The sequence below is a fragment of the Acidithrix ferrooxidans genome (genome assembly GCF_000949295.1).
In the GTDB taxonomy this organism is placed as follows: domain Bacteria; phylum Actinomycetota; class Acidimicrobiia; order Acidimicrobiales; family Acidimicrobiaceae; genus Acidithrix; species Acidithrix ferrooxidans.
In genome coordinates this window covers 1-57,671 of sequence record NZ_JXYS01000029.1, presented here as the reverse complement: position 1 = coordinate 57,671, position 57,671 = coordinate 1, and the positions used below count along the sequence as shown (strand labels likewise).

Below are 57,671 nucleotides of genomic sequence, written 5' to 3'. Positions count from 1 at the left end.
GCTCCACAGCAGGGATATTCTTAATCCATTGCCGGCTCCTCGGGGAGATTTGGGAGTTCAAATCATTGATTCCCAGGGACGCGTAGTAGCATCAACTGGAAATTTTAGCGGATTGGGTCCAATCACTAAGATTCCGCCGGCTCAAGGTGCCGTCAACTTGACCTATACGCCTCCAGCTTCGAATCTTCATCGCCGTTTTGTTCGTGATTCAAACGGAGTTATAGTAGGTGCTGCAGTTCCGGTTTCAAGCGAGGGACTCAGTATTGTGAAGTTCTCATCGGGAGCTACTCCGGATATAGGACTTCCAGAGCGATCTGAGACTCCAGTTCTTACTACAAAAAAGGAGATAGGTCCTGCCGCAGGGAATCAAAAGCTTGCTAGCGCTAAGGTCTATGTCTTTGTCTGGGCTTCGTTAGCCTCGCGAGAACAGTCAATTAATGCTATTGAGACGTCGCTCTTTGTTGTCTTTCCACTTTTGGTGATACTGGTTGGATTGATCGTTTGGTTTGTTACAGGACTAGCTCTTTCTCCGGTTGAGAAGATCAGAAGTGAAGTTAGCGATATCTCCGGTTCCAATCTGCATCGGCGAGTCTTTGTTCCACAAACAAAAGATGAGATAGCGGCCCTTGCTTTTACGATGAATGCAATGCTCGATCGAATTGAGGTCTCGACTGAGCGTCAACGTCAGTTCGTCTCTGACGCATCTCATGAGCTGAGAAGTCCCATATCGTCGATTCGGGCCGAACTTGAGGTGGCGCTTTTGCATCCAGAAGCCACCGATATACCTCAGTCCTTGAATGCAGCGCTGGATGAAGCTCAGAGAATGCAGCGGATTGTGGCAGATTTGTTGACCTTGGCCAAGCTCGACGAAAAGGTGATTCGACCATCCCTAGAGTCGGTAGATCTAGATGAGATTATCTCCGCAGAGGCTCGACGGGTTCGAATCCACAATCAGAAGATCGTGGATGCCACTAGGGTGAGCGCGGCGCGAGTTAGGGCAGATAGGGATCAAATAATACGTGTCATCCGGAATTTACTCGAAAACGCTGCTCGCCATTCGAGATCTACGATTTCGATTGGTCTAAGAACTATTGATTACCATGGAGAGGCTAGCGTTGAGTTACGCATCGGAGACGATGGGCCGGGCATAGCACCTGAGATGAGAGAGAAAGTCTTCGAGAGGTTTCACAGGGTTGATGAAGATCGCGCGCGAATTAGTGGCGGGTCAGGGCTAGGTCTGTCGATCGTCGCTGCGTTGGTTGAACTTCATCAGGGTACAATTGAAGTATCGGCTGAACCTGCTGAATTAGGGGGAGCGGAGTTTATACTGCATCTTCCTATAGATCCAGACTTTGCAGACCTTGATGTTGAGTCAATTCAGCAAATTCATACGTAGACCATTTATGTTGTAGTAGGTAGTTTTTGCCCTGTGGCTTTTATTGAATCAGCTACAGTCGGTATGAAGATTTTCAGCTAATAGAAATTAGCGAGAAGTGGAATAATGCAAAGAACCTATAGCCGTAGACGTTTTCGACCAAGATATTTTAGAATTTCAATAGTCTTAGTTGGGGCAATTCTCATATCCACCGTAGCGTGGTCTTATGGAACAGCCCTTACTGCCCCTGGTAGTAGTAGCTTGGGGGTAAAGACAGTTGAGTGGATTCGTGGTCACGGTGGAGCTTCTATTGTTCGCTATGCAGAGAACTTCTGGTATAGCCACAACAAGCCACCAGTAGGTGGCAAACCACCAGCCGGGGCGATTGCCAAGGTGACGAAGTCTACGACTACAACTATAGCTAAGGGTCCTGCCCATCTGCCCCCACCTAAATCTTTGGTTCCATTCGTATCTCCGTCTATAGCTGGAGAAGGCGTTTGGCAGCCTCAGGGTAGATTGATCGGCGGGGTGGCTGGTCTTTACACCACGACCATTCGTCCTTCTACGGTCTATACATCCCTTGTGGCTGGAGTGGCATGGATGGATCCGAATTTGCTCTCGTTTACCCTTTTTGCAGGGGCGGCAGAGCCAGGTCATGGACCATGGACCTACATGGCCCCATTTTCCACGACAGAAGAGCAAAGCTTGGTCGCTGCCTTCAACGCGGGCTTTAGAATGCAGGATGCCAAGGGCGGCTGGTATTCTGAGGGTCGTCAGGTCTATCCGTTAGTAAATGGCGCAGCGTCTTTTGTAATCTATAAAAATGGTACTGCCAATGTCGTGCAGTGGGGTAGAGATCAGACGCTAACTTCAGATGTGGCGTCTGTGCGACAGAATCTATCATTGATTGTCGATAATGGGAAAGTTAATCCTGCGGTCTACTCCAATAACTTTCTCATTTGGGGGGCAACTGTTGGGAATGCTGTTTTGGTTTGGCGGTCTGGAGTCGGTGTGACGGCTAACGGAGCGATAATCTATGCAGCAGGAGCGGGTCTTAGTACTGCCAACTTGGCGAACATTCTCATTAGGGCAGGGGCCGTTCGCGCTATGGAGATGGATATCAACTCCACTTGGACCAACTTCTTCTATTTCAATCCATCGACAAATAACGGTCTAGCGTTACCTAGTAATGGATCCCGTCTGGTCTACAATATGCTGCGGCCGCCTGCTCGCTACTTTGAAGGTACCGCTCGAGACTTTATTGCCGCCTTTGCTCGGCCTACGGATGCAAATGGGCATGTAATTCCTCAGACATCGTCATCTACAACCTCAAGCGTGCCAGCTGGTTGAAATTATACCGAGCGAGATAGCTACGTTGGTTGCAATGTAGCTATTTTAGCTCCAGCCTTTCGGCTTTAGCGTGGTTTTACTCGTGAACTATCTGGGTTCTAGTCACGGCTTCGAACCCTCCCTGCCTTTACGGACGTGGCTTCTGGCCCCTATCGTTTGGTTGAGGTTGCCTCACATGCCGTCCATCACGCCACCACGAACATCTGGTCGGGTATCGAGGAATTGATACTGGTAGGTGAGGTTGCTAGTTATTGGCTTGCGCTGGTCTGAGATAAATCAGACAGGACCCGGTTCGGGGTGCTACTTTGGGCTCTGGCCTTGCGACCGTGAACCTGGGGTGTATGCCTTACGTTGATCTAGCGACCAACGTTTGACGGATTGGAGATGTGCCGACTCGGACTTTTATTTCCGGGCCAATTGGGGTGTATCTGTTGCCAGTAACATTAAATTGACCACCCCAGTAAGCCTTATATTGGAACGTTCAAAACCACCCGGGAGTCATCAAATGCCAAAGGTTAGGCCATCAATGAATTGATTAGAAATTAGGAGCCCAAGGACACAGCTGTCTCGAAATAGCCAAACTTATCGGAGACAAGAGCAAAGTTATCTTAGTCCTTAGCCACCTTTGATTAGCATTTATTTTTAGTTTTTCCAATGAATTTAGGTATTTCAGTTGGTTGGGTGTATTCGGTGGCCATAGACCTTATTTAGGAATGACTAAGCCGCCTAGGGTTAAATGGTCGCATCTATCTCATCTAGAATTTGAGAAAATGTGTTCCAAGCGAGGGTCGCACATTTGATGCGAACTGGGAATTTCACCACACCCTGAAGCGCGGCTAGTTCGCCTAGAGCCCTTAGGTCTTCGTTGGTTTGAATCTCTACTGTTTCATGATCATCTGCAAGAGATAGTAGAGATTTAAAGGTCTTAATTACTCCCCGGGCCTCCTCTAAGGATTTGCCTTTTACGGAGATTGTCATAAGCGAGGCTGAGGAGCGAGAGATCGAACAACCCTGTCCAGCCATTTTTATATCGGCTATCTTGTCACCATCCCAATTTACATAGATGGTAACTTCATCACCACATAGCGGATTGTAACCCTCATTCTTCAGTGCCGGTGGCGATTCCAATGTTCCTGAATTTCTTGGGTTCTTGTAGTGGTCAAGGATGATCTCCCTGTATAGATCCTCTAATCCCTGCATTTCCTTCGTACCTTCATTCAAAATTTATCGATTAAGAGTCTAATCGTCGTATTGCAATGGCCCCTTTTGGGTGATTGCCTTTGGCGGGTGGCTTTTATGATTAGCTAAAGTAGCGCTGTGCTTCGGCAAGCGCCTCTACCAGTGCGTCGACGTCATCTTCGTCGTTGTAGATATGAAATGAGGCTCGAGCCGTTGCTGCTACACCCAATTCACGCATCAATGGCTTTGCACAATGGTGGCCAGCTCGTACGCACACGCCATGGAGGTCGAGTATTTGTGATATGTCGTGGGGGTGCACGTTTTCAAAGCTAAACGAGATGCAGCCGGAGCGCTCCTTGTAGTCTTTTGGACCATAAATCTTGATGGTGTCTCCAAAGCGATCATTGATTTTTTCGAGAGCAATCTTCATTATTGCTCGATCGTGATTAGCGATATTTTGCATACCAAGATTATTCAAGTAGTCAACGGCTGCTCCTAAGCCAATGACTTCAGCGATTGGTGGTGTCCCCGCTTCAAATTTATATGGAAGTTCATTAGGGGTATAGCTTTCAAGGCGTACATCGGCGATCATGTCGCCACCTCCTAAGAAGGGCGGCATCGATTCAAGGGTTTTGAGATTTCCCCATAGCACGCCAACACCTGTTGGTCCGAGCATCTTATGACCAGTGAATGCTACCAAGTCAGCACCAAGCTCTTTTACGTTTAAGGGCATATGTGGCACATATTGAGAGGCATCCCCAACGACAATTGCACCATAACTGTGAGCGACTTGAGCTATCTGACTAAAAGGAGTAATCGTTCCTAGCACGTTTGAGGCGAGAGTGAGCGATACGACTTTGGCGCCATCTAATGTTTGATCTAAGTTATCTAGGATAAGGCGACCTTGTTCATCGTGGTCGATGAATTCTAGTTTTATACCAAGATAAGATGCAAGCATGATCCAGGGAACGTGATTAGCGTGGTGTTCCATTTTGGTTAGGACGACCTTGTCACCTGCGTGCAAGTAACCGTGACCAAGCGAATTGGCAATTAGATTTAGTGATTCGGTTGAGTTCTTTGAGAAGACAATCTCTTTGGATGGATTGGGCGCACCTATAAAGTTACCGATTTTTAGGCGGGCGGCTTCATAGCGGTTTGTCGCCTCTTCAGCTAGAGCGTAAACTCCCCGATGGACGTTGGCGTGTGTGGTGCGGTAGTAGTCGTCCATGGCGTCTAGTACTGACGTGGGTCTTTGTGAAGATGCTCCGGAATCTAAAAAGACAAGCGGCTTATCTCGGTTTTGGGAAAATATGGGGAAATCTTTTTTGATTACCTTTGGATCGAAACTCAATTCATTTAAATTCGGCATCTCCGGTAGAGTCCCCATTTGTGTTATCTCCATCCTTCGTAGCCGCTTATTTCTAGGGTTTCTACGATCTCCATGCCACCACTAGCGATTATCTTTCCATCGATAAGGATGTGAATTTTATCTGGATGTACCTCGTCGAGAAAACGCTGGTAGTGCGTTACTAATAAGGCTCCCAGATTCGGATTGATTGAGCGCACTTCATTGATACCTCTAGATACGACTCTAAGTGCGTCGATATCGAGGCCCGAGTCGGTTTCATCTAATATTGCGAAATCGGGATTCAAAAGGGCAAGCTGGAGGACTTCATTGCGCTTTTTTTCGCCGCCTGAAAATCCTTCGTTTAGATAACGTTCAGCGAAGGACGGGTCCATTCCAAGGCGATCCATCCAATCGAGCATTTCAAAGCGTACTTCAAGGGCCGATACATCTACCCCTCTACGAGCACTCATGGCCTGGCGTAGGAACTGCACTACCGAGACGCCGCTAATGGCTTCAGGATATTGAAATGCTAGGAAGATCCCGGCTTTTCCTCGGGCGTCAGTACTCCATTCGGTGATATCTTCACCGTGGAACAAGATCGACCCCGAGGTTATGCGATACCCTCGGTGACCCAGAAGGGCTGAGGCCAAAGTGGTCTTTCCTGAGCCATTTGGTCCCATGAGCGCGTGAACCTCACCGATGGGTATCGTGAGGTTCACGCCTTTGAGGATTTCTTTGTCATCGTCAGTGCTGACGTGTAGATCGCGAAGTTCGAAGAGAGGGAAAGCCATGTTTTTAAATAATAGTGGCTGTTGGTAGATATTTTCCCTATCTAGATAGTAATAATACCTATGACTCCCACTTCGATACGATATCGCTTAGTTCCGGATCGTTTGGCTCTGGGGCGATACCGTCTTTGTAGGATCCAAAATAGAGGAAACCTATAAGATAATCTGTTTTTGCTAATCCGAGCGCCTCTTTTATGAATGGATCAAAGAGGACATCGCCGCTGCGCCACATCGAACCGTAGCCGAAAGAAGTTGCTGCTAGTAGCATATTTTGTGCGGCTGCGGCACCGGCGCAAATTAACTCTTCATCGGGTAGGACTATCTCGGGGTGTTTTTTGGCAGCGACCGCAATGACTAGGGGTGCTCTTAGGAATTTTGTCTTTTCTTTTGTGATTTGACCTTGAGTTGGTTCGATGCCTAAGGCTAAACTGCGACGAGTCATAGATTCGGCTAAGACTTCTCCGAATTCAAGGCGTGCGTCACCTTCAAAGACGATAAACCAAAAGGGTCTGGTCAATTTGTGATCTGGTGCTGCAGCTCCGGCTCGAAGTATTGTAATCAATTCTGCTTCGCTTGGTCCCGGTGGGTTGAGTTTGCCACTCGATCGTCGATTGAATATTGTTGCTATTGTAGCGTTATTACCGGTCTTCAATGTTTCCTTCTTTAGTAGAAATCGGTGCGTAATTAAGGGCTAATTCGAAAATCAGGGTTGTTTCTATGAGTTAGTTAGGATATACGCCTTATCTTAAGATTTTCGAGCGAATTTTAATTGTTACCTACAATTTTATTACTGTTATTCTTTTGCGACTTTATGTGAATGCGACTATCGAAATTTCATTGGCGAAATTAACCTTTTCGTAAACGACCCGTAACCTTTTGTTCGCTTTGTCAGACTGTGCATGAATTGATAGGGTCATTGGCGGTTTGGGTCAGTAGCCTCTTGAGATCCATTCGTTGAGATTTGGAGCTTCATTTGCGATGGTGGTATTTTCACCGTGACCGGGTAATACTATCGTTGTTCCGTCAAATCTTGCGAATAGCTTTCGTTCGATTGAATTGATTATCTCTTGGAAGTTACCTCCAGGAAAGTGTGTAGCGCCGGGTCCTCCTGGAAATAATGTATCTCCAGAGAAAAGTAGTGGGCTATCTTGAAGGTGAAAGCTTAAGGAGCCTGGAGTGTGGCCGGGAGTGTGAATAACCTCTACCTTGAGTCTTCCGATGGTGATGATAGCTTCATCAATTAATATTTGGTCGTAAGATTTGAGCATGGATGAATCCTGGGCGGAGATGGCAACGTTATACCCCGCATCTCTAAGCGCTGGCACCGCTGCGATATGGTCATCGTGGCCATGGGTCTCTAGAACATTTCGAACGTTATAGGTTTCGCAAAGCTGTTGAAGGTAGTCATCTTCATTTGCTGCATCAATAAGGACTGATTCGCCACTGTCGCGGCATTGCAGAATGTAGACGTTGTTGTCAAGTGGACCTACTACGCATTTGTATAAGTTAAAGGCGGAGTCCTGATAGAGCTTGATAAGGGATGGTGTCATGGCTTTATTCCTGCACTCTTTCAATGTCGATACTTTGGACCATGTGGTAGTGTTTTTATAAATCTAGGTCTCAATTAGCAATTACCACACATTTGTATTGAACTTTGGCTAGATTTGGGTTTTGGTTTGGCATCAAATGGTTTTATAGGAAGCCTACGAATGGGGATGAGATGAATTTCGCATTTTCTGAAGAACAGGAAGAGTTGCGTAAGTCGGTTAGGCGTTTTATGGAAGATAAATCGCCAACTTCTAGCGTCAGAGCGCAGATGGAGACGCAAGAGGGATATGACCGTGAGGTATGGGATATCTTAAATAATCAGCTGGGCCTTTGCAGCTTAGCGATTCCAGAAGAGTTTGGTGGCGCTGGATTTGGCCCACTCGAGTTGACTGTTGTATTCGAGGAGATGGGCAGGGCGCTTTTTTGCGGCCCCTATTTTTCTAGTGTTGCGCTTGGAGCAAATGCGATTCTCCAAAGTGATGATGAGGTGGCAAAGGCCGATCTTCTTCCTTCGATTGCCTCTGGTGAGACCTTGGTAACCTTGGCTATCACCGAAGGGGATGGTCGATGGGATCTGGATGGGATCTCGACGACGGCTACAGCTATCGACTCGTCTTGGGTTATCAATGGCGAGAAGCGTTATGTGATTGATGGCAGCATCGCCGACAAGATAATTGTTGTGGCTCGCACCACCGATGGCATTTCAATGCTTGTTGTAGAGTCCGATGCCCCCAACATGACTATAACTCCCATCGTGACCTTGGATTCAACCCGAAAGATGGCCACAATAGAGTTCAATGGTACTCCAGCGCGGTTGATTGGCACTCAAGGTGCATCTGCTAGAGCAATTGAAACAACTCTCGATCTAGCTGGAGTCGCTTTGGCGGCCGAGCAGGTTGGAGGTGCCTCACGTTGTTTGGAGATGGCTGTGGATTACGCTAAATCCAGAATCCAATTTGGGCGACCGATTGGAAGTTTCCAGGCGATAAAGCATAAGTGTGCTGATGTACTTCTCGAGGTTGAATCAGCAAAGTCGGCAGCCTATTACGCAGCGTGGGCGGCGAGTGAGCAAAATGAAGAGTTTGAGATTTCAGCTCCCTTGGCGAAGGCATTCTGTTCAGATGCCTATTTCAAAGCTGCCGCTGAGAATATCCAGATTCACGGTGGAATTGGCTTCACATGGGAGCACGACGCACATCTTTATTTCAAGCGCGCAAAGGCTTCCCAGTTGCTATTTGGGGATTCTTCCTATCATCGTGAACGTCTCGCACAAAAGATAGGTCTTTAGTCCGCTTTTTGCTTGAACTAATCGGTGAGATGGTGATCTACTGGCGGGACCCTTTTGTGTGGCCCGCCAAGATCTTGGTATTTAGCAGATGATTTATCTATTTAGATTTTTGATAGATTTGCCATAAAAGTTATTTCTGATATGAAAATTTTTTGATATTGGAATTGATAAATCTTGCTAAGTCAAAAGTTGGAGGTGCTACATGGATGAAAGCCATGGCCATTATCAGAGTCTCTCGAGGGATCTTTCAGTTCCGGCAAAGGAGTTGCGGGCACTTACACCAGATGTATGGAAGGGCTTCGCTGATCTCTCTCGAGCTGCGATGGCAGAGGGAGAGTTGCCAGCTAAATACAAGGAGTTGATCGCTCTCTCTATCGCGATTGCCCGCGAATGTGACGGTTGTATCTCCTCGCATGCGCGAGGGGCCGCACGAAAGGGCGTGACCCCTCAAGAGGTCGCCGAGATGGTTGGAGTTACGATTCTAATGCTAGGGGGTCCGGGTACTGTTTATGGCCCTCGAGCTTGGCAAGCTTTTAATGAGTTTTACACTCCCCAGGTTGATTAAGGTTAATGGACGATACGCGGAATTTCCATCGGGGTTATACTTCAACTTCTAACATGCGACGATATCGGTTTTCTTCTTCGGGTATGAATTTAGGCTGACTCTGTGATTATTGAGATTCCATCGGGTGGAAAACGCCTGAATGTATCGGTGGTAGAGGATTCTAAGTCCAAAATGGACAATCTTCCTCCCCCAAGGGCACTGATTTTAGCCTATGGTGCTCCCACCGCTCCACGAGTTTCCGGAGTCGAGGTCGACTTCTATCTGGATAACTTTCAGCAACGTCTAGTTACATCATCGGGGTGTATGGTGGCGGTAGTTAATTTGTCCGGTGTGGGTGGTTCTCAGGGTGCTTTCTCGCCTTTGACGTGGCGCCAGGACCTCGTGAATACTGTTTCATATTTTCGAGATGAAATGCACGTAGATCGTGTATTTATGGTTGGCTTTGAGTTGGCTACGATTCCAGTTTTGGCCGCCGCGGCCGAGATCCGTGACCTGCAAGGTGTCGTCACAGTGTCCACTATTCCGACCGTTCCTCCCTATGGCCTTTCCGTCTATGAATTGGCCGATCAACTTGAGAGTCTCGGGGTTGGTGTGCCTGGATCAATAGAGATGATCAAAAGCTGGGAGAATGAATTTCATGCGATTGACCCCAGCTTGAGCGTGCAGAGCCTATCTACCATTCCTTGGTTGATTATTCAAGGTGGTGACGACAATGCGATAGACGCCAACGACCTACGCAAGCTGGTTGAGGATGTGGCAGGTCACGGTGAGCTACACTTCATCTCAGCCGGTGGCGAAAGTCTAAGAGCAGACCCACGACTGTTGGCCCTTGTGGTTGGTTGGATCGCACGAATAGATGAGTAGTTAGCCATTTTGGACTAAGCGACAAACCGGACTCCTACCAATATTGGTCGATAGCGTCCCTTAGTTTTTTTGCTGAAAGAAATGCATCTTTTGCTTGAGTGATATATCGCACTACGACAAAGTGGGAGATACCCAAAGGACTTAACTCGTGGATTTTTTCCGGTGTTATCCCACCTGTGATAAAAACCGGTCGCGGGGATGTCTTTATGGCATATTGCGCATAGTCCACTCCAACGGGATCTCTCAATGGTTTTGTGGGAGTTTTTTCGATGGGGCCAGCTGAGATGTATGCTATCTCTTCGTCGAGCGACCTTTGGCACTCGGCTACTGAATGGGTTGACCTGCCTATGGCTGTTTCGGGCCCTAAGATTGTCCGCGCTTGGGTAGGGGATATGTCACCTTGACCTAGGTGAACTCCATCTGATGCTACTATCTTGGCAATATCTACACGATCGTTGATAAAAAATGGAATGTCGTTCCTCGTTAATATCTCCTTTAAGGCTAAGGCGGTCTCAATGATTGGCTGAGCTTCAGCATTTTTTTCGCGCAGCTGTACTACATCAACCCCACCGTCGATGGCGGCACGCACAACGTCGCGGACTTGCTCTGAGATCCCAATGCACAGATATAGCCGTCTATCGGAATAGTCAAACTTCATCGGTCTTCGCCTTCTTGGCCAGCTTCATCTCTTGCTTGAATTGGCGCACACTAGCAAATGTCGCATCATCGATAATGTCCGCGACGCTTATAGTGGTACCTTCTTCTCCGAATGGTTGACATACTTCCTGCCAGCCATCTATCTTTATTCCAACCTGTTTGCCTAGGAGTGCTATGAAGATCTTGGTCTTATCGATCCCAAAGCCAGGGAGGTCGCAGATGCGTTTGAAGAGGTCGCTTGGAGAAGTTGCGTTATTCCAAATTGCTCCTGCGTCGTTATTGTAATCAACGGCAACTAGCCTTGCCACCTCTGCGACTCGCTTAGCCATTGCTGATGGGAACCGATGTAGCGCGGGCTTGATTGAAAATAGTTCTTGAAGCTTTTCGGGATCCATGGTGGCAATATATTGCGCATCGAGAGGTTGCCCGAGTCGATCTTGAAGGAGGTACGGTGCCGAGAAGGCCCGCTCCATTGGTATTTGTTGATCTAAAACCATACCAATGAGTAGCGCTAGCGGGGATTGATCCAGTAATAAATTGGCATTTTCTTCTGCTGCAATATAAAAAGGCATATGGTTCCTTGTGAGAAGGTCTCGACTGGTTAGGTTGTTGTTTTATAAGTTAGTTGCTCACTGGATCACAAAGACTTGCTCTTCGCATAAATCTTTAGTCAGGCAACTCCGGTTGGTTCATGAAAGGAGGTACCACAAAAGGGGGCTATTGACTTCGTCTTGGTTGGAATGGAGGTCTGTTGATCCACAGGTGCGTCGATGATAGATCGATTTCGGGGAGGTTTTTTGGGTTCGATTTACCTTTTCTTCGTAGCTTGTGTGATCTTTTATTACCATGATCTTCTAGGACGAAGGGAGATATAAAGAAGCCGCTTTTGGTGATTTTAGATAATCGACCAAGACCTTCTGCCTCTTCGAGGTGATTGTCGTAAATTGGCTAAAGGTGCAATCACTTGGTTGGGGTGGCCAGTTTTTAAGTGCTTCTGAGTACTTAGGGTCGTGACTTCAAATAGGCGACATTGATGATGTGCGCGCTAGAGATTGTACGGGTAATACGGGCAATTCAGGAGATGAGGATGGTTCAATTCCATGTAATCTCCCGGAACGATAGCGCAAAGGTGTGGCTTTTTTCTGAAAATGAAGACGCTCTCGCTACCAGCCAGCAGCTGTTGTTGTGGTCGACCACCCACTTCCTCCACAGGTGGTGGGCATTTGGGTAGATTTTAGGTATTGAATAGGCGCCATAGATGTGCCGCCGTTGTCATAGATAGAATAATAATTCCCGGTTTGAGAGTAGGTAGTTATGCACTCGGGCGCGTAGGTTCCATGTGGAACGCCTCCAGTGGCATACCAGACGTCTACTTCGTTTACTTTACTGGGGGCTATGGCGTCGACATAGCTCAGAGAAGGTTCAATCTTGGCCAACTGTGTGGCGTTGATAGAGCTGTAGCCGTTGTGTTGGAAGAAGTAGATCTTCTCGGCCGAAAATGCATTTCTAAGAGTGGCTTCCGCCTGTTTATTCTGCGCGGATGCTGAAACGCCAAGATAGGTTGGGATGGCGATAGCTGCTAGGATTCCAATGATCAAGACTATGACCATCAGCTCCACCATGGTGAATCCGTCTTGAATATCGGTAAGTCTACTGGCAGCCGCCAAGCGCCTTTTCATCTTCTTGTCGAACTTCCTTGCTCGATAATCCTTGCTCAAAGAGATTGAAGGTGGTGATTGATCCTCCTCATCTTGCGAGATCTATCGTCAGTCCTTAGAACTTCCTTTAAGATCTATTATTGGTAAAATTATCTTCTTATACTCGGCCACTTTGATTATTGAGATCTCCTTTACTAGATGCCGCCACTATAACCAAACCGCCTTTATCTCCATAGGAAGAGCCTCCAGTTATCGTGGACCTAACGGTGAGTGTGTATTTAGCTTTTTTACTTTGATGAACAGGCAAAAAGAGATCTGCTTGGCAATAATTATGTAGATTTTGGTCCTGTGGGACTATGAGTGCGGCCAAGATTTGAGCTGAGGTATTTGTGGACTATGTCACTTTTTGAAGTCCTCGGAATGACGTTCTAATTTTGCAACCAGGTAGAGATAGATCGAAAAAAGGAGGTGATGGCGCTTTTATATCGATCTTGCCGTTATCAGCGAGTTATTGATTACACAGTGAGATACTGCTCCGAGTCGAGGTCAATCTCCACTTAGAGCAGTATCTTGTGATTATAAATGAACAATCAGTCGTCTTATTTAGATGGTTCTGAGCGGATCCGTTTTGGATGCGTCGATTCCAAGTTCATCGATAGCACTTTGCACCAATGTCATTGGGACCAGCTTCTCCTGCGCGAGGGAATTTAATATTCCCACTACGATTTGTGGAGCATCTATTTCAAAGTATCTGCGTAGGTTCTCTCTTGTATCAGATCTACCGAAGCCATCTGTTCCCAGTGGAGTAAAGTTCCTATTGGCAAGGAATCGTCCCACTTGATCTGGAACTGCTTTCATGAAATCTGATACCGCAAGAATGGGTCCTGAGGATGCATCGAGAACGGAACTGATAGTTGATTGACGAGGGGCGGAGAGGGGGTGGAGACGGTTGTAACGCTCGGTTTCAAGAGCATCTTCACGCAGACTCTTGTACGAGGTGACCGAGTATAGGTCAGCCGCCACAGAGTATCTCTCTGCTAGTATCTTCTGAGCCTCTACAGCAGCTAGCCAAGCAGTTCCCGAGAAGAGAATTGTTGCCCTAAGGTTTCCATTTTCATTCTCGATCGATGGCGCTTGTCTAAATAGATAGATCCCATTTATTATCCCGGCTTTTACCTCCTCGAAGTCCACGCCTTCTGGCATAGCTGGCATCTGGTAGTTCTCGTTGTAGAGGGTGATGTAATAGATCTCATCTTTTTGAGGCACCCCATACATCTCATTTATCCCGTGTTCTACCAAGATTGCCATCTCGTAGGCGAATGCTGGGTCATACGCCCGAACGCTAGGAACGGTAGAAGCTAGCAAGAGGGAGTGACCGTCGTTGTGCTGAAGTCCTTCACCCATCAGAGTGGTACGCCCTGCGGTACCGCCAATTAGAAAGCCGCGCGACCTAGCATCGCTCGCAGCCCATATCTGATCGCCAGTGCGTTGAAATCCAAACATTGAATAGAACATGTAGAACGGAATTGTGGGGCATCCAAAGGTGGAATAGCTGGTTCCAGCGACCTGGAAGGTTGCCATTGAGCCAGCCTCGGTAATTCCCTCCTCGAGGATTTGCCCGTCCACGCCCTCTTCGTAGGAGAGTAGTAGGCCGGCGTCCACAGGGGTATACCTTTGTCCCTGCGACGCGTAGATCTTGACATCTTTGATGAGCGATTCAAGGCCAAAAGTTCGAGCTTCATCTGGAATTATCGGAACCACTCGGTTGCCTATACTTGGATCTCGAACAAGATTTTTTAGCAATTTGGCAAATGCCATCGTCGTGGACGCCGAGACCCGTCCTGAGCCTTGATAGAACTCTTTGAAGCATGCCTGCGCTGGCATGGGAAGCGGTGACGCCTTTACAGTGCGAGATGGCGAGTTTCCTCCCAAGCTCCTTCTCTTTTGAATCATGTATTCATAGACATCGCTGCCTGGCTTGGGGCGAATGTATGGTGGTAATTTTGTTTCAAAAGCAGAATCTGGAAGTTCTAGATCTAAATCTAGGGTTTCACGAAGGGCAAGCAACTGATCCCTTGACATCTTTTTGATCTGGTGAGTTGCGTTTCGTGCCTCTATTCCTGATCCTAGAGTCCATCCTTTGACCGTCTTTGCCAAAATAGCCGTTGGTGCACCACTATGTTCGGTTGCAGCTTTATAGGCCGCATAGAGTTTCTTGTAGTCGTGGCCGCCTCTTGGAAGCTTTACCAATTCATCGTCAGATAAATGCTCAACCAATCGTCTAAGTCGAGGATCTGGCCCGAAGAAGTGCTCTCGTATGTATGCACCAGTTTCGGTAGCGAGTTTTTGAAATTCCCCGTCACAGGTTGAATTCATCTTGTTGAGCAGAACACCGTCGATATCTCTTGCTAGCAGTTCGTCCCATGCACTTCCCCAGATCACCTTTATGACGTTCCATCCAGATCCACGCAAGGTGGCTTCGAGCTCTTGTATTATCTTTCCATTGCCTCGAACTGGGCCATCTAGGCGTTGTAGGTTGCAGTTGACGACCATTACTAAGTTGTCAAGTTTCTCGCGACCGGCCAGTGAGAGCCCTGCAGTGGTCTCGGGTTCGTCAAATTCGCCGTCACCGACGAAGGCCCAAACGGTAGATTCAGAGGTATCACAGAGCTGGCGATTTTGTAGATATCTATTGAAATACGCTTGGTTGATTGCCGTTAGCGGCCCGATTCCCATTGAGACTGTTGGAAATTCCCAAAAGTCAGGTAGACATCTTGGATGCGGATACGAAGGAAGTCCATTTCCACCCGTCTCCATTCTGTAATTGTCGAGTTGTGCCTCGCTCAATCGACCTTCAACAAATGCGCGTGAATAGATTCCTGGCGATGCATGGCCCTGAAAAAAGACCTGATCACCAGGCCCACCATTTGATTTTCCCTTGAAAAAGTGGTTGAAACCAACTTCATACAAGGTGGCCGAGCTTGCATAGGTTGCCAAGTGACCCCCGATGCCATCGGATTTCATGTTTGCTCTGGTCACCATAACTGCGGCGTTCCATCGAATGTAACGACGTATCTGTCGTTCCATCTCCTCGTCGCCAGGGAACCACGGCTGTTGTTCGGGTGGTATCGAATTTATGTATGGAGTTGAAACGGTTGCTGGAAACCCTACTTGACTCGATCGAGCAGCTTCGAGGAGTCTCAGAAGGATATAACTTGCCCTTGATTTTCCCTTCCCATCAACGAGAGAATTGAAGGAATCAACCCACTCCGTGGTCTCTTGAGGGTCGATATCTGGTATTTGGTGTGAAAAGCCATCGATTATCATACTCTGAATCTAAGCACTTTTTTTGCTCTCTGTCACATCTGAGCATTAAAGGTGATAAATTGTCTCCTTCGATTTGGCGACATAGTTGTAGTATTACCAGTTCAAAGTAGTTTTCAATCACCGCAGACTCCTTGGTTCGATCCATAGTTTCCATCGAGGGAGGTCCTTGATCGAGATGGCGTTGTTTGGAGTCCTTGAATTGTGAACAATGACGGTTGAAATTAACAAGCATTTTTGCCCTAAATTGAGCTTTGAGGGACGGAATTGGTCGAATTAGCTGTCGAGCCGTTAAATTGACTCTAAATTCTATACCATGGATATTTCTGGAGCATCTGCAATTGTCAGCGGGGGAGCATCCGGTCTCGGAGCCGCCGCCGTTAGAAGAATAATCGAGGCTGGGGCCTTTTGTACCGTCTTGGATCGCGATGAAGAGCGTGCTAAGGCATTCGCTGGCACTTTTGGAGATCGAGCCGACTATTTTGGAGGTGATGTCTCCGATCCGACCGACGTTTTGGGCGCTATAGAATTGGCGTCCTCAAAGGCACCATTGCGTCTCGCTGTAAACTGTGCCGGAATCGGTGCTGCTGAGCGTACTATCGGTAAAGATGGGTCCCCACACAAGCTCGAAACCTTCGAGAGAATCATGCGAGTGAACCTTATAGGAACCTTCAACCTGTTGCGTCTTGGTGCTCAGGCGATCTCAAAGTCCGAGCCAATGGAACATGGTGAGCGAGGTCTTGTCGTAAATACTGCTTCGATAGCGGCTTACGATGGACAGATCGGTCAGCTTGCCTACTCCGCATCAAAGGGTGGAATCGTTGGTATGACGCTGCCTGCTGCACGAGATTTGGCTGCTGCTGGGATTCGAGTAGTAACGATTGCCCCAGGAATAATGGATACACCATTACTTGGTCAGCTGCCCGATGAGATTCGTGGTATTTTGGCCGCTGGAGTTCCTTTTCCGCATCGACTCGGTCTGCCAGAAGACTTTGCATCTTTGGTAATGGAGATTGTTCGAAATGGCTACATCAACGGCGAAGTCATTCGTTTGGATGGCGCACTTCGGATGCCACCCAAATAGGCCTTAACTGCAGTCGTGTCATTCGACTATCAATATTTCGACTATCCATGAGAGTTAATTCCGTCTCTATCCATCGATAAGGAATTAGACCGACAACGATTAGCTCGACATTATCGAAGTGAGATTTTCCCTAGGGCCAATCGTTGCTTCTAGGGATTTCCTTTCTAAGAGCGGTGATAGCGCCCGAAGTGCTATCGGCGAATGGTTAGGTGCGGTCTTTGTCGCTGCTTTTATGTGAGGGATTCTTTTGCTTGGCCACAACCTAACTCCTGGTTAGGTGTATTCGATTCTCAAATAGCATTAGTTAAGTGAAATATTACGATCTTGGAGATCAAAAGATCTCCGCAGTGGGCCTTGGAACGTGGCAATTTGGATCAAGAGAGTGGAATTACGGTTCAGATTACGCCTCCTCGATGGCTCGTGCAATACTAGAGCGCGCGCTTGAATTGGGTGTCACCCTAATTGATACGGCTGAACTATATGGATTTGGAGAGTCTGAGCGAATAATCGGAAGAGTTCTAGGACGACAAGCCAAGGACGTTTGCGTCGCGACTAAGGTTTGGCCGGTCTATGCCTCTGAAAAGTATTTTGCCCTGCACGCCAAGAAGAGTTCTGAACGCCTCCAGTCGTCAAAGATAGACCTCTATCAGGTACATTTTCGAAATCCAGCATTTTCGAATTCATCTTTATCTCGCGCTCTTGATGGCGTGGTATCGAGAGATTTAGCGGGTAAGTTCGGAATATCTAACTTTTCTAGGTATGACTGGGAAGATCTCGAGAGAAAATTTGGCCGACCGATATATTCAAATCAAGTTCACTACTCGCTCTTGCATCGGCGAGCGGAAGAGGAGATTATTCCATTTGCTCAGGCGACCAAACACCTAGTGATTGCATATTCTCCCTTAGAGCAAGGTATTTTATCGGGGAAATTTAGTTTTGATAATCGTCCACGCGATATTCGTCGCATAAATAAACACTTTGGAATCGATGCAATCGAGCGAATGCAGCCACTTCTCATTGCCTTGGCGAAGATCGGTGCCAAATATGGTGCATCCAGTGCACAAATTGCATTGGCTTGGATAATTTCACACCCGAATGTTGTTGTGATACCTGGCGCTTCAAGTGTCTCTCAGCTAGAGGCAAATGTTGGCGCCGGAGAGATCGTTTTGGAGAATGGTGAGATTGAAGAGCTCAATGAGCGATCTTATCAATATGAGCAATCGGCCATGATGCCGATTCTTCGAACCTTGAGAACTCGGCTGGGTATTTAGATCTTTGGTTTAAAGTCCATGGTGTCGCCTTGAAACAGTTGTTTTGAATTGAAATTTTAGGAAGTGTACAGATATGCCCAAGTTGATAAAATCCAAGAAGGCTGCTATCTTGAGCCTTCGTATAACTGCTGGTTGGACTTTTTATGTGTGGGCACGGCTAGTGCGTAATATGGTTAGAGACAAGGATCATTCTCGCACATTTAGATTTGTACATATCGCCCTTGGTATCGTCTCAATAGTTCTTGGATTTTCTGGGTTGGCCGTCTCGAACTATATCTCTGACGAGGTGGGCCAATCGGTTAATCCTAAAAATTAATGCCTCCGGAGACAAGAATTAAATCAAATAATTGGGTGAGACGACTTGCGAAAATAGTATTTTCTCATCGTCTTGCAGTGACTACAGCCCTCGTAACTTCTGTTTTGGGCATGTTGATTCAAGTTGTGATACCGCTTTTGGAGCGTCAGATCATCGACTCTACGATGGTAGTACATAAGTACAGTCCTGCCGGTCTTGCTATTGGTATTATCATTCTGGCACTTGGAGCATTTGGCCTCTCGTTTCTGCGACGTTATTTTGGGGGCCGACTCGCCTTTGACGTTCAGCATGACATTCGAAGTAGGATCTTTTCTCACTTGCAACGCCTTGACTTTGCCCGTCACGATCAGCTTCAGAGCGGACAGCTTGTATCTAGAGCCAATTCGGATGTCGGGCTAATTCAGGGTCTTTTATCTTTTTTGCCTTTGATGTTTGGAAATCTGTTCATGCTCGTTGTGAGCCTTGGCGTGATGTTCTATCTCTCTCCGATATTGGGATTGATAGAGTTCTGTGCTATCCCCTTGCTTGGAAGTGTCGCCTATAGACTCCGCGCAAAGGTTTTTCCTGCAGTCTATGACGCTCAAGTAAAAGAAGGCGAAGTCGCGGTTGTCGTAGAAGAGTCGATCAGTGGCGTTCGAGTCGTAAAGGGGTTTGGACGCGAGAAGGCGCGCTTGGCAGAGCTATCGCGGGCCGCTCTCGCTCTATTTCGCTCCTCGGTCAGAGTCGACAAGATTGAGGCTCGACTCCAATCTTCGCTCTCTTCGTTGCCGGGACTCATACAGGCGCTGGTTTTGTTGGTCGGTGGTTACCTGGGGCTGCACCATGAGATGACAATTGGCACCTTCTTGGTCTTTTTTTCCTATATAGTTCAGATCGGTGCACCTATTCGACAGGTTTCGGTTCTGGTAACCTTTTCGCAGCAGGCAAAGGCGGGTGCAGAGCGAATCTTTGAACTCTTAGACGCTAATCCGCTTGTCAAGGATGCGGAATTTCCAAGCGAGATGCCTCTTCTTCCGGCAACGATAGCCTTTAGTGATGCCTACTTTGAATATCAACCTGGAAATCCAGTCCTAAAGGGTCTCTCCCTAGAGGTAGAGGGTGGATCTGTAACAGCTTTTGTCGGCCTTTCGGGTTCGGGAAAATCCACTTTGGCGCTATTGCTACCGCGCTTTTATGACCTAAATCGCGGTTCGATCGCTATTGGCGGCGTTGATATAAAAGAGCTCTCAATTGCGCAGTTGCGAAAAAAGATAGGAGTTGTCTTTGAAGAGAGTTTCTTATTTTCGGATACGATCGCTAAAAATATTGCCTTCGGCTATCCCGATGCGACATTGGAGGAGATTCGAATTGCAGCTGAACGGGCGGGCGCCCTATCTTTTATCGAGGGTCTTTCAAATGGCTTTGACACTGTGGTCGGAGAGTATGGAATTACTCTCTCTGGCGGTCAACGCCAGAGAGTTGCTCTTGCTAGAGCACTCATAACAGATCCTGATATTTTGATTTTGGATGACGCCACCTCTTCGGTAGATGTGACAACTGAGGCTGAGATCAACCAGGCTCTTCGTGAATTTGCCAAGGGGAGAACGGTCTTGGTTATTGCCCATCGCCGTTCTACTTTGAGCCTCGCTCAGCGGATAGTCGTCCTTGATTCCGGGCGTGTGGAAGATAGTGGAAGCCATAGCGAGTTGATCGATCGATCTGCGATCTACAGAAAGCTGATCTCTGCTGAGGGCGATGAGATCTCTGAGGGCGATGAAGAGTTAACTACTACCTTATCTGGATCAACGACCAAAGCACCTTCAACTCCGTTAGCTCAGTCTCAAGGTTTTCGTCTTGCACGGGGTGGCAGGGGAGGCGGTGGTGGTCCGAGAGATGCTGCACTTAGCCTAACTCCGGGGTTGGCGCAAGCTCTAAACAGCCTTCCGGCCGAGGAGATGACTCCAGATGTCGATGAGGAGTTAGTGACCAAAGATGTTGATCATTTTGCATTTTGGCGTTTTATATCGCCATTTCGCTGGAAACTACTAGCCAGTTTTGCCTTCTTGTTGGCTGATACGATCCTTTCACTCGCTGGCCCATATGCAATAAAGACCGGTATCGACAAGGGCGTAGTAGGTGGCTCTTTGTCGATGATCGTTCTTGTCTCCATCTTCTATGTCTTTGTGGTCCTTTGTGACTGGGGCGCTGTCTACATGCAGAACATCCTCTCTAATATCACTACCGAGCGAATCCTCTATGGCTTGCGGTTGCGGATCTTCTCTCATTTGCAACGTTTGGGGCTTAGCTTTTACGAATCTGAGATGTCCGGCCGTATCTTGACTCGCATGACTACCGACGTGGTTGCTCTTTCGAATTTGCTACAGAGCGGTTTGACTGGCGCCTTGGTGAACCTATTCAGTTTTGTGGCAATCTCGATAGTTATGTTGGTTATCGATCCACGTTTGGCCCTGGCTGCCCTCTATGTTCTCATTCCGCTTGCCATAGCTACAGTTTGGTTTCAACGTCGCTCAACGAGAGCTTATAGAGTTTCACGAGAGAAGATAGCTGCGGTGAATGCCAATCTTCAAGAGGGGATCTCTGGGGTTAGGGTGACCCAGGCCTTTTCCCGCGAAGCTCAAAATGCAAAAGAGTTCAATCGGGTATCGCAAGGGTATCGTGACTCTAGGGTAAAGGCGCAGCGCTTAGTGGCTATCTACTTTCCGTTTGTCCTCTTTCTCTCTGACTTAGCTTCGACTTCGGTTTTATGGTATGGATCGAATCTTGTCAACGCAAAGGTGATATCGGTTGGCGCTGTGATTGCTTTTACCCTATATATCGATCAACTTTTTGCGCCACTTCAGCAGCTTTCTCAGACCTTTGACCAATTTCAACAGGCAAGAGTATCTCTGGTTCAAGTCGATCGACTCTTGAATATGCCAACAACGACACCGGCCTCTTTGACGCCGATAAAGCCGCTGATAGATAGTGGCGAGATCGTCTTTGAGGATGTGGGATTCTCCTATGACGGAAGTGATCGAAACGTTATCGAGGCTATCTCAATGCACATCAAAGGTGGCGATACCGTAGCTCTAGTCGGTGAGACAGGAGCAGGAAAGTCTACAATTGTGAAGTTGATCGCCCGGCTTTATGATCCAACTGATGGGCGAATTCTTATAGATGGCCAACCGCTTAAAGATCTTGATCTAGATGACTTTAGATCCCATCTAGGTTATGTGCCCCAAGAGGCTTTTCTCTTTTCTGGGACCATTGCATCCAATATTTCATTTGCTCGTCCTCAGGCTTCATTCGAGGAGATCAAGGAGGCGGCAACGGCTGTAGGGGCCGATTCTTTTATCGATAAGATTCCAGGTGGTTATAGCTATGAAGTGAGCGAGAGAGGTAGAGCGTTATCTAGTGGACAGCGTCAACTGATCGCTTTAGCTCGTGCATATCTGGCTCGACCGAAGATCTTGATTTTAGATGAAGCTACCGCCAATTTGGATCTATCTAGCGAACGCAAGGTGACACAAGCAATGGGAGTGGTTGCAAGTGGCCGCACATGTATCTTGATAGCACATCGACTTCAGAGCGCTGCTCTTGCTGATCGAATCTTTGTAATTGGCGATGGTCGACTTCTTGAGGAGGGTTCTCACGATGAACTCTTGCGTAATGATTCCGTTTATGCATCTCTTTGGCGTGAATCTAACGACTCTAGCACCTCAAGGATTGCATGATTTGGTGATCTTTCGTTTCAATTTGAATTTTTGCTCGGAATAGCCCGGGCGACTGCCACTAGGAGACAATCGCGCAATTCATAGATCAACTATTTCGGGTGGTATTTTTTGACCCAGACTGCAATTGCCTTGCCTTACTTGGCATTAAGTACAGAGTTTATAATCCAAAACGGGTTAAATCCACTTGTGCAATTATCTCTCAGACCTCATCGCTAGATTGAAGAAAGAAAGCAGATCTATATGGGTTTTGCCCAATGCGCTTGCTCGTGGTGCTTAGATTCTGCCATGGCAGTGAGAGCTTGCCACACACTTACACTTATGCTATGGAGTTCTGGAACCACAACACCGCCTACCATGTCTTCATTCTTGAGGTAGCTCATGGCCTGAATGGGGACGTGCTTGACGTTTCGGTGTGGGGAGGGCCTTTTGCTTGAACGACTATCTTTCCTTTCGCGATCTGTAGTTGGGATCGACCCTGATTCTTGGGCGATCATGCGAGCCCGTGTGCGAATTGATGGGTTAGAGAATGTGAGAGTCATCGAGGGTGATTTCATGGAATTGATATCGAGTACGACTCTTATGACCTGGTCACAATGGTTGCTAGCCTTCATCACATGGAATTTGAGAGAGCGATTTCACGGGTAAAACTGCTCTTGCGTCCCGGGGCAAATTGATAGTGATTGGTCTTAGCGCTAATAAGTCGATCGGAGATTGGACGCTATCAGGGTTGTTTCTTCCGGCCGTTCGCCTTATGAGTCGACTTCACTGGGAAGTTCGAGGGATCCAGGTGGTGACTAAGGTTCCGAGTCAGAGTCTGCGAGAGATCAAAGTGATCGCTGGTCATCTTTTACCGAATTGTAAGATCAAAAGAGGGCTTTATTATCGCTACATCCTTAGCTGGACGAAGGTCTAATAGTCAATTTGGTATCGATATTTTCAGAGATAGCATAATTTTCAGATAGAACGGGGAGGCTGCATTATACAAAGCTCTCCAACTCATATGTGAGACTTGGGGTGTTATTGGGGCCTCTTTGGTCAGATGGTTATCTAATTTTGGTTTTCGTCTGGGGTCTCTCGAAATTTTGTTATCGCTGCGATGGTTGTCTAGTAGGTCTCTGTGGTGACTTTATAGGAGTAGAAATATGAACGTTGGCGACTTGGTGGCAGATTTTGAACTGTACGACCAGAATGAGCAGTTATTTCGTTTGAGCGAAAAGTTAAAGGGCGGTCCAATAGTTCTGTTTTTTTATCCCGCTGCCATGACTAAGGGATGCACCGCCGAGAGTTGTCATTTTCGCGATCTCAAAGAGGAGTTTGAGCGGGCTGGCGCACAGCGCGTTGGGATTAGCGCCGATAAAGTTGCCAAACAAAAGGAGTTTTCCAACCTTCATGACTTTGATTACCCGCTTTTATCTGATGTCGATCAGGTCGTAGCTGAGCAATTTGGGGTAAAAAGGCGATTTGGTCCTATACCCGTCAAGAGGCACACCTTCGTTATTGGTCAAGATCAGAGGGTTCTTGAGATCTTTGCCTCTGAGTTTGCAATGAATGCTCATGCTGATAAGGCCCTTGAGTTCTTTAGGACCAGACAAGCCGGGTAGGTTGGCAGGTTGATCCAGAAAACTTTTGAGCGATCTTTTTTATAGATCAGTTATTCCTGAACTTTAAAGATATCTATCCATTTACAAACTATATTGAACATATGTTCGATATAGTTTTATTATGGGCAGACAGGATTTAGCTAAATTTTCGGCAATTGTTGCTCCAACAACTTTAGCTATCGATCAGCGGATAGAGGTTCTGGATAAGTTTAGGGACATCTTACCTAACTCTTCTTTGCGTCGGGGATCGGTTGGTGTGCTTGGCGGTGAATTAGGGAGCGGAATTACATCACTCTTATTTGGACTTCTGGCAAGACCTAGCTCTATGGGGAACTGGATTGCTATCGTAGGCAGCCCGAATCTTGGTTTTGCTGCAGCTAGGGATCATGGCGTCGACTTGAAGAGACTTCTCAATGTGAAGTGTACCTCTTCGGAGGCGGTTGAGATCGCCGCCATTATGTTAGATGGCTTTGATATTGTAGTTTTATCTTCTCCGCTTGATGCGACTCGCGCACGAAAGCTTTCGGAACGCACAAGAAAGACAAAGTCGATCCTTATCTATCTTTCTACCCTTGGAAAAAAAGGGGCGACCTGGCCGGGTAGTTGTGACTTTTCCTTATTGGCCAAAGGATCGAGTTGGCAACTCGATGGAAGTGCTCCAATTGCAACTAGAACGCTGAAGATTGAAGTGAGCGCAAACAAGTGGTCCGCTTCCAAGATGCAACTGGTCGTTGGACTATGAGGCGTTATGGATCCAGTCAGAGTCTGTTCGAAGAGTTAGATCAGGTAAATACTCCACGAATGCTCGTCATCTTTGTCCCTAACTGGCCTTTTCTGTCACGTTCGATCTCTCAAGATCAACAGGCGATTGTGGTTGACAACAAAAGGGTAGTGGCGGTTACATTGGCTGCACGGGCTCTTGGCATAAGAGTTGAAGATCGCATTGAGGCCACATTGGAAAAATCCTCGGAGTTGTTGGTGATCGACTCCGACTACGACTTAGAGCTCTCGCAATTTGAAAGAGTGATCAATGTCGCAGAGGAGTTTTGCCCTGAGGTCGAGGTCTTTTCTCCTGGTCTGTGTGGCTTCAACCTAAAGGGACCGGCAAAGTATTTTGGTGGTGAGGCGTCTCTCTTGAAAAAGCTCGCAAAGGCGCTGGGAAAGATTGACTTTGAGGTCTATGCGAATCCCAGCAAAAAGAGGCGGAGTCCGGATCGACCTTTCTCAAATTCCACCTTAGAAGAGGAGTCAACTTCTGACTATGGTAGTTGGTTTTTGTTCGGCGTGGCCGATGGCCTCTTTTGCGCTAAGGTCGCCTCTGGCTTTGGCGTTGTGGTCAAGGTGGGTTTCACCAAGGAGTTTCTATCGGGTTTCCCTATAGAGGTCTTCGGGCAAGGACACGACTTTGAAACTATGAGATCCTCTGGCATCGATAAGGTCTCCGATCTACTGGAGCTTCCTCGCAATTTGCTTATCGAACGATTTGGTTCGATGGGTAGACGACTGTTCGAGCTGGGAAATGGGATAGATGGCAGTGGGATTCAAAAGAGGGATGTGAAGGCCAGCCACTCTGTTAGAGTCGAATTTGATCCTCCGGGCTATTTGGCTGAGACAATTATCTTTTCCATGAGATCAAATGTGGATCTTCTTTTTTCCTCCCTTTACGACAGAGGACTCTATCCGCTAAGGGTGAGAGTGGTCTTTGAGACGGAGTCGGCCGAGACTTTCTCTAGGGTGTGGACCAGTGGGATTCCTATATCTACTCAGTTTCTTTTGAGTTGGTCCCGATGGCAACTTGACTCGTGGACTACGCCTAATTCAAAGACCAATCGAGAGCCACCAAGTTCAGGGGTGGTCTATTGTGAGGTTGAGGTCCTAGATGTCACCTCGAACCCCTCGGTACAGCTGGATCTCTATTCCTGCGCCTTTCACCCCAAAGAGCAGGTCTTGAGGGCGATTGAAAGGGCCAAGGCGCGCCTTGGAGACGGCTCGATTACCGTTCCGAAGAGCAATTCGGGAAGATCTCCGAGAGATAAGTTTAAGTTGATTGAGTGGCAGTTGCAACTCTTTGAAGAACCTCAAGATTCATCGAGGATTAGCTCTTCTCCTTGGCCGGGCCAGGTCCCAGGTCCTGAACCATCTTTGGTCTTTGATCCTGTGGTTCCAATGGAGATATTAGGAGTTGATGGCCTAAAGGTAAGCGTTAGCGGATCGGGGGAGTTTACCTCGGAGCCGCACGAGATAGTTATCAACTCTCTTTTTGAGAGGCCTAAGAAGATCTCAAAGATTATAGGACCATGGCCGATGAACGAGAAGTGGTGGGACTCCAAAAACTCTAAAAGGCTAGCAAGAATCCAAGTTGTGGCTGATGACGGAGTTGCGATGATGGCGATAATTCAAAACTCTAGATGGTACCTGGAGGCGATCTATGATTGATCATCTTACGGCTGGTCGATTCTTTAGGCCCCTTGAGGTCGAGAGGTATTTGCCCCAGAGACCCTTGGTCGTTCGGGTTCACAACTAATATTGTAATCGAACAGATGTTCGATTACAATATTAGTTGTGAACGATAACCCAAAATACGCCGAGCTTCACTGCCACTCTAATTTCAGTTTTTTGGATGGTGTTTCAAGTCCAAGTGAGATAGTTGAACGAGCGATAGATGCGGAACTTCCGATCTGTGCCATAACTGATCACAATGGCCTCTATGGCGTCGTGGCTTTTGCAGGAGCTGCACGAGGGACCTCTCTCAAGACGGTTTTTGGGGCTGAGTTGACCATAAACTCCACAAAGCCAAGAGACAATATTGAAGATCCTCAAGGTGAACATCTAGTTATCTTGGCTAAAAACCCCAGTGGCTATGCGAGCCTTTCTCGCGTGATTTCCAAAGGTCATTTAAAAGATTCAAATAAGGGGGTCTTTGATCTTTCTCTTGATGACCTGTCTCGTTGTGACTATACGGATTGGGTCATACTTAGTGGATGTCGCAAGGGTGGCTTGTCGTCCGCTTTGATTGAAAATGGTCCCCAGGCTGCTCGAAGAGTTGCCAAAGAGCTCTCTGAAATCTTTGGTAGAGATAGGTTTGTTATCGAGTGTTGGGATCATGGAGATCCCCTAGATCAAGCCCGTAACGATGAATTTGTTAAGATCGCCACAGACCTTGACTTGAATTGTGTTGCTAGCAATAACGTTCACTACGCCAGTACTAAGAACGCTAAATTGCATTCGGTTACCGCTGCTATTAGGGCTGGCAAGAATCTAGATGGAATTGACGGATGGCTTCCGGTGGATCAGATGGCGCACTTGCGTTCTCCGAGGGATCAACTTCGTCGCTTTCGTAGATATCCAGAGCTGGTCTCTCGGGCCTATGAGATTGGCCTTGAATGCGCATTTGATCTTTCACTGCTCGCTCCGGCTCTGCCTAATTCTTTGGTTCCCCATGGTCAGTCTCAGACGTACTACCTTAGAAGCCTGACTATGAAAGGGGCGACCGAACGCTATGGTCCAAAGGATAACGAGAGGGTCAAGGGGGCCTATGCTCAGCTTGAGTACGAACTTAAAATAATTGAAAGGTTGGGATTTGGTGGATATTTTTTGATTGTTTGGGATATTGTACAATTCGCTAGATCCTCTAATATCTACTGCCAAGGCAGGGGGTCGGCTGCAAACTCTGCAGTTTGCTATGCCCTTGGAATAACCAATGTTGATCCGGTCTCGCTGGGGTTGCTATTTGAGAGGTTTCTTTCAACAGAGCGAGATGGCCCTCCAGATATCGACGTTGACTTTGAAAGTGAGGCTCGGGAAGAGGTTATTCAGTATGTCTATGAAAAGTACGGTCGTGACCGTGCCGCCCAAGTTAGCAATGTAATTACCTATAGATCGCGTTCAGCCATACGAGATGTGGCGAGGGCTTTTGGCTATCCAACCTCTGTGATCAACACTTGGTCAAAGCAAGTGGACCGCTATAAGTCCTTGGCGGAAATGGTGGCTGTTAGAGATGCAAAAGGGGAGCCGATTTTAGATCTTCCGCCAAGAGTTGCGCAGTTCGCCACTGAGATTGAACGGTCTCCGCGACATTTGGGTATTCATACCGGTGGAATGGTGATTTGCGATCGGCCAATTGTGGAGGTATGCCCGGTTGAGTGGGCTCGTCGTCCTGGAAGAACCGTACTCCAATGGGATAAGGATGATTGCGCTATAGCGGGTTTGGTCAAGTTTGACCTTTTGGGTCTGGGCATGCTAGAGGCCCTTCATCGCATGGTGGATACGGTCTTTGGTTACTACGGGCAAAGGTGCGACTTGGCGCTAATTCCCCAAGAAGATGTCGTCTACGAGATGCTCTCACAGGCGGATACAGTAGGAGTCTTTCAAGTCGAGAGTCGGGCACAGATGGCAACGCTACCTCGACTGAGACCAAGACACTTTTATGATCTTGTTGTTGAGGTGGCTCTGATAAGGCCAGGACCCATCCAAGGTGGTTCGGTTCACCCCTATATCCGCCGACGAAATGGTCTAGAGAAGGTTACCTATCTTCATCCATTGTTAGAGAAATCTCTCTCTAAGACTCTTGGGGTACCTCTATTTCAAGAGCAACTCATGCAGATGGCAATCGATGTGGCCGGATTTACCCCATCTGAAGCAGACCAGTTGCGCCAGGCTATGGGATCCAAGAGATCTAAAGATCGAATGGAAAAACTCAAAGTTCGCTTTTATGAGGGGATGGCTCGAAATGGTATCGTCGAGAGGACGGCAGATGAGATCTTTGCGAAATTGGAGGCCTTTGCCAACTTTGGGTTTCCCGAGAGTCATTCGGCGTCGTTTGCCTATCTGGTCTACGCTTCGGCTTGGTTCAAGTACTTCTATACTGCTGCATTTGCAGCCTCGATTATTAATTCTCAGCCAATGGGTTTTTGGTCAAGAGAGACTCTTATAGAAGATGCTAAGAGACACGGTGTTGAAGTGCTAGGTCCACATGTGAACTTCTCAAGCGTTGAATGCACCTTGGAAGGGCCATCGGTCGTGAGGGACCCCTCTTTTGTTGCCTCTGGGAATGAGAGGCCGAAATCCGAAGGTGGCTACATCTCTGACATCCATGAACGTTGTCGGATTGGGCCCAATCTACGAATAGGAATTGGTCAGATAGCCAAGGTAGGCAAAGCCATGGCATCTTCAATAGTTGCGAATGCACCATATCTAAATATTGAAGATCTTGTGATCAAGACGTCAATTGATAGAGCGCAACTTGAGTCTTTAGCTAGCTCAGGGGCCCTCGAGGGACTTACCTCAAGTGGGGCTGGAGCTACCTTGACGAGGCGGCAGGCGATTTGGATAGCAGAGCCTTTGGCTAGGCGTGCCTCGAATGGTTTGCCCGGAATGACACTTGGAGACGAGGCTCCAAAACTAAAGGAGATGACCTCTAAGGATAGGAGCTACATGGATTTAGCCGCATTTGGAATGACACCAACTAGTCATCCAATGGCATTTTTTCGGGATCGATTGTCTGGTTTTGGTGTCTCTTTGGCAAGTGAGCTAGTGGCGCGTAGAAATAGAGATCGAATTAAGGTCGCAGGAGTCGTGACCCATCGTCAGCGACCGGCAACGGCTAACGGGGTAACTTTTATCAGCCTTGAAGATGAGACTGGATTGATGAATGTGGTGGTGGCAAGGGATATATGGGATAGCCACAGACAGATAGTTAGGCTTTCGAATGCATTGATCATCGAGGGAGTTTTGGAGAGCTATTCCGGAGTGGTAAATATCGTGGCTAAGCATATTGAGCCTCTCGATATCTCCATAGGTTCAATGTCGAGAGATTTTCACTAGCTCTTTCGACGTCGAACGGATATGGTGATATTAATTTAAGTTCGTGAACAAGATCCCAAGCCTTGTTATTTTTAGCTATTTCCTGTTGTTCTTTGAGATAGATCTTTATATAGATTATTTTGCTAGATCTCTTTAGCGCCAAATACTTCAAATCTAATTTTGTACCTTATGCCTTTGATATCCAAGTTAAGTTTTGCTTATTAGATAATTAATCTAGGTAAATAACCATTTTAATGTGACTTTTTATGTGAGATAGCGTTTAGTGATTTGATCCGATCTTTATAAGTAAAAAGTTGCTAGCCGTTTTAATTATAAAGTGTGTCATTAGCTTAGATAATTGATTAATTATAAATTTATCTTGAATAAATATTCTCAGCTTTTATAAAGTGACTTCGGTGCTTTGGTCGCCACGATGGATCGAGGATCAACTTGATCGGTACCGAAGATGGAACTAGGCACTTGGTAAAAGATATAGCTAACCTATAAGACGATGAAAGCGGTGACTGTAGGTATGAATATCTGGACTTGATTGTACAAAATGCGCTATATCGCTTTTATGTGTTGGTCTTTAGTACTCTAATAGCTATCTCAGAGCTATCGAAATAGCTAAAAGGTCGACTCTTTGGTTGGCGGTGACATCGAACTTCTCAAAGGTTTTTATTCTATCTTTGTAACCATCCATCTGGTCTATGACCTTCCTTCGGCGCCTCATTCGTGTTTGGTACTTTCGGCGGACAAGATATAGTGATTGGCGAGGTGATGGCGCCTTTGACGGTCATCTTTGACTCCATTGAAAGCGCCTCATTTTATTGATCTTTGTGCTGCTGATCTCTGTGCTAGTTGGTTTAACTTTCAAAGAAAGAGATATTGATTTTCAATTGAGGGTTAAGGCATGGTTTCCACCTGAAATATTAGACATATTAGGATTTTCATATTTCAGATAAGATTACCTATCTGGCTAATTTATTACTACGAAATCTGTCAGTGGTAATAGCGACCATTAATTCAAAGATGTATCTATTTTTGGTTTTTGGTTAGTTCCATCTACGACGACAAAAACTAATGCGCCTATCGCAATTGCGGTGCCGATGATTTGGTTGAGATTTACCTTATCTCCAAGTAATATCCAAGCAAATATCATTGTCACAATCGGAGTGCTAAGGGTAAGAATAGAGGCCAGAGTTAGCTCCAAATGGCTGTGAGCCCAATTGATGAAGAAGTGACCACTACCTGGAATGATCGTAAGAATTGCAACCAAATATAGGCTGTGTATTGTGATTGAGCTGGCACCGCCCAGAAAGATGCCAAATGGAAGGACTACCAACGCAGCGGAGATTTGCATGCCTGCTTGGTATTCAATGGTATCTATTTTGAGGCGGGCTTGTTTGGAAAATATAAAGTAAAGTGCATAGGTTACTAGAGCCAATAGGGCAAGGAAGTCTCCAAAGAGTGAGTCGTGTCCCGACCTAGGGGCGCCAAAGACGACAAGTGCTGTGGCTGCTATGGCGACAATGGAACCGAATATCGTTTTGGTGGTGACTTTTTCTCCGAAGAGTCTTCCAGATACCGTCATCAAGAGGGCAGGCTGCAGCGCGCCGATGACTGTTGCTGTGGTCGGTGAGGTGTACTTTACCGCGCTGAAGAAAAAGAGGCTGTTTAGGCCGAATGCCACACCTCCCCAGAGGCCCAGCTTTAGGATTCTAACGGTAAGTTTTCGGCGGGTCGAATAAGCCATTGCGATGGCAATTATGGCTCCAAGGCTCATTCTAAGGACCGATAACAGAGGTCCGGAGATTGGAATCATTCTTGCTAGAACGTTGCCGTAACCCCATACAGCGACTGCATATGATGCTGCGAGAACTCCACCTGGTGAGTTTTTGGTGGTGGCGTGCTTGACATTCATCTTTGGCGGTTCCTATTCTTTGTGTTGCAGCTTTTAAAGGGTTGACTTTTTGGGTCTCCCATCAAGCTTCAGAAGGAAGTTGGTTGATTCGATGAATCAAATGATCTTCCCGATTTAAGGCGATCTATCCCAAATTGAGTGATATGGCGTGCTTAATTAACTATTAAAAGTTTGCCTTTGCGAGCTTTGGAATTTGCCGACCCCGCTCGTATGGAATCCTGCTGGCTGCTCTCAAAGCATTTGACATTATTTGTCAAATAGCTCTCATTCCCACAGGGCAAAATCTCTTGTGGTACCTCCACTAAAGCCTATTGTTTTACCTTGAGGTGGTCTGTCATTTATAGCGACAAAATAATCCATTATTTGTTGGAAGCATAAATATATGGTCATTAGTTAGTTATTCGTTTCCCTAACGGCTTATTGGTGGGGTATGGCTCGGTTAGGCGGAAAGAATTGGGCGATAAATGTTATAAATTCGCAGATATCGACCTTGGATGATGTCAAACTCTATTATGGAAAATTCGACATTGATTGCGGACGAGGTTACAGTTCGATTTGGCGGTCTGGTTGCTTTGGATCGAGTTTCGCTAAATGCCAATTTGGGTGAGGTTCATGGAGTTATTGGCCCAAACGGGGCGGGGAAAACGACACTCTTTAATGTCTTGTGCGGATTCGTAAAGCCGTCATCGGGAAAGTTGACCTACTTTGGGAATGAAGTCAAGACACTACGACCAGAGCAGCTTTCAAAGATGGGAGTCTCTCGAACCTTGCAAGGTCTGGGCCTCTTCTCTCGAATGACAGTGCTTGAAAATGTGATGATTGGCGGGACATCGCTGACCAAAGTGGGGCCATTTCGCTCCTTATTGGGAGCAGGAGCGACTGTCACCGAGGAGGCTCGAATCAAGGATTTGGCGCTTTCGGTGATTGCAGATTTGGGTCTTTCCCCTTTTACTAAACGCCTTCCTCCGTCGTTACCCTATGCCATCCAAAAGAAGGTTGCTTTAGCTCGAGCACTAGTTCTATCTCCGAAGTTTATCCTTCTTGATGAACCAGCTTCTGGTCTTTCCAACGTTGAGATGGATGAGCTCGGTGATTTAATCCTGGGTCTCTCCAAGAATTTGGGTGTTTTGCTGGTCGAGCATCATATGGATTTGGTCATGCGGGTATGTTCGACAATTACAGTCTTGGACTTCGGACGGGTGATAGCGAACGGGAATCCCAGCGAAATTAGGGCAAATCCAATAGTAACCCAAGCTTACCTTGGGGAAGATGTTACTATTTGACACCTTCGATTATTGGTTTGAAGTTTACTTTTTACAAGGGGAGAAAAAGTTGCTCATAGTTGAAGGGCTTTCCGCGAGTTATGGCCCGGTGAAGGCGCTACGCGGAGTTACCATGTCGGTCGATCGATCTAAGATCACGGCGGTCCTTGGAGCTAATGGCGCTGGTAAAACGACGTTGCTTCGTACATTGTCTGGATTGGTAAAGGCAATTGATGGAAGTGCATCCATAGACGGATTGCACTTCGAGAACAAGAACCCAGAAGACATAGCTCGAATGGGAATCTCACACGTTCCCGAAGGGCGTGGCGTTGTTCAGGAGATGACGGTGGATGAAAACCTTCGCTTGGGAGCAATTTGGAAGAAGGATTTTGACATTAAATCCAAATTGAATTGGGTCTATGAGCTATTTCCACCACTGCTTCCGCGATCCGCCAAGGCAGCCTTTACCCTTTCTGGAGGCGAGAGGCAGATGCTTGCCGTAGGACGAGCATTGATGTCTGAGCCAAAAGCCCTTCTTTTGGATGAACCATCCTTAGGGCTGGCTCCATTGGTTACTGCCGGGATAATGTCACTTCTTCGAAAGCTATGTGACGATCAGGGCCTTGCGGTCTTACTAGTTGAGCAAAATGCGAGAAGTGCCTTATCGGTCGCTGACGAAGCTGTGGTGCTCTCTTTGGGCGAGGTGGTCGTATCAGACAAGGCCTCTGCTATCAAGGAAGATGCAGCTTTACGCCATCACTATTTAGGTTTTTAGGTGCCCAATGGGAGACTTTTTGACGATGGAATTTGATTTGGGGGAAGATTGAGTAACCTTGGTAACTTTGTGCTGATTGGTTTGAGCAATGGCTTGATCTATTCAGTTGTGGCGATATGTATCGTTTTGATCTTTCGGTCCACCAGAGTGATTAATTTTTCACAAGCCGCATTGGCTATGTTCTCTACCTATGTGGCTGTCTCCCTCATAGATCGGGGTGTGCCTTACTATCTGGCATTTTTGATCGCGGTAATCTTTGGTTTTATAGCCGGGGCACTGATTGAGCGCTTTTTGATGAGGAGGGTTGAATCGAAATCGCCCCTTAATGCTGTGATCGTTGCAGTTGGCGTACTTATCACCCTTGAAGCGATGGCCGGCGTCATCTGGGGGGCAACTCTCAGAAACTTTCCATCCCATTTTTCTTTGATAGGAATCAAAATTGGGAAATCAAGATTAGGTATTTCACCCTTTGACATATTCATATTGGTTGTTGTCTTGGTCTTGCTTGGTGCTTTAGTCTTTTTGTTTCGCTATACCAAACTTGGAATGATGATGCGGGCTTCGGCTTTTGCTCCCGAGGTGGCACGACTCTTAGGGGTTAGGGTTGGAAGGATGTTGACGTTAGGGTGGGCGTTGGCCGGTGCTGGCGGTGCCGTTGCAGGAATGCTCGCAGCCCCGCGTGTCTTTCTATTTCCAAACAATATGGATGCAGTTTTAGTTTTTGCCTTTACAGCTGCAATCATAGGTGGACTTGATTCGCCGGTAGGCGCTCTTGTTGGAGGGTTGATAATGGGAGTATCACTCTCGCTAATAGGCGGCTATCTGGGTTCGGACCTAGAGAATCCGGGTGCATTTTTGATTCTGGTGGTAGTACTGATGGCCCGGCCACAAGGACTCTTTTCTTCAATTTCGGAACGGAGGGTCTAATGGAGGAGTCCACGATTTCGGGTGAATCAAATGAGAATCTCGTCTCAGAGATTCCACCAAAGCAATTGGATCAAGCTGCGTCAGAGAAGATCAAGTTGCCCTTATGGAGATTGCCACTTATTCGTAATTGCGGAATAGGAATTGTCGCAATTGCCTTGTTTTTTGTAATAAGCGGTCACTTAAGCCTCTATCGCAACTATCAACTTGCTGAGGTGGGGCCCTATATATTGGCGCTTTTGGGCCTGTCTCTTTTGGTTGGCCAGAATGGTCAGATCTCCATTGGACATGGAGCCTTAATGGCGATCGGAGCTTGGACCTTTGCCCTTTTTCAACTTCATACCAAATTACCATTAGCGGTTCTTTTGATCTTGGCGACGCTGGTGACCTTTATCTTTGGTTCTTTGTTGGGATTGGTGGCTGCTCGACTGAGGGGACCCTATTTGGCGGGCACTACCCTCGCTTTGGCGTTGGGATTACCCGATATAGCGACTCGATATCGATCTCTTTTTGGTGGTTATCAGGGGCTTCAAATTACACAACCATCGCCACCTGCCTTTTTGGGCGCAACCTTTTCTGCTCAGCAATATCTAGCTGTTATTGATATGATTTGTATCGTAATTGGTATCATCATATTTGCAAACCTCATACGCTCCAAGACGGGGCGCAATATGAGGGCTGTGAGGGATGACGAAATTGCAAGTCGAATTTCGGGAATTTCAGTTCAAAAGACCCAAGTCTTCGCCTTTGCTGTCTCCGCTGGGGCTGCTGGTTTGGGCGGCGCATTGTTGGCTTTGGTTTCGTCGAATGTCTCTCCGGGCGCATTTACCCTTACCCTTTCAATATCTCTTTTGGCTGGAATGGTAATCGGGGGAACTGGAACCATAGCAGGTCCGATTTGGGGCGCATTCATAATGGTCTACGTACCACAGTGGGCCACCACGGCTACAGAGAAATTGAACCTGAACCAGGGAATCGCGGCGAATCTATCCTTGGGCTTATATGGAGTACTTTTGATCGTGATTATCTTGTTGGCTCCAATGGGGATACAGGGTCTTTTGAGAAGTGGATTTTCAAAGGTTGTGTTGAGACGACAAGGCAAATTATCTAAGTGAGACTATTGAGCCTTCTGGCTGACTTTCATCATTTTTATCCCATGATAACGCTTTGAAGCTCCATAATTCGATGGCGGCGATCAGATGGATATCTTTATTATTTGACTATAGATCGTCCCAAGTCGGAGTTTTTGTGCCTTGAGGTCGGCTTCTAATTTTTAAGGTTTTTATCTGATACGGGATCGGTCGTCTTGTTTGAATAATTTTCTTATCGATCTCTATTTTTATCTCCCAAAACTGTGAATTGACCAACATTTCGTCCGCGGATTGTCTAGTCTTAGTGAATCACATTAGACAACTATTGATCTTGGTTCGGGCGGGGTGCTCGAAGCCATGAATGGTCAGTATTTGTCGTTGATAATTAGGGGGAAATAAATGGGGAATAAGCGTTCATCGTTGACGAAACGCTTTCGTATCTTGGCAGCGGCTGCTTCATTAAGTTTGCTAGCAGCAGCCTGTGGTAGTTCGACAACTTCGTCCGGATCTTCTGGGTCGAGTTCGACTCCAGGGGCAACAAAAAACACTGCATCTGCTCCTGGGATTACTGCTACAAGCATTTTGTTTGGATCGCACCAGCCATTGACTGGACCAGCAGCACCGGGTTATTCCGAGATAGCGCCAGCAATACAGGCATTTTTTGACTATCTCAACGCCCATGGTGGGGTATACGGGCGAAGTATTACCCTAAAGTACGAAGATGATGCCTATAATCCGGCTCAGACTGTTCAGGTGGTACAAAAGCTTGTCTTACAGGACAATGTGTTTGGTATTTTGGGCGGTTTGGGTACGCCAACTCACCAAGCAGTCGTCAACTTTTTGAATACCAATAAGATTCCGGATATCTTTGTCTCTTCGGGTTGTGATTGTTGGAATCAGCCTAAGATCCACCCTTATACCTATGGATTTGAGCCTGATTACATAATTGAAGGCAAGATCTTAGGAACCTATATCAAGAGCAAGTATCCCGGAATGAAGATCGGTGTCCTCTATCAAAATGATGATTTCGGTGGCGGTGGATTGATCGGCCTCAAGCAGATATTGACCTCAGGACAGATCGTCTCGGCTCAACCGTATGACCCAACTACTCTTGCTAATGGTCTTGGAACGCAGGTTGCCTCACTTCATGCGGCAGGTGCCCAAGTAGTCGTACTCCTAACGATTCCAGCTGCTACAGCGTTGGCGCTCTTGGCGATGGCTACCACTGGATTTCAGCCCGCTCTTTTGAGCGCGTCCGTTGGAGCTGATCCTTATACTCTTTCTGGATTGGTGAGTAACTTCTCCAAAGGAAAGGTGGGCGGTTCAGCCTTGCAAGGATTGCAAACCTTGACCTATCTGCCACCAGCTGCCAATACCTCGGATCCGTGGATTACGCTATTCAAGAAGATTCATGACAAGTACGATGCATCGCAACCCTTTGATGGCAATACGGTATATGGAATGTCTATGGCCTATTACACCTCGTTAGCAATGAAGGCGGCCGGCCAAAATCCAACTCGTCAGTCCTTGATAAATGCAATAAACAGCCAGGGATCGACTTGGGTTGGACCAGGTCTCGTTCCGATGGGTTATTCAGCCACTCAGCACCTTGGCTTTATGGGGGGTGAAATTGTGACGATTGGTGCGAATAACACCGTGACTCCAAGCTCGCCTATCTATGTTACCAACGTAAATGGTGCAGTTACCACTCATGCATCGGCAGAGGCTCCGGTGCCTGCGAATCTGAAGTAAGAGACGCCTAGGGCTCTCTTAGTCGAGATTTCGAAGCAACCTCGCATTGAGGATAGTCGTCAGCTTTGGCGGCTATCCTTTTTGCGTTTGGCGGATATTTTGCGGCTGATTACCAATTGGATTGAGTTGTTGCCTTGGTCATAATGAAATGATGGGTTATCCATGACCTTTGCCCGCTTGAGTTGTTTTCTTGGTTTGTGAGTGTGGAAAATTGAGGTTGTGGAACCTTTGGTACCTATGTGACGTGGGAATATATTGGTTGTGCTAATAGTTGATTGGCTTTTGTAGGGCGATTGGACTGTGCATTGATTTTAGAGAAGAAGTAATGTACGAACATTTGCGAATTGAAAGTAGTCTGGCTACAAATGAACAAAACTATTATTTCTATACACGCACACCCAGATGATGAGTCTTCAAAGGGCGCTGCTATCATAGCTCGCTATGTTAGCGAAGGAGCCCGGGCAGTCTTGATTACGGCCACCGGTGGTGAAGAGGGCGACATTATTAACCCTGCAATGAAGACAGATTATGTTCGAGCAAATCTCGCGATGATCCGATCTCAAGAGTTAGATGAGGCAGTCAAGATCATTGGTTATCATCGCCTTGTAAAATTGGGCTACAGAGATTCGGGAATGGTAGGAACTCCGGCAAATGAGAATCCATCTTGTTTTGCTATGGTTCCAATCGATGAAGCCGCCAGCGTTGTTGCCCGCGTCATTCGCCAGGAACGCCCCAGTGTTATGCTCACTTACCCAGAGATACAGAGTCGCTATCCACACCCTGATCACGTTAGGGTCTATCATCTTTCCATGCGAGCGATGGAGTTGGCTTCAGACCCAGCCTTCGAGCCTCAAGGCGATGCACCTCACGAAATTGAGAAGGTGTATTATCACATTTGGACTAAAGAGCGGATCCTCGCGATTCATGAGAAGTTTATTGAGCTGGGCTTAGAGTCACCTTTTACATCTGGTTGGTTTGAAGACGCAATCCAGGATTACCTCGCAACAACAAAGATAGCGCTCAAGGGCTTTTCTCAGATACGGCGGGATGCACTACTGGCGCATCGCACACAGATAGATCCGAACTCACCGTTTTGGTTTGGTCTTGACGTAGATGACGAGCTCGACGCATACCCGACGGAGGACTTGTATCTAGCCAGGGGACCCGTGGGCTATGAATTCGTCGGAATTGAAGATGATTTATTTGGTGGATTGTAGACAATCAGATTAGGTGCTTTGGATTTTCCCTAACAAATTGTTCCAGAGTTTGCTAGCTTTGGTTTTGGGTACTTTTAAGGCTCGATAGGTGCCTTGGCACCCCGTGTTTTGTTAATTTTTAGTATTGTAAGATGAGGTTATTGGGTGTCTAAATATTTATGGTTGAGCAAGGAATGGATAGACGAGAGCGCCAAGTTGGCCGAGGGTCAGCCAGAGCGTCAAGGTGCTACTGCTCGTATTCAGTATCGAATTGAGGGTGGTCCCGATGGCAATATTCTTTACTACTGGATCATTGAAAATGGTAAGCTCATCGAGAGTGACCTCGGAGAGCTCGACGGATCTGAGATTACCCTCGTCCAAAATTACGACGATGCAGTCAAAATTCAGAAGCTTCAGCTAGATGCCAACGCCGCTTTTATGCAGGGTAGGATGAAAGTAGAAGGCAACATTGGCAAGTTGATGTCACTCTTGCCAGTTACGAATTCTCCGGAATATCGTCAACTACAAAAAGATATCCTAGAGATTACGCAGTTCTAAGCTTTTGGGTCGGCCTGTTCGGCCAAAAAGACGGTGTGTCTTTGGCATTACTATTTTGAATCGGATTCAGCCCCTTGATGGGTTTTGTCGCAGAGATGTTAGGCAACCTATATGGGTTGCCTAACTTTATTTTTGGTCATATTTGTTTTCATGCGGTTCGTCCATTAAGTAATAAACTCTTCCTGATGACTTGAATCAGGGAAGTTTGGCCGCTAGTTCTGGGTCGTATCAAGTCCAACCCTATATATCTTTTAGAGGTGCTCTGGAGCGGGTCTGGCCTTGATCGAGGCCAAAGGAGATGGTGCCGGCGCTTATGCTACCTGCAGTGGATGCTGATTTTGCTGGTTGGTTCAAGACGCAAAGGCATTTTGCCTTTGAAGATGCCGATCGATGCAGAGTGCCGGTTTGGTTCTTGCCGCACCCAAAAAATTGTCTTACTATAGCTAACGCTTTAGAGCATGAGGCGAAATATAGGTTCTTGGGTTCCATGAACGTGCAAGTCGATTTCAGAGATGCCGAGTTTAGTGCTAACCGTGACGGTGGTAACTAGGCCTCCCTCGGCTTCAAGCTTCAGGACCCATAGCCAAATTTGACGATTGTAACCTCGCTTATAATTGTCATCAGTTGGTGTTTTGACTTGTGGATAATCATGTTAGATACGATTAATGCTTCGTACGACGTTGAGTGCATTTCTTGTTCGATAGCTCGATCAATAGAAAGATTGGCACCGTCATTGGTTGCTCGCCGCTACGGTCGAGAAGGAGATCGTAGATACTAGTAGCTTGATTGTCGTAAACTCCAAAGTGGAGCACAAACTCGATAGCGAATTTCTCAGGAGTGCTTTGCCTTACGATGGACGTTTGCATTCAACTGTTTTGGGCCGTGTTTCGCCACTGTTAGGTCCTGGGTCATTAGGTTCTATGAGTTTATGATCTATACGACCTTGGTCATAGCTAGGCGCGACCCTATCTTAAGATATGTACGAATACTATTTTTAGGGTTCAATTTAGAGTCGAACCCTAAAAATAATTAAGCTTGGTCCTTGGACTCAGTGGCTGATTTGCTCTGGTCGGACTCTTTTAGTCCTTTTTCGAATTCGCCTTTTGCTTGACCCAATGAACGGGCCATCTTGGGTAGCCTTGAGGCCCCGAAGATTACAACGATTACTAGCACTACAATTAGTGCGTCTTGTCCCAATAGCTCGGCTAGCAAGTTAACCATCCTTATGTTTGGGATCTCAGCTTATATAGAGATCACCTTAGAAGCCATTTTAGCCCTTAGTTGATGGTTGAATCTGCAATTGACTCAACACGGAGCTTAATGTTCTCCCATCGTACACTATTTGATCGTTCGACGGAGGTCGGATTGAACTTTCTTGAGCTCTCGGTAGCCAATGGGCGTTATCTTGAAGTCGTTTATAATTTCCAAGGCAACTTTGGAGGTCAGAAAAGCTCTTGATGAATCGTAATGGCTAGATTGCGGGCCCATCAGCGCCTCGAGCTCGCTCCCTTGTGCCGAAGGTCGAAATGAAATCTCTGTAATTCCCGGAGTGAGAGCTGAAATTGCCTTTGTGAAAGTATCTATCCCAGGCTCTTGATAGTTGCCATCTTGGTCGAAGTTGCAGACCTGGTGCGTCGGGGAGACGATACCTTCGTCGGCTGCTAATGCGCCAGCGGGAAAGCCTAAGTGGATTGTCTCGCTTTCGAATGGAATTCGAAGTGGTAACTTAAATTCGATTGCGATATCTAATAGAACGTCGAAGAATTCCGGTCGAAGGATTAGTGCCTGTTCTTCTGATGCTAAATGAGAAGGGTCGAAGCCCATAAAAATGGCTCTTTCAATCTGCGCTCTACACTCACGCCTTACTTCGTCGGTGTCGGCATGTTCCCATAGTTCCACCCTTGAACTTGGAAATTCTCCCGAGCCATTGAGAAGAGTGGGGGACTGAGTTAGCGGTGTCATCGAGAAGATGGAGTGACTTGAGGTAAAGACCAGCGAGACCCCAATATCTTCTCCACGATAGAGGGAGGTTACCTCTTTTGACCATGGGGCACCAACGATTAACCGTGCCGTTGTGGCAATTCCTTCACGTAGAGACTCGAAGATTCCTTCGTTGAATGAGTGCGAGAAACCTAGGTAGTCACAAGAGAAGATTGAAAGCTTGGCTTCAGGGTTGAAGCCGAGGCGCTCTAGGAGCTCATCTGTTTCCATTGGCCGTTACTCCACATTCGCTACACCTTACCCTTTTACGTTAGTCGTGAACTCCTAGTCCTGGGTTAGGGTCGCTCCCTTATTCTCAGCGAACTCGAGCGCATCGCTCTTTGAATCCGCTCTTTGAATCATTATTGCTTTGAGAAATTAAAAGGCGCCGTGCTTGCTCGATCTGCCAAAGTCCTAGCTTACGTGTTCTTTCATCAAGCTTCCAGTCAGGGGCCAAATGGTCATATTCGTGCGCTATGGTTTTAGTCTTGGTATCGTTATCTTCAATAAGTAGAATCTGTCCTCTCATGGAAAGAATCATCTCATACCACTGTGACAGTTGCTACGAACAAATGTTCGATATACTTTTTCTAAGATCCTCGAAGCCTCGGTGAGGACGATGGCCGTTTCAAGTTATCGAGGCTCGCCCCTGGGATTGATTAGCACTGGGATCTACTGGCACTAGGTGCGTCTTTGCTATCATATCTAACCTGTTGAGTTCGATCTCTTGCTAAGGGGCAATCGAACAGTTCGTAAATCAGTTTTTTGGAATTCTTGTTTGACAGAGATTGCGGTTGGCTATGGTCTATGCGACAGTAGATGCGAACCGTGAATTTCAAAGGAGTTACGTTATGGGCTCACTTGTTCAATTGTCTAGGTGCACAGTGCTAACCCGTGGGTTGATTGTCTTGTGAACATGACATTTACTTAACCTTTGCAAATTGGACCAAATCCTATCGAGCCTAGGCAAGTTGTCTGTTGATCCTTGGAGTGAGATGGTAAAACCATAGGAAATCTCTTGCCCAAGAGCGTTCTGCTTGCTAAGCTCGAAGGTCCCCTCAGGGTTCTCGTATCCAATAGCGGTGTCATTGTTTAGCTTGTTGCCTGCCCATGTATTTTTAGGTGTCCAAGGTGGATTTACAGGTCAAGAGCCAGTGCTCTGTGGATATTGCCAAGATCTTATTATCTGTCCACAAAACGCTACCGCTAGTTATTGATGGTTGGGAAAGCTAACCTAACTCAAGAGATCTATCTGGTAGAGGGATTTAAAGGCAGGAAATTATAAGGTTCAAATTTACACAAAAGGTGCGCGACCCTCGTTTTATTTGTAACGTCGAGGATCTGCGTGGTATCAGGTGTTTAACGTTCCTAGTGGTGAGGGCCTCTATTGGTTAGTGACAGCTGCCGATGGAGCAGTGGTCCAAAATATGGCGTGGGTTATAGCGAAAGCATTATTAGAGTCTGGGCGTAAAGTGTTATCTTTGCCTAACTCTGAGATTTTGTATCAATTTATCAAAGCGCTACTTTATCGATAGATTCCAAGGACCTATGCCGTTCTGAGAGTTCCTTTGGGACTATGGATTGAATCGGTGTAGCTACTTTCACTTGTTTAGCTTTGACGCGGATGGAGGATCATTTCTTCTCGCAATGTTGTATTTGGATTACTTTCAATGGGCCTGTGCATTTGGAGGTGCGGAAACTTGGCATATCAGCAATTGTCAATTGAAACTTGTCTTGCTCGCGGAACTTTATGTGACGATTTTTATTTGGCTCGAGCAAAGCTCGCCTCGAGCCATTGGTCTTGACTTCAAATAGTGCGAATATAGACGAAAACCCCCACTTAGAAATTTCTAAGTGGGGGTTTCTTTAGTTAAATCCAGTGGCTCCAGATGGTAATAGAAGCTGCTCTATCGCCCTGTAAAACCTATGGTTATTTTTATTCAGCCATTAATTAAGTGGATTGCAGTCCATTGTTGTTTGAGTTTGTTGTTTGGTCGATTTCAGAGGTGTATGAGATTCGAGGAATCCACTTGTTCTTGTCGGCGGCGTGGACCGGTCCACCGTTGGCTTCATCAACTAACCGACCGACGTCTTCTCCGGCAACAGTTTCAATCTCTAAGAGAGACTTTGCCACCGCTTCGAGACCGGACCTGTGTTTTGAGAGCAGAACCATGGCTCGTTCTTCTTGGTCGCGAAGGATTTTTTCAACCTCTTCGTCGATGACTCGCGATGTCTGTTCCGAGTAGTCGCGTGTATGCATTAGATCTTCGCCAAGAAAAACCATCTCTTGGCTTCCCCAAGCCATTGGTCCAACCTGGGCACTCATTCCCCATTCCCGAACCATCTTGCGCGCTAATTCGGTATTTCGAACTAGGTCGTTTGATGCACCGGTAGAAAGGTCGCCGTAGATTATCATCTCTGCGACCCGTCCGCCCATTCGAACTGCTAGAGAATCTTCAATATATTCTTTTGAGTTGATGTGCTTTTCCTCAAGTGGAAGCTGCTGTGTGACTCCAAGAGCCATTCCTGTTGGGATAATCGTGACTTTATGAACAGGGTCGGCATGTGGTAAGAGGTATGCGAGGACGGCATGACCTCCTTCATGAAAGGCAACTCTCTCTTTTTCTGCATCAGAAAGTACAACCGAATCTCTACGTTGACCCATGAGTACGCGATCTCTCGCCGCTTCGAAATCTTCCATATGGATCTGGTTGTCGCCGCGTCGAACGGCGTGTAGTGCCGCTTCGTTCACTAGGTTTGCTAGATCAGCTCCGCTCATACCGGGTGTACCGCGTGCGACTACTTCGAGGTCTACGTCATCAGCTATTCTCTTGCCGACGCAGTGAACAGCAAGGATTGGACGTCTTTCTTCCAAGTCTGGTAAAGGTACGACTATCTGTCGATCGAATCTTCCGGGGCGCAGTAGAGCTGAATCCAATATGTCCGGTCGGTTTGTCGCTGCCATCATTACGATGCCCTCGGTCGTATCAAAACCGTCCATCTCAGAGAGCATCTGGTTTAATGTCTGCTCGCGTTCGTCGTGGCCGCCTCCAAGACCTGCGCCTCGCTTGCGTCCAATCGAATCGATCTCATCTATAAAGATGATCGCAGGGGCCTGCTTGCGAGCAGTCTGGAAGAGGTCTCGAACCCGCGATGCTCCGACTCCAACGAACATCTCCATAAAGTCTGAGCCTGTAACCGAAAGAAAAGGTACACCCGCTTCTCCTGCTACCGCTCGGGCTAAAAGGGTCTTACCCGTTCCAGGAGGGCCTACCAAGAGTATTCCCTTGGGTACGCGTGCTCCTATCTCTTTAAAACGAGAGGCATTCTTTAAAAAGTCAACAACCTCAGTGATCTCTTGTTTGACCCCGGTATAGCCAGCGACATCATCGAAGGTTGTCTTGGGTCTTTCAGAAGAGTAAACCTTTGCCCGTGAGCGTCCAATTGACATTATGCCGCTCATTTGCCCTTGAGCCCGTCGATTTAGAAATACGAAGAGAGCAATTAGTAATAGCACTGGTCCTAGCCAACTAATCAGAAGGCCAATAAGGCTAGATTGCGACGTGGCGAAGCTGAGCGATACTCCCTCGCCTCGAAGCGTCGTGAGGTCGTTGGGGACCGAGGGCGATGGTCCATAGACGCTAAAAGTTGTACCGTCTTTGAATTGCCCAGTAATTTTGCCGGTGGAGTTATCAATCAGCGCCGTTGCAACTTGCTTGGATCCTGCATCTTGTAGGAATGTGGAATACGACAGCGTGGTTGCGGGCGTTGTTTTGAATACGTTCAACGTAAGTACCAAGATTAGGATTACGGCGACGGAAACTCCAACGAGCCACTTCCATGTTTGCTCCTGGCCTCCGGGAACTTTCTTTAGAGGGTTTTGACCCTGTGGCCTCATATCAGGCATTTGTCTGCTCATTACTAACAATCTAGGCGAGTGAGAAAATTATATTGCCCTTGGATCTCGGCGAGCTATTAAAAAGGGGTGATTCAATGGCTTTTGTCCCCTGATTCCATTCTTTTTGTCACTATTTTTCGTCTTTGACCTTTAGCATCTTGACCTTAGGGATTCAACTTTGGATCGCTTAGAACCCTCTGAAGGGCCACGAGACTAAAGGGCCAAAAGAGTTCTTGTTAGGATTTGATGGAATGCGCGAAGCCAGTAGTCAAGATAACGGCGAGTTTGTGATCGATGGTCTTTGGGGCGCCCTTGGATTTTTAGCATTGGCCATCTTCTTGGCGAACCTGTTAGTTCTCATCTATATAGTTGCAACTCATGAAAAGACATCTTTAGCTGGCCTTTCGGTTGGGGATTTGATAACTAGCTCTATTGGAACCTGGAGTGGCTTTTTAGGTGGTGCCTATTTCGTTGCCAAGAGGCGTGGAACCGGATCGCTTAGAAGGGATTACGGTCTTAAATTCAATTTGAAGATCGACCTTCCTATTGGGATCTTGTCCGGGGTTTTATTGCAATTAGTTGTCATACCTTTGCTATACCTGCCGTTAGAGTCAGTGATTCCAAATTTGCAAAATCAGCTCTCCGGGCCGGCCAATCAAATCACTTCATCAGCTCATGGCCTCTCGATAGACACGATTGTTGTTGGACTGATAATTGTTGTCGGTGCTCCGTTTGCTGAGGAAATCTTTTTCCGCGGGCTACTTTTGGGTAGCATCGGCTATAAAACAAGGAAGATGACGGTTTTTGTTGGCAACTTGATTACGGTTGTCTCTTCTGCGATTATTTTCGCACTCGCACACGTGGAGCCTCTGCAAACCTTGGGATTGTTCGCCGTGGGAATAGTGCTAGCGGTCTACAGAATCAAGTTAAAGCGCTTAGGCGCGGGAATAGTGACCCATGCCTCTTTCAATTTGGTCACCTTCATCGCCTTGGTTCACCGTTGAATCCCGTTGGGGCTGCCTAACATGGCGATCTAGAGAAAATCTATGCGCTATTCTCAGATTGATTTCCACCTTATGATAGCCAACTTGATCGTCTCTATCTTTTAGCTTGTTTGAAAATTCATTCAAATTTGCAATAGGGCGTAGGCGGACTTCTTTGTCTTTTGAATTTTTTAGTTAATCGTTGAATTTTTTCTAAAGGTCTGATCACAAGGTGACGATTAATTTTGAAAGCTTTCAGGATCTGATCGCCCTACCGCCATAATGTTACCATTGGAGGCTCCTGTGCTCTGTGAAAACTGCCGTTTAGGCACAACCGTCGAAATCTCTCTCAACATCGGTGGCCATAATGTCACGCTGCGTTCTTGTTCGCATTGTGAAAAGAGAATCTGGAATGCTGATGGCGATAGTGTCGAGGTCTCTGAGGTCCTTACTTTGGCAACGGCACTTCGTCGATAGTTCCGTAATCGATTGACCTTCGGATGACTTCCAATCCCTAAATGATGACAAGTCAAGGGATTCCCATTCGATAGTCGATCTTAATTAATGACTAAATAGCGACTTTTATCCTTTGGGCTAACTATGAATCGAGATCAAGAATGCGTTTTTGGTTAGGCAGAACTTCTGTTGATAATCTTGTGCCTAAGTCCACCATAGAGCTGCAGTGTTTAGTTTCCGACAAAGTTTTGGGGCGCAGGCATTGGCTTTACTTTAAAGCTCTGGTTATTGAGATGTCCTTTTATCGGTGGGCACTTTTGATAATCTGGTCGAATAGGGGTCAGACAAATGTCGCTAGATCAACGCCTTCGACTTCTAGGGTCGATCTTCATCTTCAGATCCAGCCGCAAGTCTTTAGTGTTGGGGTTAGAAATCCCTGAATAGGGCGTGACTTTGACGTCCTTGTCTCAATATTTGTGGCAAGCCGAACTAAGTTAACTTGAAGGATGTTTTTGGCGGACGCGATTCGCTTTATGTTGGGGCATCCTGAGAGTGAAGGGACATAGGGAGATTCGGCATGTTCGTTGAGACCGATTTGAACGCCGATGGTACTGACGGAACCGACGTTTCACCCCAGAACAGTGCTGAGCCGCCTTCGGAGGGAAGAAGTTCTTCATTCGAACGAATATTGACTTATTTCATAGTTGCTAGTACAGTCGTCTTTTTGATTTGGCAGTATCATCCAAGCCTTTTGTTCTCCAATACCACAACTACCGGTGGCGATACGGGAGCTCATTTTTCAGTTCCGTATTTTTACATCCATCACATTCTCAACCATTTTCGCCTTACCGGTTGGAGCTCTTCGTGGTATGCAGGATATCCACTTTATGTCTTTTATTTCCCCTTGCCAGGGATAATTACAGCCATTTTGAGTTTTATACTCCCCTACGGCGTTGCATTCAAATTGACTACAGCAATTGGCCCTCTCACCCTTCCGATTGCAATCTATTATTTTGCTCGCTCTATGAAGGTTGGCTATCTGCTGTCGGGGCTGACATCAATAATGGCTGTCGCCTACCTATTTGATCGATCATTCACAATCGATGGCGGAAATATCGCATCAACATTAGCTGGTGAGTATTCGTTTGCTATCTCTTTATCTCTGTGTTTTTTCGCCGTTGCCGTCTTGCTTGTTGATCCCGGTTCCACGAAGCGGAGAGTGGCTAGCGGAATCTTGCTTTCAGCGACCTTGCTGGCTCATATCATTCCAGCCGCTTTTGCTGTCGCAATCTTGATTTTTTTGGCAGTAATTAGGAGAAAGCGAAATTTAGTCTTAGGGGCAACCATTTCAATCTTGATAATGATCGGATTGTCGGCCATCTGGGAAATACCGCTCATCGTGAACTATTCTTTTTCAACGTCAATGGGTTGGTCACGTATTACCACTTATGCCGTGAGCCTTTTCCCTTCAGAGTTGCGCGTCTACATTGCTCTGGCTGTAATTGGATTTGTCGCTTCTCTTTTTCTAAAGATTGAAATAGGTGGCCTCTTTGGGACTGTTGCGGTCACCTCTGCTATTGCTTTCGTCTTTTTCCCGCTAAAGGCCGTTTACAACGGACGTGTCCTTCCGTTTTATGTCCTAGCGATATATATCTTGGCGGCTATTGGCGTCTATGTCATTGTCGAGTTGTTAGCGGCATTATTTGGATGGCGCAAAACCATCTTTCTCCAGCTTCTTCCGGGAGTTCGTTCTTCGATTGGAAGTTCGATAGGGTTGCAGATCCCCACGGCTGCTCGCTATGGGGCCCCCACTGGATCCCAGGATAGCTCCGGCGGTATTTTGTCGGACTATATAGCTCCGGCTCAGAGCATGGCAAGGGCGACTGCTAAAGCTCAAGTAGCCTCAATTCGAAGAGCGCTGTATGTACTTTCGTCGGTATCAATTTTGGCTGTGGTTTTACTCCAACTTGTGGGAAGTCCCCCCTGGTTTCCGATCAAAGTGACCCCTAGCTTTGTTCCGAGCTGGATCAAATGGAACTACACGGGATACGAAGCAAAGGTTGGTTTTAGCGAATATAGAGCATTGATGCTCGAGATGAAGAGCGTCGGTGCTAAGTATGGTTGCGGGCGCGCTATGTGGGAATATAATTCGAACCAAAACGATTTCGGTACTCCAATGGCTCTAATGCTCTTGCCTTATTGGACGAATAATTGTATTGATTCGATGGAGGGCCTATTTTTTGAATCTTCGGCAACGACTCCCTATCACTTTCTAAATCAGTCTGAACTTTCCGCTGCACCTTCGGAGGCGATGGCAGGTCTACCATATTCTGGTATAAATGTTGGCCTTGGAGTGCAGCACCTCCAGTTGCTAGGCGTGCGATACTATATGGCGTTTTCGCCGGCCCTGAAGATAGCGGCCAATGAAAATCCGAATTTGAAACTAATCGCCACACTCCCTGCGATAAGCCCTACCTCTACGACGCCTGTTCTCACTGAGACCTGGAACATCTATGAGGTGAGTCACTCCCAGATTGTCACTCCGCTCACGCAGGCTCCAGTGGTTATGACAGGAGTCACAAATGCGCAGAGTTCTTGGCTACCCCCAGCTTTATTGTATTACCAAAATCCAAGTGAATATTCTGTTGTGAGACTTGCCAGCGGCCCAGCTGGTCTTTTGCGAGTACCTGCCAACAAGACCGTCACCAAGACTTCGCCGCTACCGTCAGTTGTGGTTTCCAACTTAAAAGTGACCAACTCCACGGTTTCCTTTAATGTAAGTAGGCCTGGTGTGCCTGTAATTATCAAGGAATCTTATTTTCCTAATTTTAAGGTTTCCGGGGGACTAGGGCCATATAGGGCTGCTCCCAATGAAATGGTCGTCTATCCAACTTCATCTCATGTCACAGTCTCTTACCAAAACAGTGCCGCTGATAATCTCGGAACGATTATATCTTTGATTACCCTAGTGCTGGCTCTTATTGCTGTTGAGCGTAAAAGGATCCTTGCAATCTTTCGCTCATAGTTCGGCTGTTTACCTCCTTTAATTTAATGTTGATATAAAGTTCATCTCAAAGTCTTGAATTTTACTATTACGAATAATGGCACCCCCGTTACGAATTTGCATGCTGGTTATCGCTCATAAACGGAGATTATCAACTAGATTCATACTTTCGTGTGTCCACAAATTCATAATGTGGAATGGATCGCAAGTCTTTTTGACTGCGTTTTTTTAGCTAGCGAGGTTTTCTGGTGGATTCGCTTGACAAGATTTTTAAAGCGTACGATGTTCGCGGGTTGGCTCCTGAAGAGTTGACTCCTGAGGTGGCAGAGGCCATCGGTTACGCATTTGGTCAATTTGCTGCATCTGAGCGAATCGTAGTGGGACGAGATATGCGTCCAAGTGGTATTGCTCTAAGCGAGTCATTTATTAGCGGTGCTAATCGAGCTGGCGTTGGTGTGGATGAGATTGGTCTTTGCTCTACGGATATGCTTTATTTTGCTTCTGGTCGACTGAATGAGCCCGGAGTTACCTTTACGGCATCGCATAATCCAGCAGCCTACAACGGGATAAAGATGTGTTTAGCTGGGGCTAAGCCAGTTGGGGAAGCTACAGGCCTTGGCGAAATAAAAGAGAATGCTCGAAGATATTTGAATGGAGAGTTCAAAGAGGTCGCCGACTCAGGTGTCAACGCCTCGATCAATAACAAAGTTGATCTTTTGGAGGAATTTAGCAATCACATTCGTTCGTTCGTTGACGTTAGCAAGCTAGCTCCTCTGCGCATCGTGGCTGATACCGCAAATGGTATGGGTGGCTATGTCGTGCCTTCGGTATTTGGTTCACTACCATTCGACTTGACGATTCTCTACGGTGAATTAGACGGTAACTTTCCAAATCATCCGGCAGACCCAATACAGCCCGAGAACATCGCTGACTTGAAGAATGCGGTTGTCTCTTTGAACGCAGATGTTGGCCTGGCTTTTGATGGTGATGCGGATCGTGTCTTTTTGGTCGATAATAATGCCGCCCCGTTATCTGGCTCACTGACCACTGCCTTGGTTGCAAAGGCGATGCTCGAGAGGTCGCCGGGTTCGACCGTCTTGTACAATCTGATCTGTTCAAAGGCTGTACCGGAAGTGATTATTGAATCAGGTGGAGTCCCGGTTATGACTCGAGTAGGCCACTCCTTTATTAAAGATGTAATGGCTGAGACGGGAGCTGTCTTTGGTGGCGAACACTCTGGCCACTATTATTTTCGGGATAACTATCGAGCTGATTCTGGAATGATTGCGGCTTTGATTATCTTGGAGCAGATCTCTAAATCTCAGACGCCGCTATCTGAGCTTCGAAAGCCATTTGAGCGATATTGTGACTCTGGTGAGGTAAATACGCGGGTAAGCGATGCCCACGCGGTTATTGCTTTTATCAAAAATGCCTATGATAAGCGTGCTCGCGCCACAGAGATAGACGGCTTGACTCTTGATTTTGGTGATTGGTGGTTTAATGTGCGACCATCTAATACTGAGCCGCTATTGCGGTTGAATCTTGAGGCGCGAACTCAAGAAGAGGTTGCTTCAAAGTTAGCGGAAGTCTTGGCGGTAATTTCCAAGGCTGATTCAGTTAGGAGTTGAGATGAGTATCTCACAGACGTTGGTATCTCTGGTTGTTTGCCCGGTCGACAAAGGTGAGCTTTGGTATATCGAGAGTGAAAATATTCTCTACAACCCAAGGTCGCAACGCAAATTTAGGATAGAAACCGATATCCCGATTTTGCTGGTCGATGAATCTGAGATAGTTGATGATAAAGAAGCCGCTCGCCTTGGATCACTTGATCATGTAGTCACCGGTAAAGGCTGAAATCTCCCATTGGGACTTTATATGCGAGTCTTGGAGCCCATTCCCAGGGCGATTGATCGAATTTTTTCAGTTCAATCTCCTTGGGCTTTTTGTTTATCCAATTTTGAGATAAATTTGTCTCGCGTCGAATTAGTTTTTGACGCAGCAGCTTTAGAGTGTGTCTTAATTTAAGAGAATTTATGAAAGTGAGCGCTGATCGATGAGCACAGAATGGCCTTATAAGGTTGCCGACTCATTGTCGATGTGGGACGTGACCTCATCACTGCCCGAACAAGTTAGCGCTGCGGCTGCAAGAGTGGCCGAAATTTCGAACCTTCCCGACAAGTCCAAAGTCGAGAATATTGTAGTCTTTGGAATGGGCGGAAGCGGAATCGCAGGCGATGTACTAGTCGCGGCTGCTGGGCCCGTTCTTCCAGTGCCAGCTTCCGTCGTGAAGTCTTATACCACCCCAGCATACATTTCTCCTAGCACTTTGGTCTTTGCAATGTCTTTTTCCGGAGAGACGGAGGAGACTCAAGAAGCAGTGGGTATGGCTGTTGAGATGGGCGCACAAGTCGTAGTTGTTTCGACCGGCGGGGAGCTGGCAGATCTGGCAATGGATACCAACTCCACCTATATCTCTGTTCCTGATTCGATACCTCAACCACGAGCTGCTCTTGGTGCTCTGTCGATTCCACCATTGGCGGTTTTAGATGCGATTGGTCTCTTCCCCGGCGGAAGTTATTGGATCGATCAGACAATCTCCCAACTCTCTCGTCGAAGAGATCAATTGATAGGTAGGAAGTCTCTGGCTGAAGAGATTGCGGAGAGACTCACCTCTAAGCTGACTCTCTTGCACTCTTCTGGATCGGTTGGGTCGGCTGCATCAACACGCTGGCGCGCGCAGATCAATGAAAATGCCAAGGCAATGGCTTTCAGTTCGTTATACCCAGAAAATTGCCACAATGAGTTAGCCGGGTGGGAATCCCTTAGGCCTATGACGAAATCAGATTTGGTAGTCGTTCGGTTGCGCCACGATAACGAGCATCCGCAGGTTTCGAGGCGCTATGAAATCACCAGCGAATTTATCGATCCCAACGTATCTGATTCGTTTGAAGTAAACGCCCAAGGTGAGGGTGAATTGGCTCAATTTTTTGACTTGGCCATTATAGGAGATTTTGTCTCGCTTCACCTAGCGGGTGCCTACGGAGTCGATCCAGGCCCCATAGCAGTGCTCAACGAGCTAAAAGAAAGGCTCAAGGACCCCAGACTCTAGTATAAGGGGTCGATCTTTGTATCTTTATAAGGTTCTTGTCTTTGAGATTTTGATATAGCATTGTCGTTCTAAATAGATGTTTTTGTAGAAAGTGAATCCAGTGAATTTTGATATATCCGACATTAAGCTTGCCGATGCAGGAAAGCAGCGGATCAATTGGGCCGACTCGGAGATGCCTGTTTTGGCATCCATCAGAGAGCGTTTTGCCAAAGAGCAACCGTTTTCTGGCCAAACGGTTGCAGCATGTATGCACATTACAACCGAGACGGCAAATCTTCTTCGAGCTCTAAAAGCGGGTGGTGCAAAGGTCGTAGCATGTGCATCGAATCCACTTTCCACCCAGGATGACGTGGCAGCAAGCCTGGTAAAGCATGATGAGATCTCTATTTTTGCGATCCGCGGCGAAAGTCAAGAAGTCTATGTCTCTCATATCGATTCTGTCTTGGATGAGGTGCCTACAATCACAATGGACGATGGTTGCGATCTTGTGACTCGTCTGCATACCGTTCGAAAAACGAATATTTCACAGGTTATCGGTGGAACGGAAGAGACGACAACGGGTGTGATTCGCCTTCGAGCTATGGAAGTTGATGGAGCACTTGAATTTCCGATAGTTGCCGTGAATGATGCGGATACAAAGCACATGTTTGACAATCGATACGGTACAGGCCAGTCCACACTGGATGGTGTTATTAGGGCGACAAACGTTTTGTTAGCAGGCCAGGTCGTTGTCGTTGCAGGTTATGGTTATTGCGGTAAGGGTGTGGCATCCAGAGCACGAGGCATGGGCGCTCAAGTTGTGGTAACTGAGATCGATCCTATTAAGGCGCTAGAGGCCGTAATGGATGGCTTTAGGGTAGAGCCGATGGCTATCGCAGCAAAAGAGGGGGATATCTTTATAACAGTTACAGGCAACAGAGACGTTATAGTTGAGGATCATTTTAGGGTAATGAAAGATGGGGCCATCTTGGCCAATTCTGGCCACTTTGATATTGAGATCGACCTAAAGGCGCTAGAGCGTTTGGCTAGTGGCGAGAGACGTCGCATGGTTAGGCCGATGGTTGAGGAGTTTTTGATCGATGGGGACTCTGGTCCGATAAAGATTCGGGTTCTCGCTGAAGGACGCCTCGTCAACTTGGGAGCAGCAGAGGGCCATCCTGCTGCAGTGATGGATATGAGCTTTGCTAATCAAGCCCTAGCTGCTGAGTGGGTTGTGAAAAACTCACAGACGCTTAAGTCTAAGGTTTACGATGTTCCTCGTGAGATCGACGATGAAGTCGCAAAGCTAAAGCTGGCTTCGATGGGAATTAGCATCGATATCCTGACCGATATTCAGCAGGAATACCTCACTTCGTGGAATCATGCATAATATCATCTAATAGAGTTGTGGCCGGCTAGGTCTGTGGTTGAAAGTCGATGCCAGTCGTAGGCGAAACGATCCACGTAAGCCAACTATTGGTTGGTGATCATGGTGCGGCTTAGGAGTAAGTCCCAGCTTCGTTTGATCCACAGGGGATCTTCGTTAGTCAAAGTTGGTGATCATTCTTTTAATTGATCACCTAGGGCAAGTGTGGGGTCAAAGACCAGGTCAGCTAGTCGGTTACACTCTGAAAGGGTTTGGCTTTTTATATGTTTCCTGATTTGTCATAACTCGAATTTGTGCAGTGACTTGCCAGTGAAATTTGCAACTATTGCAGCTAAAAGAGTAGAGCTCGTTTACGCGTTCGACCCTTTTATAAAAGAGCTCTACTTGGCCATAGGATTTTTTGAAATATTTTGAAATCGGTCACCAACTAGGTAAAGGTAGTTGGGCGAGACTGATGAACATGGTTTATCTTCGACTACTACGGTTGAAGATCTACAGCGATTGAGACCGTGGTATATTACACAGCAACTTGTTTGTCGCGATGTGAAAGGCCCAGCCATTTGGGGTCTTGTAATTTGGTCCAGGTTCCTCGGCTATTTTCCTTGGGTATATTCTATATGTCGTCGAAGATTTCCTAGATTCTCTTGCTAATCAGATTGCTAAACGATAAAGATGAGCGAGATTGATTTAATTGTCAAAGACTAAGAGAAGAAGTGCGCAGGGTTATTCTTTTTATTGATCTCTGGAAAGATGGGTTGAACTAATGTGTCGACTTCTTGGATTTGTATGCGAGAGTCCTACACCGATAGGCAAACTTGCTGGGGTAGGGTTCGAGGATTTTGAGAAGCTGTCTTTTCTGCAACATGGCGATGGCTGGGGGATAGCCCAGTTTTTTAATAACGAATTGGCCTTTGAGAAGTCGCCGAATTCAGCATATGGCGATGATGAATTTTTTTCAATGACGCGCTATTCGAAAGCAGATATTGGAATCGTGCATTTGAGATGGGCGACGCTAGATCTAGAGATTTCGCCTTCAAACAGCCATCCATTCATCGATGGCGAGGTGGCATTTTGTCATAATGGATCAATTTTTGAATCTGAGAAGATAAAAGATTGGATCGATAGTGATCAGATGAATTTGATCGAAGGAACTACAGACAGCGAACTCATTTTTCGATTGATTATGACCTATGCCAAGGCGTTCCCACTAGAACAGGCAATCAGTCGTGCTGCCGAAGGAATCTCTCAATCTTTGTCGTATTCCAGTTTGAATTCGATGTTAGTCACACCAGATTTTCTTTACGTACTCTCGTATTACGATACAAGCCAAATTATGAATGATCTCCCAGACGATTACTATCAGCTTTCCTACCAGGTTTTGCAAGATGCGCTAGTGGTGGCTTCGAGTGGTTGGGTTAGAGAGAACGCCAAGGCGATTGACAATCGTAAATTGATGATTGTCGAGCGTAGCACCATGGCCTTTAGATCTATTCCTCTCTAGGAATTTGCTTCACACGACGCGGTTTATTGGCTAGGTTATTGTTAATATTGAGCCTGTTTTGTGAAAGAGTAATGGGTGTATTTTATTTGATTGACCTTTGTAGCATGATCGATCCGTGATCTTTTTCTTTTGAACTCGCCAGATAGCTCTTTGATGCTATGCAAGGTGATAACTGCGGAGTTACCCATGACTTAGCGGGTTGGTGGTGCACCCTTTTGTTGTGGGCACGCCTTTAAATCTTCTCTAGCTTTGAGGTATGGATCCGTAATTTTTTCTACTCGCGCTAACAAAGATAAGTCGTGTAGTTAAGATTTTGAAGTTTTGTTAGCCATTGAGATGTAGGTGTTTAGAGCTGCTTTCTTATTCTTGTAGAGACTGTGCCATGAGCTATGACATTTCAACCTATGCCTGGCGTTGTGAGTGTGGCGGATTATTCGATCTGAGAAAGAGCGATGTTGGCCGAGGAATTTTTAGGGATGCAAACGATTGGTCTTTGTGGCGATATGATTTTTTGTCTCCCTATACGTCCAGCGCCTCGCTTGGCGCTGCAATAACTCTCGGTGAAGGCATGACGCCGATTATCAAGGAATCCGTAGGATCGGTTTTGAAGCTTGATTATTTGATGCCAACCTTGTCCTTTAAGGATCGGGGTTCTACGGTGCTTGTGAGCCATGCTAAGGCCATCAATGTTCATCGTGCGGCCGCAGATAGCAGTGGTAATGCCGGAGTCTCACTTGCCGCTTATTGTGCAGTGGCAGGTATCGAGTTGGACATATTCCTTCCAGAGGGAACCACAAAGCGTAAAATAAAGCAATTGGATGCTTTTGGGGCGAAGGTTCATGTAATTCAGGGTGATCGCTCGGCGGCATCAGAAGCCGCTATCGACCACGTGGAGAGCCATAAGATCTTTTATGCAAGCCACATCTACAATCCACTTATTTTCAATGGAACCAAGACCTATCTCTATGAATTGTTCGAACAGCTTGGGGGAAGACTCTGCGAGAATATCTTTATCCCCCTAGGCAATGGCACCTTGCTACTTGGGGTTTCGTTAGGACTTCGTGAGCTAAGGTCCCTAGGTTTGATCGATAGCTCCCCTAGAATCATTGCAGTACAGGCATCAGAGTGTTCGCCAATTGCCAAAAAGTGGAGGGAAGAAAGCTTGACACAGTCGTCATCTTATCTTTGCGGGGAGAGCGCTGGCTCAAGCATTGCCAGTGGAATAGCGATTCATACTTATCAAGTTTCGTAAGCAAGAGCCATTTTGGAATCAGATTCGCGGAGTAGCGGATGTGGAGACGCAAACACACATGTATTGAGAAGTCGCTCTACCAAGGACATTTCAAAGTGCCTTCGGTTGAATCGGTATGCGAATTCCTCGAGGTAAAGTTGCTTATGTTCCTCACGTCCGTGGTATGTTCCGTCGATAAATTTCTTGCAGTTCCCTATCAGGATGTTGAGCCATTTGAATGTTACATGTGCTTGTTCGTCTTTGGATAGAGTGAACCAGTGCGCTAGTCCAAGGTCTTTCAGCACATACCCCGTAACTTGGGTTACCATCACTTATCAGCTTGGTATTAGAATCTAAACGTCTCACAAAAACATCTTTGGGTGATTTAGCAGTGGTATCTTTGATTACTTCCATGAAGCAATGAGTAGGAGCACCATTGCTAATCGACACTCCAATTAGGACATTGGTTTGTTTTGTTCCCTTTCCTCTTCTGCCTTCGCCATGGCTCTCACCACCTAAAAAGAACTCATCTACCTGGACGTTTCCTCCAAGTTTATATAAACCATTTCGGTCAGCCATTGCTTTTCGTAGCTTATTTAGCATCAACCAGCCAGTCGAATAAGATACTTGAACGAATTTAGCAATGGTAGTAGCCGAAAGACCACGCTTGTCGTTGGACAATAGATAGATAGCGGAGAACCACTTGGATAAAGAGATATGGCTTCGATGGAAGATGGTTCCGGAGGTAACGCTAGTTTGACGGTGACAAGATTTACATTGAAAAAGTGGAGCTCGAGATGCTGCATTTCTTCGATGGTTTGGCCTGATTAAGGTAAACTGGTCAGAGTCACACTTTGGGCATCTAAATCCCTCATAGCATAAGCTATTTGATCAAATGATCTTCACATGCTTCCTCTGAAGCGAAGCGTA

At 46.8% G+C, this 57,671-nt stretch carries 43 protein-coding genes and 3 pseudogenes (1 of these 46 running past the window's edge); 31 read left to right on the top strand and 15 right to left on the bottom strand.

The genetic code is table 11. The annotated features are described in order from the left end of the window. Together AXFE_RS06395 and AXFE_RS06390 are read left to right on the top strand one after the other, a co-directional pair. Nucleotides 1-1,396, top strand: the 3' portion of a protein-coding gene (locus AXFE_RS06395) for a sensor histidine kinase (protein WP_052605065.1). The gene continues 206 nt to the left of window position 1, outside the view; the window shows 1,396 of its 1,602 coding nt (coding positions 207-1,602); its start codon lies beyond the left edge, outside the window; its stop codon occupies nt 1,394-1,396. Nucleotides 1,397-1,501: 105 nt separating this feature from the next. Next, nucleotides 1,502-2,725, top strand: coding sequence for a phosphodiester glycosidase family protein (locus AXFE_RS06390; protein ID WP_052605064.1), 1,224 nt, complete (start codon nt 1,502-1,504; stop codon nt 2,723-2,725). Nucleotides 2,726-3,457: 732 nt separating this feature from the next. Here the strand turns inward: AXFE_RS06390 and sufU are convergent. The 5 genes from sufU to AXFE_RS06365 form a co-directional block, all read right to left on the bottom strand. After that, a complete protein-coding gene (sufU, locus tag AXFE_RS06385) occupies nt 3,458-3,925 on the bottom strand; it encodes a Fe-S cluster assembly sulfur transfer protein SufU (RefSeq protein ID WP_052605063.1) in 468 nt (155 codons plus the stop codon). Between the two features lie 100 nt (nt 3,926-4,025). Further along, nucleotides 4,026-5,291 (bottom strand): aminotransferase class V-fold PLP-dependent enzyme, encoded by a 1,266-nt coding sequence (locus tag AXFE_RS06380; protein ID WP_235347671.1) that lies wholly within the window; start codon nt 5,289-5,291, stop codon nt 4,026-4,028. A 5-nt stretch (nt 5,292-5,296) separates the two neighbouring features. After that, on the bottom strand, nt 5,297-6,043 hold the full coding sequence (sufC, locus tag AXFE_RS06375; RefSeq protein WP_052605062.1) for a Fe-S cluster assembly ATPase SufC: 747 nt from the start codon (nt 6,041-6,043) through the stop codon (nt 5,297-5,299). 58 nt (nt 6,044-6,101) lie between these two features. Next, on the bottom strand, nt 6,102-6,692 hold the full coding sequence (locus AXFE_RS06370; protein ID WP_052605061.1) for a nitroreductase family protein: 591 nt from the start codon (nt 6,690-6,692) through the stop codon (nt 6,102-6,104). A gap of 277 nt (nt 6,693-6,969) precedes the next feature. Then, on the bottom strand, nt 6,970-7,590 hold the full coding sequence (locus tag AXFE_RS06365; protein ID WP_052605060.1) for an MBL fold metallo-hydrolase: 621 nt from the start codon (nt 7,588-7,590) through the stop codon (nt 6,970-6,972). A 170-nt stretch (nt 7,591-7,760) separates the two neighbouring features. Here AXFE_RS06365 and AXFE_RS06360 point away from each other — a divergent pair, with 170 nt between their 5' ends. The 3 genes from AXFE_RS06360 to AXFE_RS06350 all read left to right on the top strand — a co-directional run bounded on the left by AXFE_RS06360 (nt 7,761) and on the right by AXFE_RS06350 (nt 10,305). Further along, the gene (locus AXFE_RS06360) at nt 7,761-8,876 is read left to right on the top strand and encodes an acyl-CoA dehydrogenase family protein (RefSeq protein ID WP_052605059.1); all 1,116 of its coding nucleotides are present in this window, start codon (nt 7,761-7,763) and stop codon (nt 8,874-8,876) included. Between the two features lie 202 nt (nt 8,877-9,078). Continuing rightward, entirely contained in the window at nt 9,079-9,441 is a 363-nt protein-coding gene (locus AXFE_RS06355; RefSeq protein WP_052605058.1) for a carboxymuconolactone decarboxylase family protein, read from the top strand. 102 nt (nt 9,442-9,543) lie between these two features. After that, nucleotides 9,544-10,305 carry a hypothetical protein gene (locus AXFE_RS06350; protein ID WP_052605057.1) on the top strand — a complete coding sequence of 254 codons (762 nt, stop codon included), beginning with the start codon at nt 9,544-9,546 and terminating at the stop codon, nt 10,303-10,305. Between the two features lie 34 nt (nt 10,306-10,339). Here the strand turns inward: AXFE_RS06350 and thiE are convergent, their stop codons facing one another. The 4 genes from thiE to aceE form a co-directional block, all read right to left on the bottom strand. Further along, nucleotides 10,340-10,963 (bottom strand): thiamine phosphate synthase, encoded by a 624-nt coding sequence (gene thiE / locus AXFE_RS06345; protein ID WP_052605056.1) that lies wholly within the window; start codon nt 10,961-10,963, stop codon nt 10,340-10,342. Continuing rightward, on the bottom strand, nt 10,953-11,534 hold the full coding sequence (locus AXFE_RS06340) for an HhH-GPD-type base excision DNA repair protein (RefSeq protein ID WP_052605055.1): 582 nt from the start codon (nt 11,532-11,534) through the stop codon (nt 10,953-10,955). Before AXFE_RS06340 ends, thiE begins: the two co-directional genes overlap by 11 nt. A gap of 591 nt (nt 11,535-12,125) precedes the next feature. Beyond that, nucleotides 12,126-12,641: a prepilin-type N-terminal cleavage/methylation domain-containing protein gene (locus AXFE_RS21205; RefSeq protein WP_082058542.1), complete on the bottom strand. Its 516-nt coding sequence runs from the start codon at nt 12,639-12,641 to the stop codon at nt 12,126-12,128. A gap of 582 nt (nt 12,642-13,223) precedes the next feature. Next, entirely contained in the window at nt 13,224-15,947 is a 2,724-nt protein-coding gene (gene aceE / locus AXFE_RS06330) for a pyruvate dehydrogenase (acetyl-transferring), homodimeric type (RefSeq protein ID WP_052605053.1), read from the bottom strand. A 313-nt stretch (nt 15,948-16,260) separates the two neighbouring features. On the opposite strand from aceE, the gene AXFE_RS06325 reads away from it, so the two are divergent. The 10 genes and pseudogenes from AXFE_RS06325 to AXFE_RS06285 all read left to right on the top strand — a co-directional run bounded on the left by AXFE_RS06325 (nt 16,261) and on the right by AXFE_RS06285 (nt 29,752). Beyond that, complete coding sequence (locus tag AXFE_RS06325) at nt 16,261-17,028, top strand: SDR family NAD(P)-dependent oxidoreductase (RefSeq protein WP_052605052.1); 768 nt, start codon at nt 16,261-16,263, stop codon at nt 17,026-17,028. A gap of 308 nt (nt 17,029-17,336) precedes the next feature. After that, on the top strand, nt 17,337-18,299 hold the full coding sequence (locus AXFE_RS06320; protein WP_052605051.1) for an aldo/keto reductase: 963 nt from the start codon (nt 17,337-17,339) through the stop codon (nt 18,297-18,299). Between the two features lie 73 nt (nt 18,300-18,372). Then, complete coding sequence (locus AXFE_RS06315; protein ID WP_052605050.1) at nt 18,373-18,615, top strand: hypothetical protein; 243 nt, start codon at nt 18,373-18,375, stop codon at nt 18,613-18,615. Further along, nucleotides 18,615-21,440 (top strand): annotated as a pseudogene (locus AXFE_RS06310) (ABC transporter transmembrane domain-containing protein); the annotation flags it as partial. The gene AXFE_RS06315 and the pseudogene AXFE_RS06310, both read left to right, overlap by 1 nt. Nucleotides 21,441-21,656: 216 nt before the next feature. Next, nucleotides 21,657-22,328: pseudogene (locus tag AXFE_RS21355) on the top strand (ABC transporter ATP-binding protein); the annotation flags it as partial. Nucleotides 22,329-22,754: 426 nt separating this feature from the next. Then, nucleotides 22,755-22,973: a methyltransferase domain-containing protein gene (locus AXFE_RS20360; RefSeq protein ID WP_235347669.1), complete on the top strand. Its 219-nt coding sequence runs from the start codon at nt 22,755-22,757 to the stop codon at nt 22,971-22,973. Nucleotides 22,974-23,470: 497 nt separating this feature from the next. Further along, nucleotides 23,471-23,929, top strand: coding sequence for a peroxiredoxin (locus tag AXFE_RS06300; RefSeq protein ID WP_052605047.1), 459 nt, complete (start codon nt 23,471-23,473; stop codon nt 23,927-23,929). Nucleotides 23,930-24,050: 121 nt separating this feature from the next. After that, nucleotides 24,051-24,671 carry a hypothetical protein gene (locus AXFE_RS06295; RefSeq protein ID WP_052605046.1) on the top strand — a complete coding sequence of 207 codons (621 nt, stop codon included), beginning with the start codon at nt 24,051-24,053 and terminating at the stop codon, nt 24,669-24,671. Next, nucleotides 24,668-26,365 carry a DNA polymerase Y family protein gene (locus AXFE_RS06290; protein ID WP_052605045.1) on the top strand — a complete coding sequence of 566 codons (1,698 nt, stop codon included), beginning with the start codon at nt 24,668-24,670 and terminating at the stop codon, nt 26,363-26,365. Before AXFE_RS06295 ends, AXFE_RS06290 begins: the two co-directional genes overlap by 4 nt. Before the next feature lie 126 nt (nt 26,366-26,491). Continuing rightward, nucleotides 26,492-29,752 (top strand): error-prone DNA polymerase, encoded by a 3,261-nt coding sequence (locus tag AXFE_RS06285; RefSeq protein ID WP_052605044.1) that lies wholly within the window; start codon nt 26,492-26,494, stop codon nt 29,750-29,752. A gap of 1,000 nt (nt 29,753-30,752) precedes the next feature. On the opposite strand, the gene AXFE_RS06280 is transcribed toward AXFE_RS06285, so the two are convergent. Continuing rightward, on the bottom strand, nt 30,753-31,655 hold the full coding sequence (locus AXFE_RS06280; protein WP_052605043.1) for a DMT family transporter: 903 nt from the start codon (nt 31,653-31,655) through the stop codon (nt 30,753-30,755). A 512-nt stretch (nt 31,656-32,167) separates the two neighbouring features. On the opposite strand from AXFE_RS06280, the gene AXFE_RS06275 reads away from it, so the two are divergent. From AXFE_RS06275 to AXFE_RS06245, 7 genes are all read left to right on the top strand, one after another. Continuing rightward, complete coding sequence (locus AXFE_RS06275; protein WP_082058541.1) at nt 32,168-32,938, top strand: ABC transporter ATP-binding protein; 771 nt, start codon at nt 32,168-32,170, stop codon at nt 32,936-32,938. A gap of 49 nt (nt 32,939-32,987) precedes the next feature. Continuing rightward, nucleotides 32,988-33,692, top strand: a complete 705-nt coding sequence (locus AXFE_RS06270) for an ABC transporter ATP-binding protein (protein WP_052605100.1) — start codon at nt 32,988-32,990, stop codon at nt 33,690-33,692. 48 nt (nt 33,693-33,740) lie between these two features. Further along, nucleotides 33,741-34,619, top strand: coding sequence for a branched-chain amino acid ABC transporter permease (locus AXFE_RS06265; protein WP_052605041.1), 879 nt, complete (start codon nt 33,741-33,743; stop codon nt 34,617-34,619). Continuing rightward, nucleotides 34,619-35,731 (top strand): branched-chain amino acid ABC transporter permease, encoded by a 1,113-nt coding sequence (locus AXFE_RS06260; RefSeq protein WP_052605040.1) that lies wholly within the window; start codon nt 34,619-34,621, stop codon nt 35,729-35,731. Before AXFE_RS06265 ends, AXFE_RS06260 begins: the two co-directional genes overlap by 1 nt. Before the next feature lie 375 nt (nt 35,732-36,106). Further along, nucleotides 36,107-37,459, top strand: coding sequence for an ABC transporter substrate-binding protein (locus tag AXFE_RS06255; protein ID WP_052605039.1), 1,353 nt, complete (start codon nt 36,107-36,109; stop codon nt 37,457-37,459). A gap of 365 nt (nt 37,460-37,824) precedes the next feature. After that, nucleotides 37,825-38,676, top strand: coding sequence for a PIG-L family deacetylase (locus AXFE_RS06250; RefSeq protein WP_052605038.1), 852 nt, complete (start codon nt 37,825-37,827; stop codon nt 38,674-38,676). A 144-nt stretch (nt 38,677-38,820) separates the two neighbouring features. After that, on the top strand, nt 38,821-39,213 hold the full coding sequence (locus tag AXFE_RS06245) for an SCP2 sterol-binding domain-containing protein (RefSeq protein WP_052605037.1): 393 nt from the start codon (nt 38,821-38,823) through the stop codon (nt 39,211-39,213). Between the two features lie 1,029 nt (nt 39,214-40,242). On the opposite strand, the gene AXFE_RS06230 is transcribed toward AXFE_RS06245, so the two are convergent. From AXFE_RS06230 to AXFE_RS06220, 3 genes are all read right to left on the bottom strand, one after another. Continuing rightward, a complete protein-coding gene (locus AXFE_RS06230) occupies nt 40,243-40,434 on the bottom strand; it encodes a twin-arginine translocase TatA/TatE family subunit (RefSeq protein ID WP_200891199.1) in 192 nt (63 codons plus the stop codon). A gap of 117 nt (nt 40,435-40,551) precedes the next feature. Beyond that, nucleotides 40,552-41,424 (bottom strand): carbohydrate deacetylase, encoded by an 873-nt coding sequence (locus AXFE_RS06225; RefSeq protein ID WP_052605034.1) that lies wholly within the window; start codon nt 41,422-41,424, stop codon nt 40,552-40,554. Between the two features lie 85 nt (nt 41,425-41,509). After that, a complete protein-coding gene (locus AXFE_RS06220; protein ID WP_152625905.1) occupies nt 41,510-41,722 on the bottom strand; it encodes a hypothetical protein in 213 nt (70 codons plus the stop codon). A gap of 826 nt (nt 41,723-42,548) precedes the next feature. Here AXFE_RS06220 and AXFE_RS19915 point away from each other — a divergent pair. Then, on the top strand, nt 42,549-42,728 hold the full coding sequence (locus AXFE_RS19915) for a hypothetical protein (protein ID WP_160291750.1): 180 nt from the start codon (nt 42,549-42,551) through the stop codon (nt 42,726-42,728). 416 nt (nt 42,729-43,144) lie between these two features. On the opposite strand, the gene ftsH is transcribed toward AXFE_RS19915, so the two are convergent. After that, complete coding sequence (ftsH, locus tag AXFE_RS06210; RefSeq protein WP_235347667.1) at nt 43,145-45,100, bottom strand: ATP-dependent zinc metalloprotease FtsH; 1,956 nt, start codon at nt 45,098-45,100, stop codon at nt 43,145-43,147. Between the two features lie 242 nt (nt 45,101-45,342). Here ftsH and AXFE_RS06205 point away from each other — a divergent pair, with 242 nt between their 5' ends. From AXFE_RS06205 to AXFE_RS06170, 8 genes are all read left to right on the top strand, one after another. Next, a complete protein-coding gene (locus tag AXFE_RS06205) occupies nt 45,343-46,095 on the top strand; it encodes a CPBP family intramembrane glutamic endopeptidase (RefSeq protein WP_152625904.1) in 753 nt (250 codons plus the stop codon). A gap of 1,012 nt (nt 46,096-47,107) precedes the next feature. Then, nucleotides 47,108-49,555 carry a glycosyltransferase family protein gene (locus tag AXFE_RS06200; protein WP_052605030.1) on the top strand — a complete coding sequence of 816 codons (2,448 nt, stop codon included), beginning with the start codon at nt 47,108-47,110 and terminating at the stop codon, nt 49,553-49,555. Nucleotides 49,556-49,782: 227 nt separating this feature from the next. Then, nucleotides 49,783-51,162, top strand: a complete 1,380-nt coding sequence (manB, locus tag AXFE_RS06195; protein ID WP_052605029.1) for a phosphohexomutase domain-containing protein — start codon at nt 49,783-49,785, stop codon at nt 51,160-51,162. A gap of 1 nt (nt 51,163) precedes the next feature. Then, nucleotides 51,164-51,388 (top strand): Trm112 family protein, encoded by a 225-nt coding sequence (locus tag AXFE_RS06190; protein WP_052605028.1) that lies wholly within the window; start codon nt 51,164-51,166, stop codon nt 51,386-51,388. 199 nt (nt 51,389-51,587) lie between these two features. Then, nucleotides 51,588-52,643, top strand: coding sequence for an SIS domain-containing protein (locus AXFE_RS06185; protein WP_052605027.1), 1,056 nt, complete (start codon nt 51,588-51,590; stop codon nt 52,641-52,643). 100 nt (nt 52,644-52,743) lie between these two features. Beyond that, on the top strand, nt 52,744-54,012 hold the full coding sequence (ahcY, locus tag AXFE_RS06180; protein ID WP_052605026.1) for an adenosylhomocysteinase: 1,269 nt from the start codon (nt 52,744-52,746) through the stop codon (nt 54,010-54,012). 760 nt (nt 54,013-54,772) lie between these two features. Then, nucleotides 54,773-55,510, top strand: coding sequence for a class II glutamine amidotransferase (locus tag AXFE_RS06175; RefSeq protein WP_052605025.1), 738 nt, complete (start codon nt 54,773-54,775; stop codon nt 55,508-55,510). A gap of 382 nt (nt 55,511-55,892) precedes the next feature. Further along, the gene (locus AXFE_RS06170; protein WP_052605024.1) at nt 55,893-56,762 is read left to right on the top strand and encodes a pyridoxal-phosphate dependent enzyme; all 870 of its coding nucleotides are present in this window, start codon (nt 55,893-55,895) and stop codon (nt 56,760-56,762) included. Here the strand turns inward: AXFE_RS06170 and AXFE_RS19095 are convergent. Continuing rightward, nucleotides 56,750-57,671: pseudogene (locus AXFE_RS19095) on the bottom strand (IS1595 family transposase); the annotation flags it as partial. The gene AXFE_RS06170 and the pseudogene AXFE_RS19095 sit on opposite strands and share 13 nt — an antisense overlap.

Coding starts and splice junctions, on each gene's coding strand:
- AXFE_RS06390 (WP_052605064.1), top strand. CDS start 1,502: ATGCAAAGAACCTATAGCCGTAGACGTTTTCGACCAAGATATTTTAGA.
- sufU (WP_052605063.1), bottom strand. CDS start 3,925: ATGCAGGGATTAGAGGATCTATACAGGGAGATCATCCTTGACCACTAC.
- AXFE_RS06380 (WP_235347671.1), bottom strand. CDS start 5,291: ATGGGGACTCTACCGGAGATGCCGAATTTAAATGAATTGAGTTTCGAT.
- sufC (WP_052605062.1), bottom strand. CDS start 6,043: ATGGCTTTCCCTCTCTTCGAACTTCGCGATCTACACGTCAGCACTGAC.
- AXFE_RS06365 (WP_052605060.1), bottom strand. CDS start 7,590: ATGACACCATCCCTTATCAAGCTCTATCAGGACTCCGCCTTTAACTTA.
- AXFE_RS06360 (WP_052605059.1), top strand. CDS start 7,761: ATGAATTTCGCATTTTCTGAAGAACAGGAAGAGTTGCGTAAGTCGGTT.
- AXFE_RS06355 (WP_052605058.1), top strand. CDS start 9,079: ATGGATGAAAGCCATGGCCATTATCAGAGTCTCTCGAGGGATCTTTCA.
- thiE (WP_052605056.1), bottom strand. CDS start 10,963: ATGAAGTTTGACTATTCCGATAGACGGCTATATCTGTGCATTGGGATC.
- AXFE_RS06340 (WP_052605055.1), bottom strand. CDS start 11,534: ATGCCTTTTTATATTGCAGCAGAAGAAAATGCCAATTTATTACTGGAT.
- AXFE_RS21205 (WP_082058542.1), bottom strand. CDS start 12,641: ATGAAAAGGCGCTTGGCGGCTGCCAGTAGACTTACCGATATTCAAGAC.
- aceE (WP_052605053.1), bottom strand. CDS start 15,947: ATGATAATCGATGGCTTTTCACACCAAATACCAGATATCGACCCTCAA.
- AXFE_RS06325 (WP_052605052.1), top strand. CDS start 16,261: ATGGATATTTCTGGAGCATCTGCAATTGTCAGCGGGGGAGCATCCGGT.
- AXFE_RS06315 (WP_052605050.1), top strand. CDS start 18,373: ATGCCCAAGTTGATAAAATCCAAGAAGGCTGCTATCTTGAGCCTTCGT.
- AXFE_RS06300 (WP_052605047.1), top strand. CDS start 23,471: ATGAACGTTGGCGACTTGGTGGCAGATTTTGAACTGTACGACCAGAAT.
- AXFE_RS06295 (WP_052605046.1), top strand. CDS start 24,051: ATGGGCAGACAGGATTTAGCTAAATTTTCGGCAATTGTTGCTCCAACA.
- AXFE_RS06290 (WP_052605045.1), top strand. CDS start 24,668: ATGAGGCGTTATGGATCCAGTCAGAGTCTGTTCGAAGAGTTAGATCAG.
- AXFE_RS06280 (WP_052605043.1), bottom strand. CDS start 31,655: ATGAATGTCAAGCACGCCACCACCAAAAACTCACCAGGTGGAGTTCTC.
- AXFE_RS06275 (WP_082058541.1), top strand. CDS start 32,168: ATGGAAAATTCGACATTGATTGCGGACGAGGTTACAGTTCGATTTGGC.
- AXFE_RS06260 (WP_052605040.1), top strand. CDS start 34,619: ATGGAGGAGTCCACGATTTCGGGTGAATCAAATGAGAATCTCGTCTCA.
- AXFE_RS06255 (WP_052605039.1), top strand. CDS start 36,107: ATGGGGAATAAGCGTTCATCGTTGACGAAACGCTTTCGTATCTTGGCA.
- AXFE_RS06250 (WP_052605038.1), top strand. CDS start 37,825: ATGAACAAAACTATTATTTCTATACACGCACACCCAGATGATGAGTCT.
- AXFE_RS06230 (WP_200891199.1), bottom strand. CDS start 40,434: ATGGTTAACTTGCTAGCCGAGCTATTGGGACAAGACGCACTAATTGTA.
- AXFE_RS06225 (WP_052605034.1), bottom strand. CDS start 41,424: ATGGAAACAGATGAGCTCCTAGAGCGCCTCGGCTTCAACCCTGAAGCC.
- AXFE_RS06220 (WP_152625905.1), bottom strand. CDS start 41,722: ATGAGAGGACAGATTCTACTTATTGAAGATAACGATACCAAGACTAAA.
- ftsH (WP_235347667.1), bottom strand. CDS start 45,100: ATGCCTGATATGAGGCCACAGGGTCAAAACCCTCTAAAGAAAGTTCCC.
- AXFE_RS06205 (WP_152625904.1), top strand. CDS start 45,343: ATGCGCGAAGCCAGTAGTCAAGATAACGGCGAGTTTGTGATCGATGGT.
- AXFE_RS06200 (WP_052605030.1), top strand. CDS start 47,108: ATGTTCGTTGAGACCGATTTGAACGCCGATGGTACTGACGGAACCGAC.
- AXFE_RS06190 (WP_052605028.1), top strand. CDS start 51,164: ATGAGTATCTCACAGACGTTGGTATCTCTGGTTGTTTGCCCGGTCGAC.
- AXFE_RS06185 (WP_052605027.1), top strand. CDS start 51,588: ATGAGCACAGAATGGCCTTATAAGGTTGCCGACTCATTGTCGATGTGG.
- AXFE_RS06175 (WP_052605025.1), top strand. CDS start 54,773: ATGTGTCGACTTCTTGGATTTGTATGCGAGAGTCCTACACCGATAGGC.
- AXFE_RS06170 (WP_052605024.1), top strand. CDS start 55,893: ATGAGCTATGACATTTCAACCTATGCCTGGCGTTGTGAGTGTGGCGGA.